Source organism: Psychrobacter sp. AntiMn-1 (genome assembly GCF_001854065.1).
In the GTDB taxonomy this organism is placed as follows: domain Bacteria; phylum Pseudomonadota; class Gammaproteobacteria; order Pseudomonadales; family Moraxellaceae; genus Psychrobacter; species Psychrobacter pacificensis.
This window is the reverse complement of sequence record NZ_CP012969.1, coordinates 2,076,174-2,133,844: the sequence shown is the minus strand read 5'-3', so window position 1 is coordinate 2,133,844 and position 57,671 is coordinate 2,076,174. Positions and strand designations below refer to the sequence as shown.

Below are 57,671 nucleotides of genomic sequence, written 5' to 3'. Positions count from 1 at the left end.
ACGCGATCGGCATTGGTGTTGGTAAAGTAGCCTTGATACTCCAATACGTTACCTGATTGCAAACGAGTATTTGTATCGACAGGGACGAGTACTTCTTGACCATTGGCATCAACACTGACCAACGACGCGGTAATTTTACTATTAACCGCTTGAGCACTTGAGTTGCTGCTCGCATTTGTATTGGCTTGAACTGCCATTGAGCTATCAACTGCTTGCTCTGGTGTTGGCAGCATGGCAGATGCCTGCGTGACTACCATCGCACCGATGAGCGTACCGGCAACAACGTGAAATAAGCGATGACCGCTCCAAGCACTAAATGGGCTAGCAAATTGGTTACTTTTTTTCATAGTTCTCATTATCCCTGATTGATATATCGGTAAAGCACAGATGGCAAAAACTGAGTTTTCTTAACACATAGTCAATAATTAAAAGAATCAGATTCATTATTTTTATTGATTATCTTCGTTCATTGACAGTAAAGCAATAGCGCTTAGCATAGCAAAAAGCATTTGTAGGTACATTAACCCCGTGTTGAGGTTGTGTATATCACCGATGGGCAATAAAAAGACCTCAACACAGCTGAAATAAAAGATAGCTCATAACCGCGTTTTTTGCTATGGTAAATCTTTAGCGTTAGGCATTTTTTTGCTACGCCCTTTTTCTTATTCTAACGACTACTGCTCCCATTATGACTACTAGTTCCATGCCACAGATTAACCCTGAATACGTCCATTGGTTCCGTAACTCTGCCCCATACATTAATACGCATCGCGGTAAGACTTTCGTGATTATGTTTGGCGGTGAAGCGGTCAATCATCCTAACTTCAGCACGCTGATTCATGACTTTGCCTTGCTCCATAGTTTGGGTATCAAGCTGGTACTGGTACACGGGGCGCGACCGCAGATCGAAAAAAACCTAAAAGACGATAATATTGAATCTCCGCTGCATCAAGACATTCGTATCACGCCGCGTGCTGCAATGCCCGCTATCCTACAAGCGGTTGGCGCGATTCGCTTACAGATCGAAGCACAGCTGTCGATGGGACTGGCCAATTCACCGATGTACGGCTCACGTATTGACGCCATCTCAGGTAATTTTGTCACGGCGCGCCCTTATGGCATTCGTGAAGGCATTGATTATCAAATGACGGGTGAAGTGCGCTCTATTGACGTTGAAGCCATCAAAAACAATCTACTGCATGACCATATCGTGATTTTGGGCTCTATGGGCTATTCTGCGACGGGTGAAGTATTTAATTTGCTCGCTGAAGACGTTGCACTTAGCGCCGCAGTAGAGCTGGGTGCTGATAAGCTGATATTTTTGGGCGAAGAAGCAGGTATCAATGATGGTGATCGTTTGCTACATGAGATGATTCCTAACGAAGTGGATCGCTTCTTACGTGACCGTGATTTGAACTGTGAAATCAATTATTTCTTGAACTGCGCAAGCTTGGCTTGCCGTCAAGGTGTCCATCGCACGCATATCATCTCCTATGCCAAAAACGGTGCACTATTAGAAGAATTATTCACTCGTGACGGTTCTGGTACGCTAATTAGCCATGATCCTTACGAAGAAATTCGCCGTGCCAATATCGATGACGTCGTTGGCCTTATCGAGCTGTTATCCCCTCTAGAAGAGCAAGGTATCTTAGTCAGCCGCTCACGTGAACGCTTAGAGCAAGAAATCGACAACTATAGCGTCATCGAACGTGATGGTATGATTTTGGGTTGTGCAGCCTTGCATACGCTAGACGCAGAGTCCGCAGAAGTCGCTTGTGTTGCCGTACGTCCTGAATATCGCAATGGTAGCCGCGGTGCTGATTTGCTGGCATTCTTAGAGCAGCAAGCACGCAGTCATGGTCTACATAAACTGTTTGTACTGACCACGCGTACTGCCCATTGGTTCGTTGAGCAAGGCTTTGCGGAAGTTGAGGCAAGTGCCTTACCAGCAGCACGTCTGGAGAAGTACCACAATGGTCGCAACTCTAAAGTCTTTCAAAAAAACCTATAATTTATAGACAAACTGATATAAAACCTCTGCGCATAAAAAAGCCTTCATAATCATTATGAAGGCTTTTTTTATAGATGAATGCTTCAGCCGCGCATTACTTTACTTTTAATAGCTCAACCGTAAAGATAAGCGTGCTATTTGGCTCGATACCAGCGTTACCCGCTTCGCCATAGGCGATGTCTGATGGGATATAGAACTCGTACTTGCCGCCCTCTTTCATCAACTGTAGACCTTCCGTCCAGCCAGCGATTACTTGGTTTAGTGGGAACTCAATTGGCTCACCACGCTCATAAGAGCTGTCAAATACGGTACCATCGATCAATTTACCCTCGTAGTTCACTTCCACCACGTCAGTTGCTTTTGGCGATTTACCTGTACCTTCTTTTAATACTTTATATTGCAGGCCAGAATCCGTTTGCTTCACGCCTTCTTTTTTCGCATTTTCTGCTAAGAATGCTGTGCCAGCAGTTTTATTTTCTGTTGCTTTGGTTTGCATGTCTTTTGCGAACTGCTCTTCTTGCTCTTTTTGATACGTCATCAATACTTCTTGCATTTGCTCTTGGGTCAATGCTGAATCATTGCCTTCGTAACCATCACGGAAACCTTTTTCAAAAGTATCCAGGTTCAAATCTTTGACAGCTTCTTTATTGCCTTCTGCCATCATGAATCCTAAGCTATAGCCCACTTTTTCACTTGCTGAGCTTTGCTCTGTGATAGAAACGCTTTGAGCAGCTGTTTCTTGACTGCCGTTATTGGTGCTACAGCCTGTCATTAACAACATAGCACTAGCAAGGGCACTAATGCTTAAAGTAGTGATTTTTTTCATAGATTACTCTCTGATTGTAAGAATAGTGGCGAGATGTCACATTGCTCTATAATAACAAATCTTAGTTTTAGGAACCACGCTTTACATGAAATTATCGGGCGAATGTACAGTCTGTGTTAATATTTCGTATTATAATAACAAGTTATCACACAAATATAGTGGCAGGTAAAGCTTTCTATCTTTAAATCCATCAATACATAGGCTAAGCTAGATTGGGTAAGGAGATAAGTAATCGAATGTTGGTATTTATCATTGATATATGAGTGTCAGTAGCAAAGTGATAACTAAAAACCAGCCTGATACTTTTGATAATTACCTTTATTCGAAAATGATAATATCTTCCCATAACTCAATTTAAAGACACTATTTATAATAAACTATCTGTATATTTGTCTCATTCAACAGTGATTGTAATAACAATACTTTTGAGTGTTACCTATAGAATGATTCAAGGAGGATAAGATGAACCCAATGTATACATCTTTTAACGGTTATCTTGGTGGGCCTATCGGTTCTATCATTGGCGCTATCTTGATATTTATCATTGGTTGGCTGGTCGCACTTGGTATCGCAGCACTTGTCCGCGGTGTGCTCTCTAAAGTCAATCTTAATCAACGCATGAACTCTTCAACCGGTAAAAATTACGATCTTGAGGGAATTATCTCCAAGATTGTTTTTTGGTTTATCTTTATCATTGCTATTTCAGGGGCCCTTAACCAACTAAACTTAAACTCAATCTCGGCACCATTTGCAAATATGGTTAATCAAGTATTGGCATTTATCCCTAACCTCATCGGTGCGATCGCGCTTGGTGTAATTGGTTGGGTTATCGCCACTGTCGCACGCACTGCAATCAATGCGGCGCTTTCTAAAACGACAATGGACGAGCGTCTAAGCACACAAGCAGGCGTAAAACCGATGAGCAGCACCATCGCTGATATGGTTTACTGGTTCATCTTGTTGGTTGTTTTGACCATGGTACTCGGTCAGCTAGAGCTTGATGGTTTGTTTGCACCATTGACTAATATGGTCGACAAAATCTTCAGCTTTATCCCTAACATCCTAATCGCTGGTGTAGTCTTTGTTGTTGGTTATATCATTGCCAAAGTCGTACGCGGCATTGTGACCAACCTTGTTTCTACTTTTAATGTTCAAGAGTTAGCGACGAAAGCTGGCTTAAGTGAACAAAACAGCCTACCTAATATTGCCGGTTCGCTAGCATTTTTAGTGGTTATTATCCCAACGATTATTGCTGCTTTGAACGCATTAAAAATCGACGTTATTGCTCGCCCTGCGACCAATATGTTGAATAAAATCATGGAAGCATTGCCTAACATCTTCATGGCAGTGGCTATCTTATTTGTGACTTTTTATGTTGTACGTATGGTTGCAAATATCGTCAAAGGATTGCTTGAAAACACTCAAATCAATCAAATGCCTGCCAAAGTTGGCTTGCAAGAGACTATGGGTGACAAGAGAATCTCTGACTTAGTTGCTTATGCGATTATCTTCTTTGCTATGCTATTTGCTGCTATCGCAGCTGCTGATTTACTAGGTTTCGAGCCTATCTCAGCTATTATTACGATGTTTATCGCATTTGGCGCTAACATCATCTTAGGTGCGATTATCCTGTTCATCGGATTTTGGCTTGCCAATATTATTGCAGGTGTTGTTGAGCGCTCTGAACAAGGTTCACAATTCTTAGCAAACATTGTGCGTGTATTGATTATGGGCCTTGTACTTGCTATGGGTCTAAAAGCAATGGGTATTGCAGATTCAATCGTGAATCTAGCATTTGGTCTAACGCTAGGTGCCGTCGCCGTCGCCTTTGCCCTATCATTTGGTCTTGGTGGCCAAGAAGCAGCCGCACGTTTCCTACGTAAAATGCAAGATAGAATGGATCGTGAGCGCGACGAAGCAAAAGCAAAATCCACGCTGCAGCCAAGCTCATCAACGCAAGAAAAAGTTGCTGATTCAGTTCGTGACAACACACCTTCAGCTGCTAGCACGTCAACGACTGATTTGCGCACTGATGTGATTGACACTCCTCGCGTAGATATTGATACCAATGATATCTATAACAGTAATCAAATCCTTCCTGGTAATGATCTTAACGATGACATCAATAAATAAGTATCAATAATTACCTACTCTTAGATAAAAAAAAGACAGCCTAGGCTGTCTTTTTTTGTGAGTGTCAGTATAAGTTAGACTTACAGCAGCTTCTAGCAGAATACTCAGCTCGATTTTCAAAATATGTTACGTGCTCATTATTTCTTTCGCGCTGGTATAGAAAGGCTTAGACGTACTTGAGGCAACTTGTCAGATTGAGGATGACTTTCAGAGTTTTGAGCAGTTTGCTTCTCTGCCTCTTGCGTATTTTGATGCGACTTTTTGCTCTTTAATTGTTGTATTTGCTTGGTTAGCTGTCGCTCTCTTTGCGTCATCGCGTCCACTGACTGAATCCACACATCAATATCGATGAACGTTTCATTTGCCTCAGTAATAAAGTCGATACCGAGTACAACGATATGATGCAGCTCTGCTATTGGCAATCGAGTCGCAACATCCTGTGCAATTTTTGCTAGATTCGGTTGAATAACATTTTTGCTATTTTTTGCTTGAGCGTCTTGTCCATAGAATATCAGTACATAATGCCGCCCCAAGGTTTCGTAGGAATGCTGATGTACGATATAACCATCTTGTTGCAGCGTCTTACTTTGCTTAGGATGTCTATATAGCGTACGGATCAGCTCATGACGCGAAAATAAAGACTCATCTAATAGTTGCTGCTGCCAACGAAACCCCAACGGCTCAGTTGATGATTCTTGGCCATTACTAGATGTCTGCTTATCAGCATATGCTGCTATCATTTGTGTACTGAGCTGTGACCATAGCGTGGCTGCCTGCTGCATATGCTGTTGGTACATCTGCGCAGTCGTGCTCTGATTCTTATATGCAAGCGCCATGGCCACCAACGCTGGATTAGGTTTGTCCTGAATGTCGTACTTGATAAGTGCATTGTCTACTGTGATCGCAGGTGTGAATAAAGAGGCGCTTTGCAAAAATTCAGCGACTAGCACTTCTTCTGATACAAAACTTGGGACATGGCTGATAGCCGAATATTGTAGTTGCTCTAAGTGATAATTCAAAAACCGCCATAACTCATAGGGTGTCTGTACCGCAACCAGTATTGAGTGCCAGTCATGCCAGCTGAAGACTTGCAATTGCTGCCCGCCCTCACTCATGTCTACAACCAAGTCCTCCAAAAAATAACGAGCACCAAAAGCATGTTGCAAGTGATTTAATTGCTTGCTGTCCTGACTATCAGTATTTTTCTTATGACCATCTACTACATTATCAGTCAGCTGAATATCGAAAACCAAAATATCATGAGTCTGTGCAACATGTTCATTTTGAGACAATGATGATTTATGCCATGCCAGCGCAGCTTTTATAGCAGTCATACGTGCTCGCTCAATATCAGCTGAGCTTGTACTCATTGGCAAGTATAATGTCAGTGCCAGCAGTTGCAGCTTGCCCGACGAAAGCTGGTAATGATACGAGCGTGCGCTATAGCGAGCATCATATTGCTGTTCAATAGTCTGCATACCAGCTAGAGCGATGTCTACCGCTGCTGTCTGTAAGTAACAGGCCAGCTCACTAGCAAGGTCAAGGTAGCCCCCATCGGATATTATAGTAGACGAATGAGACACAGATTCTAGCCCTTTATAATCTTATGATGTGTGATGAATGACATTTTGGCTGATTAAAATGGTGGCATATTTATAAACGCATATTTATAAACATAGTCATCAGCATTTCAACATTTTTACGAATGTAAAATTACGCTACATAAGCACTATCAGACGCAGTCGCTTTCAACGTAATGACTTGTTATGATGATATCAAAGCAGCAATGCTTGTGCGTGGATCTTATAGTTATAAGCTGCGCTCACGTATTAATGTCAGGTACGTTTATCGAATTTTAATAAGCACTATATAATAACAAGGATTGAGCATTATGAAGCGTTTTAAAGAAAAAACCGTCATTGTCACTGGAGCCGGCTCAGGTATGGGACGCGCCACTGCTCTGCGTTTCGCTAATGAAGGCGCGACTGTGGTACTAGTGGGACGAACCTCTGAAACTTTAGAGGAGACCGCAAAACAGTTTCCAGAAGATCATACATGGATTCATACCGACAACTACATGACCATCACCTGTGATATTAGTGTACAAAGCCAAGTACAAGAAATGGTAAAACGAGTGATTGAGAGGTTTGAAAAGCTCGATATCGTCGTCAATAATGCGGGCAAAGGTATGGAAGGCAAAATAACGGACTTATCTAGTGAGGATTGGCACGCAGCTATTGATGTCAATTTAAATGGTACTTTTTATGTCTGTCAGGCTGCAATGCCGCATCTCATCAAGACACAAGGCAATATCGTCAATGTCTCATCGCTCTCAGGTATCGGCGGTGATTGGAACATGGCCGCTTACAACGCTGCCAAAGCAGGCGTCACCAACTTGACACGTACGTTAGCGATGGATCATGGCCCTGATGGTGTGCGCGTCAATGCGGTCAACCCTACCGCGACTAAGACCAACATGACCAAAGACATGCGAGAAGATCAAGAAAAGGTCGATAAATTTTTAGCACGCTGCCCTCTAGAACGCTTTGTGACTCCTGAAGATATCGCCGCCGCGATTACCTTTTTAGCCAGTAATGATGCCTCTATGATTACTGGGGTAAATCTACCAGTTGATGGTGGTGTCAGCGCATCTAATGGGCAGCCACAGTTTTAGTATATTGGCTGTCTGATGGATAAGTATTAAAGCGATTCAATTAAAAAAGCCTCACTTATGAACTGCCCCCCATAAGTTGGACACAACTTATGGGGTATTTTTATGCGCTACGATCTAGACTTTAAGCTTGAAGTCATCGCATACTATATGCAAGGACATACTGGTCGTGCTACAGCTGAGGAATTTAACCTAGATAATAAGATAGTTATCAAATGGGTTAAGCAATATCAAAGCGGTGGTATTGAAGCTATCAAACCAAAGACCAGCAAAGCTTACTATAGTCACGAGTTTAAACACAAAGTCATTACAACGATGCTTAGCCAAGGCTTAAGTCAATTGGAAGTTGCTTTAAGGTATAACATCAGCTCACCGGCGCTTATTAGTCACTGGCATAAAGCGTATCGACTAGAAGGCATATCTGGACTCATCTCCAAACCTAAAGGTAGAACCGTCATGAGCAAACCCTTCATTACAGACAAACCAGAGGATGAAAAAAGCTTAGCAGAATTGAAGCGTGAGAATGAGTACTTACGTGCAGAGGTTGCCTACCTAAAAAAGCTCGATGCCTTGCTCAAAGCGGAGGAAAAAGCAGGCAAAAAGCAAGGCTCATCGAAGGACTAAGAGAGCGCTGCTGTTTATCTGACTTACTTAAAGCCGCTGGTATGCCTAAAAGCGTCTTTTACTATCATAGAGAAAAGCTTGGTGATAAAGATAAACATGCTGACTTAAAACAGCGTATTACTAAGCTGTATCACCAGCATAAAGGCAGGTACGGCTATCGTAGAATAACGGCAGCGCTAAAGCAGTTAGGTAGCCATTACAATCACAAGCTCATCGCTAAGCTTATGCGTCATTTAAACTTAAGTGCACGGATTCGACGACAAAGATATCGCTCTTATAAAGGTGTACAAGGCAAAATTGCAAAGAATTATTTAAAGCGTCAGTTTCATGCAGATAGACCAAACACACGCTGGCTCACTGATATTACTGAGTTTAAGGTAGGTGATCATAAGCTATATTTATCACCGATACTCGATTGTTATAACAATGAGATCATCAGCTATACGCTCTCAAAGAGACCTACCTATGATTTGGTTAGCAAGATGCTAGATAAGGCGTTAGATAAGATAGATACGCACCAGAACAACCGTTTAATGCTGCATTCAGATCAAGGCTGGCATTATCAGATGAGACCGTTCAGTAAGGCGCTTAAACAGCACGGTATTAAGCAAAGCATGAGCAGAAAAGGCAACTGCTTGGATAATGCGCTGATGGAGGGGTTCTTTGGTACGCTGAAGTGCGAGACGATTTATATTGAGAAACCAAAATCGATTGAGCAGTTAGAACAACAGATTCATGAGTATATGCATTATTACAATAATGAGCGTATTCAACTCAAACTAAAAGGACTGAGCCCTGTGCAGTACAGAACTCAGTCCTTGGTATAAACTAAACCGTCCAAGTTTCGGGGGTCAGTTCAAATTTAGTTTCATATCAGGGGCTTTTTTGTTTTTAGAGCTAAATTATAAAAACTTATTAAGGCCAGTACCAATAATGCTGTCACAAGCTTTATTCAGCTGCGTTATTAACATCCTGTAGCGGCTGCGATAAACGCTCAGGATGGCGCGGCATCACGCCTTGGTACTGGGCATAAATTTTCGGTAAATCTGCTTCGATATCGCCAGTTGGATGGACCAGAGACAAAAAACGAACTTCTTTAGTATTATAATCTAACGCTACTGGTAAGATAGGTACATTGGCTCCTACTGCCAAGTAATAAAACCCAGTTTTCCAGCTGTCAGTATATTTGCGCGTGCCTTCAGGCGCTAAACCCAAAAACAAAGTCTTATTATTTTTAAACTTATCGATACTCGCTTGTAGCACTGAGCCTTTGGCTTCGCGATTAATAGGTATGATACCAAGCCAGCGCATGAGCTGCGCCAGCACTGGTATTTTGAACAGCGTATGCTTGCCCATAATACTGATTTTGAGATCCAGTGCAAACAAGCAAGGTAGCGCATATATCCCGTCGATGTTGGAGGTATGAGGGACAGCCAAGACCACCGCTTGTGAGATATTAGGGATAGAGCCTACGGTCTTCCAGCCCGCCGACTTCATCAGCATACGACCTATTTTAGGAGTCAGTTTACCGCCGCGCTTAGGGATTAAGTTGCCCAGATCTTTTTTATTAAGCTCAGGCAATACTTTAGAGCGTCTGTTCGCAGTAGGTTTAGCAGTGGGACTGGTTTTTGGGTTTGAGGACATAATAGCACTACACAATGAGAATACCCCATCATAGCATTAACCTGAGCGGACTAACTTATTATTTATATTTTGCTTTATTTGTATAGCTTGACTAGATTTTAGTCATAAAAAAGGGATAACGCTTAACGCTTATCCCTGTGTGAAAATCGTTTAAAAACTTTGTAACTCTATAACGCAATATCGGCTAAGTTACCTTTACTCTCAAGCCATGACTTGCGATCAGCGGCACGTTTTTTCGCCAGTAGCATATCCATGAGGCCATTGGTCAGTACCATATCGTCCATATCAAGCTGCACCAAGCGGCGCGTATCGCGGCTCATCGTCGTCTCACGTAGCTGCTCAGCACTCATCTCACCCAGTCCTTTAAAGCGCGTGATTTGCGCTTTTTTATTGCCCGATACCTTGGCTAATATATGCGCAAGCTCTGGCTCATCTAGCGCGTAATGCACCTCTTTACCCACATCGACACGGTATAACGGCGGCATGGCAACGAATAAATGACCGGCATCCACTAGCGCAGGGAAATGCTTCACAAATAACGCGCAGATCAGCGTCGCAATGTGCAGGCCATCAGAATCAGCATCTGCTAAGATACATATCTTGTCATAGCGCAGCTCGGACAGATCATCAGAGGCAGGATCCACACCGATCGCAATAGCAATATCATGAATCTCTTGGCTTGATAGTACCGTATCCGAAGAGACTTCCCATGTATTCAAAATCTTACCCCGCAGTGGCAATATCGCTTGATAGTGACGATCACGTGCTTGCTTAGCACTACCGCCTGCCGAGTCACCCTCTACTAGGAACAGCTCTGCGCCATCGCGCAAATCACCGCGACAATCCGCCAATTTTCCCGGTAACGCTGGTCCCTGAGTGATTTTCTTACGAGCGACTTTTTTAGCTGACTTTAGGCGACGTCCTGCTTTATTAATCGCCAATTCAGCAATCTGCGTGCCCATATCCGCATGTTGATTTAGCCACAAGCTAAAGGCATCTTTTGCCAAGGTCTGTACAGCGGCTGCAGCTTCGCGGCTAGAGAGACGTTCTTTGGTTTGACCAGAAAACTGCGGCTCAGAAAACTTCAGGGATAAGATATAGTTCACCCCATCCCACACATCTTCTGCGGTTAGCTTCACACTGCGTGGTAATAAATTATGAATATCACAAAACTCACGTAACGCTTCTAAAATACCTGTACGCAGTCCATTGACGTGGGTACCGCCCTGCGCTGTCGGAATCAGGTTGACATAGCTTTCTTGAATCGGTGTACCACCCTCAGGCAGCCAAGACAAGGCAAAGGTCACACCCGCACGTTCGCCCGCTTTTGCATCATAATTATAATAAAACGGTGCTTCAGGTAGTGTCTCAAGACCGTCTAGCTGCTCGCTTAGATACTCGACAACCCCATCGGTAAATTGCCAAACGACCTTTTCATCATTGATATCATCGGTGAACTCAATCGTTAGTCCCGCGGCCAAAACCGCTTTGGCTTTTAAATTATGCTTGAGCTGCTTAACGTTAAATTTGGGCGTATCAAAGAAACTACCATCGGCCCAGAAGTGCACTCTGGTACCACGTTTGCGTTTGTTTGAGCTGACTGATTCCGTCAACGGCGTCACGGCTGCGCCATTTTCAAACGCCATATCAAACTGGGTACTATCACGCCATACCGTCACTTCAACGTGCGTAGATAGCGCATTGACGACAGAGATACCCACACCATGCAGACCGCCCGATACTTCATAATTAGAAGTCGAGAACTTACCACCCGCATGCAAACGGGTCAAAATCAGCTCAATACCGGATTGACCAAACTCAGGGTGAATATCGGTTGGCATACCGCGCCCATCATCTTCGACAGACAGCGATCCATCACTATGCAGCTGCACTTTGATGGTTTTGGCATAACCCGCCAACGCTTCATCCACCGAGTTATCAATGACCTCTTGCGCCAAATGGTTTGGTCGCGTGGTATCGGTATACATACCTGGGCGACGACGTACGGGTTCCAGCCCTTCTAAAACTTCTAACGATTGCGCATTATATTGACTCACAAATGCATCCTTAACTATTCATGTGCGTTTAACTCTATAAAACCATTATAACCAAAAACAGCGACGTTAAGGTCAATAGTCCATCGTTCACGTCATATAATGTCGTCTATCTAAGACCTTACTAACTCTCGTAGCATCTCTATCACCATCGGTAGCTGCTCACCAAAGTCACTAAAGCGATGGTCTCCTCCTGCTTGTACGGTTACTGATGCGCCCTGACTTTGATAAAAGGCCTGAGACAACTCAGCGTTTAATAGCTCATCACCTTGTTTCAGCAGTACAGCAACTTTATTAGGAGAAGTGACTTGAGAAATTTGATGATCTGCAAACCACTGCAAATCTGACGGCGTAATACGCCAGCCACCTGCCGTCGTATGCAGGACTTTATTATCCGATGACTCATCACTACTATCTTGATTTGATGCTGAGTTATCAGAAAAGCGCTGTAGCGTGATATGAGGCTGTGTGCTAGGATTTAGCAGCAATGCAGGACAATCTATTTGATTACTGATTAAGGTAGAAAAATACCCACCCAATGAGCTACCGACCAATACCGTGTTGGACGATCCCGTCTGTTGGTCTTTGCTATTATTTAACCCTTCTATCAATGACAACAACTGCTCACGCACTTGCGCAGGCGATTTATTAAGATCAGGGCGCAGCACCGTGATATCAGGATGATGCTGCTGGCAATATTTTTCTAACAGCAGCCCTTTAGTCGAGTTTGCATCGCTGTCCAGTCCATGGATATAAATCAGGTTCACGTATCATCTCACTTATTAATTTTGTTATGATTGTCTTATATAGACCAGTGACGCTAAGCATAGCACCCGATGCACAAAAATAATAACAATAAAACGGCACACTATTAGTCAATATTTGCGACATAATAATATAGTCATAATCGTCTGGTACCAGTCAAAGGAATGACGGTAATCGCAATGGAGTCGCCATGAATCAACAGTTTGAGCTGTTCGACATTGACAACCCTTGTATCGGTGTCTGTCAAAGCAATAAAAAAGGCTATTGCTTTGGTTGCCTGCGCAGTCGAGCCGAGCGCCAACGATGGCATGATATGACGACTGAGCAGCAACGCGAGGTGCTGAGGCTTATCGCAGGACGTAAGTTACGTATAGAGCTCATGCGACTGCGTAAGAATGAGCAGTTAGGATTTGATTTTGAAGAAAAGTTTGAGATGGGTGAGTTGTTTTGAAAGGTACAGATAATAAGAAAAATTACTCAAGGAACATAAAGCTTATATAAGAAGGTTCTAGCTCATTTTCATTACACCACAGGTCGAATCTATCTCGCTCACTTGCAATAAAACCTTCATCATCATCAGTGATCATAATATAAGTATTGGGGCTGTAGTAGATAAGGATTAAATATCACACCATTTTCTCAGGAATTTTAGCTGATTAGATGGTGAACCATAGTTAAATCTAAACTCACATTCTTTTAAAAATAAATGGAAGTTCTTCTTATCGATCCCATTATACTTTCTGAGTGTTCGTTTAGACTGATTCCAGAAGTTCTCAATGCCATTGATGTGATTGTTTTTACCGCAAGTGAACTCTTTAGAGTGATTGACTCTGAAATGTTTAAACTCGCTCACATCCAGTGCATTGTAACTTCGATAGCTATCCGTATAAACAAAGCTGTCAGGCTTGATTTTACGCTTAATAACAGGCATTAGAGTAGTCTGTTTGGTGTCTACTACGACAATGGTATACACCTTACCGTTTCGTTTTAGAATCCCAAATACAGCGGTTTTACCAGCAGCCCCGCGACCTCTTTTGCCTTTGCGTACACCGCCGAAGTAACTTTCATCTAATTCGACCTCACCATCAAAAAGCTCATCAGCTTCTAATGAGAGATGGTAATCTGGTGATGGTTCAAAAAGTAGGCTAACATTAGACATACCCATGATTGATGTAAAAGAAAGCTAAATCAAAGGCTTTAAAGTGATTTTCCAGCTTTTTAGAAAAGTTACAACTTCGCCTAAATGCTCGCCTTACTCGATGTCTGATAGTGCAATTATTACCTTCAATACCGACCGTGAAAAACTTGCCAATGACTTGGGTAAAGCCCTTAAAACCAGTAACAAAGCTATCCCAGGTATCACTAGCGATTTTAGCACAACTTACGCCTAAAGCTTTCAGCTTAGCTTTAAGCTTTTTGACAGTGTTAAGGTCTCGTTTTCCCCACACATAGGCAACAATTTCACCTGTGTCACGGTGATAGGCATAAATTAGCCATTGTTTGTTGGTCTTTTTACCTACGAATGTCCAAAGCTCATCTACTTCAAGACAGTCATATTGCCTTTGCTTGGGGGTTATTTGGTAGTGACACTTTTTTAGGGTGGCTAGTACTTTGCCTTTGCTAATTTTTTCAACGCAAGCGATGTCTTTTATGCCACTGCCTCGAACCATAAGATGGCGTATTTTGCTATCTTTTTGGGAGTGACAGCCTTGGTACGTTAAGGCATGGTCGCCAATAAACTGCCGTTTGCAGTCTTTGCATTTATAGTTTTGTTTACCATAGCTTTTGAAGCCATTTTTCTTTATACTGTCACTTAGACAGGCTGGGCATTTGATGTATAGTGTGATTTGCATTTCACTATTTTATCAATTTCTCAGCCTGTTTTTTTTCAGCCTACTTTTTGAACCACCACCGGTAATCTATCACAAGTCTTATTTTATGATAAAAAAGTGCAGCAGTATTAGGCTGAATATCAAGCAAATCTGCGGCTGTTCTAGCAGTCACTTCAGCCGTAAAAAACTCTAACAGCCTTCGCTGTATTTTTTTACTTAGTTTACAATGGGTTATCTTCATAAAAGTAGTCTAGCATAGTGCTTATCTACTACAGCCCCTAAGTATTTATATTAATTGGTTTCAAGTAGCCTTCCCCAGATATAAACAGCCTTGTTAAAATAAGACTTTCTATTACCTCGTTGAATGTGGTTCCATGATGGTTTCTTAAAAACTCTTCCACTTGATCATCTGATGTTAAATAGCCACCATTCAGCATCATAAGACGGATAGCTGCAACTTCTGCTTTTCCAATAGCAGCAGGTCTCCAACTATTATCATCCTTTCTTTTGAGATGTTTTTCCTTGAGTTCTAATGATTCATATTTCCAACCTACTCTACCTTCGTGTTCTACTACTTCAGCTATCAATAAAGGCTGAATATTATCCATATAAAGTTTATCATTCCAAGGCATATCTACATTGAAATATATAGATATTTTAGACCATATTATTTCAAGTATCATTTTTGCTGGATTATATCTTGTTGAGCAGATAGCTACCCATTCGTTCTTATCCTTGATAACCGAGAAAGGTACGCTATTACTTTTTATAAGGCAAAACTGATTCGACGTAACTAGAGCAGGAATACTCGGTATTCCTAAGCCATCGCCTTCTTCCTGTATTCTTTCTTCTATTATGTCCACAAAAGTGGTACGCAATCCTTGCTCTGTTTTATACCCTTCGTAACCATGAATAATGGTTATGGGAGCTAACGACTCTTGAACCAATACATAGAATAATATGGCATCGCTTTTAGAAAGGTCATGTATATCAGAGTATTTCTTAGGTGCAGTTTTCCCCGTAATTTTTGAAAATTCTTTTGCAGCAATCCTAATATCAGGTTTATAACTTTCGTGTATAAGTCTATGTTCAAAATGTTCAGCAAACTTTGTACGTATAGAGCCAAGATGTTGAATGGCGTCTATAAAATCAGCTTTTCTCAAATTTTTCTTGACCTCAAAGATACAAAGTACCTTATCAATACTATAAACATATTGTTCAGTTAGTCCATATCTATTGCCATCTCCATACACAAGCATACAATCAACTTGTTGTGGTAGCATCTCATCTCCAGTAGAAATAAAGCCAGAAACAACGCGCAACTTCAGAAATTTTGGAATAGTGAACTCATTATCGATACCTTGTTTAGTAACCTCTTCATAGGCAGAGCCTAGAGTAGGCATATGAGGCATCTTAATACCTTGTAACTTTTCGGATTCAGCTTTTATAAACTTCTCAAGTAGCTCAGATGCTTTCTCAATCAAAGTAAATTTCCTAAATTTTTCAAAATTATATAGTCATTTATGAAATGTAATTTAGCATCTATATTAAGAACCAACAATCTATATATAGCAATAAAAGTTATATAATAGTGCAAGTTAGACTTTAAACTAAATATAAAATTTTTACTGAGCAAAATTTAATATTTCCAATAAAATATCACACAAAGAAAAGCCCCCTTCTACTTTCGCAGAAGGGGGCTTTTGGAATAGAGAGCTGACGATGACCTACTCTCACATGGGCGAACCACACTACCATTGGCGCAACGATGTTTCACTTCTGAGTTCGGGAAGGGATCAGGTGGTGCCATCGCGCTATTGTCGTCAGCAAAGGGGGTTAGATATGAGTCTGTTCGTGTGACTTTTGATAAGTACCACTTACCCTAACTGAATCAAGGTTAACGGTGATATCGAAATGTTCTGTCTGTTTCTATAGCCTGGGCTATACAAGATAGATTAATTAGACTTGATACAAACCACTTGGGTGTTGTATGGTCAAGCCAAACGAGCAATTAGTACAGGTTAGCTACACACATCACTGTGCTTCCACACCCTGCCTATCAACGTCCTAGTCTTGAACGGCTCTTTAGGGAAATCTAATCTTGAGGTGGGCTTCCCGCTTAGATGCTTTCAGCGGTTATCCCATCCGAACGTAGCTACCGGGCAATGCCATTGGCATGACAACCCGAACACCAGTGGTTCGTCCACTCTGGTCCTCTCGTACTAGGAGCAGATCCTCTCAAATTTCCAACGCCCACGGTAGATAGGGACCGAACTGTCTCACGACGTTCTAAACCCAGCTCGCGTACCTCTTTAAATGGCGAACAGCCATACCCTTAGGACCTGCTTCAGCCCTAGGATGAGATGAGCCGACATCGAGGTGCCAAACACCGCCGTCGATATGAACTCTTGGGCGGTATCAGCCTGTTATCCCCAGAGTACCTTTTATCCGTTGAGCGATGGCCCTTCCATACAGAACCACCGGATCACTAAGACCTACTTTCGTACCTGCTCGACTTGTGGGTCTCGCAGTTAAGCGCGCTTTTGCCTTTATACTCTTCGACCGATTTCCGACCGGTCTGAGCGCACCTTCGTACTCCTCCGTTACTCTTTAGGAGGAGACCGCCCCAGTCAAACTACCCACCATACATTGTCCTCGGTATTGTGATACCTGAGTTAGAACCCCAACATGACCAGGGTGGTATTTCAAGGATGGCTCCACCAAGACTGGCGTCTCAGTTTCAAAGCCTCCCACCTATCCTGCACAAGTCAGGTCAAAGTTCAATGTAAAGCTGTAGTAAAGGTTCACGGGGTCTTTCCGTCTAGCCGCGGGTACACAGCATCTTCACTGCGATTTCGATTTCACTGAGTCTCTGCTGGAGACAGCGCTGCCATCATTATGTCATTCGTGCAGGTCGGAACTTACCCGACAAGGAATTTCGCTACCTTAGGACCGTTATAGTTACGGCCGCCGTTTACTGGGGCTTCGATCAAGACCTTCGCTTACGCTAAGCCCATCAATTAACCTTCCAGCACCGGGCAGACATCACACCCTATACGTCCACTTTCGTGTTTGCAGAGTGCTGTGTTTTTAATAAACAGTTGCAGCAGCCTGGTATCTGCGACTGCCAGCAGCTCAAGGAGCAAGTCCTATCACCACCAACAGCGTACCTTCTCCCGAAGTTACGGTACCATTTTGCCTAGTTCCTTCAGCAGAGTTCTCTCAAGCGCCTTGGTATTCTCTACCTGATCACCTGTGTCGGTTTAGGGTACGATTCGTTTATAACTATTGCTTAGAAGCTTTTCCTGGAAGCATGGTATTTGCCACTTCGCTGTACATGTACAGCTTGCTATCAGATCTCGGTATAGAATAGCCCGGATTTACCTAAGCTATAAACCTACATCCTTTCACCTGGACAACCAACGCCAGGCTGACATAACCTTCTCCGTCCCTCCATCGCATTATAAACAAGTATCGGAATATTAACCGATTTCCCATCGACTACGCCTTTCGGCCTCGCCTTAGGGGTCGACTCACCCAGCCCCGATTAACGTTGGACTGGAACCCTTGATCTTCCGGCGTGGATGCTTTTCACACCCATTATCGTTACTCACGTCAGCATTCGCTCTTGTGATACCTCCAGCATGCTTTACAACACACCTTCACAGGCTTACACAACGCTCCCCTACCACTTGAAAACAAATTCAAATCCGCAGCTTCGGCTCCTAGTTTGAGCCCCGTTACATCTTCCGCGCGGGCCGACTCGACTAGTGAGCTATTACGCTTTCTTTAAAGGATGGCTGCTTCTAAGCCAACCTCCTAGCTGTCTATGCCTTCCCACCTCGTTTCCCACTTAACTAGGAATTTGGGGCCTTAGCTGGCGGTCTGGGTTGTTTCCCTCTCCACGATGGACGTTAGCACCCACCGTGTGTCTCCCGGATATCACTCATCGGTATTCGGAGTTTGCATCGGTTTGGTAAGTCGGTATGACCCCCTAGCCGAAACAGTGCTCTACCCCCAATGGTGTTCGTCCGAGGCGCTACCTAAATAGCTTTCGGGGAGAACCAGCTATCACCGAGTTTGATTAGCCTTTCACCCCTATCCACAAGTCATCCCCTGGCTTTTCAACGACAGTGGGTTCGGTCCTCCGGTGCCTGTTACGGCACTTTCAACCTGCTCATGGATAGATCACTCGGTTTCGGGTCTATACCCTGCAACTAGTCGCCCTATTAAGACTCGGTTTCCCTACGGCTCCCCTAAACGGTTAACCTTGCTACAGAATATAAGTCGCTGACCCATTATACAAAAGGTACGCGGTCACCCAACAAGTGGGCTCCCACTGCTTGTACGCACACGGTTTCAGGTTCTATTTCACTCCCCTCACAGGGGTTCTTTTCGCCTTTCCCTCACGGTACTGGTTCACTATCGGTCAGTCAGGAGTATTTAGCCTTGGAGGATGGTCCCCCCATCTTCAAACAGGATTTCTCGTGCCCCGCTCTACTTAATATGTTATCTTCAGAATTTAAAATACAGGACTATCACCTACTATGGTCAGCTTTCCCACGCTGTTCTTCTATTCTAAAGATAATCGGCTTCTCCCCGTTCGCTCGCCGCTACTTGGGGAATCTCAATTGATGTCTCTTCCTAAGGGTACTGAGATGTTTCACTTCCCCTCGTTCGCTTCTTATACAAAGTATAAGATACCTAGCTTATGCTAGGTGGGTTTCCCCATTCAGAAATCTCCGGATCACAGGATATTGCCGCCTCCCCGAAGCTTATCGCAGGCTGTCACGTCTTTCATCGCCTCTGACTGCCAAGGCATCCACCATGTGCGCTTCATTACTTGACCATACAACCCCAAGTAGTCTTTCGACTTCTATGTGTCATACAATCTAATTATGATAACGATATCACCTATGTTTATACGCTTGATTCAGTTCTCTTTACTTTTTTAATAACTCACCCCTGGGATAACAAACAATGTCGTTAAGAGGTGAGTTATTAAGGTTAAGATGGGCGCGTGAATACGCTCATCCTAACCCAGACTCATATCTATGTTTTTAAATAGTTCCTATGCTCTCGTCGAGTCATAGTTTTCTGTATAAAACAGAAAGAAGTAATCGTGTCTTTATTCAAGATGAATCACTTGTTTCTATTTGATACCTATTTTATTTAGCACGCTAAGCTTAGCTGTATGTAGTGGTGGAGCCAAACGGAGTCGAACCGTTGACCTCCTGCGTGCAAGGCAGGCGCTCTACCAACTGAGCTATGGCCCCTGAGCGAGGATACAACCGAAGCACTGCTTCGATCCGAGCGCAAGAGGAAATCCCTTAAAGGGGATTGACTTAGGGCTCTTTCACCTACATTAATAATGGTGGGTCTAAGTGGACTCGAACCACTGACCCCCGCGTTATCAACACGGTGCTCTAACCAGCTGAGCTACAGACCCTGATACGTCCTAAAACGTAAGCTTAAACTAAAGAACAACTTGTTGTGAATTCTTGCTGAGCGAATGCTGTCTATAAGGAGGTGATCCAGCCGCAGGTTCCCCTACGGCTACCTTGTTACGACTTCACCCCAGTCATCAACCACACCGTGGTGATCGCCCTCACTAAGTTAGGCTAACCACTTCTGGTGCAATCAACTCCCATGGTGTGACGGGCGGTGTGTACAAGGCCCGGGAACGTATTCACCGCGGCATTCTGATCCGCGATTACTAGCGATTCCTACTTCATGGAGTCGAGTTGCAGACTCCAATCTGGACTACGATAGGCTTTTTGAGATTCGCATCACATCGCTGTGTAGCTGCCCTCTGTACCTACCATTGTAGCACGTGTGTAGCCCTGGTCGTAAGGGCCATGATGACTTGACGTCGTCCCCGCCTTCCTCCAGTTTGTCACTGGCAGTATCCTTAGAGTTCCCACCCGAAGTGCTGGTAACTAAGGACAAGGGTTGCGCTCGTTGCGGGACTTAACCCAACATCTCACGACACGAGCTGACGACAGCCATGCAGCACCTGTATCACAATTCCCGAAGGCACTCTCGTATCTCTACAAGATTCTGTGTATGTCAAGACCAGGTAAGGTTCTTCGCGTTGCATCGAATTAAACCACATGCTCCACCGCTTGTGCGGGCCCCCGTCAATTCATTTGAGTTTTAACCTTGCGGCCGTACTCCCCAGGCGGTCTACTTATTGCGTTAGCTGCGTCACTAAGTCCTCAAGGGACCCAACGACTAGTAGACATCGTTTACGGCGTGGACTACCAGGGTATCTAATCCTGTTTGCTACCCACGCTTTCGAGCCTCAGTGTCAGTATGATGCCAGGAAGCTGCCTTCGCCATCGGTATTCCTTCAGATCTCTACGCATTTCACCGCTACACCTGAAATTCTACTTCCCTCTCACCTACTCTAGCCTAACAGTTTCAGATGCAGTTCCCAGGTTAAGCCCGGGGATTTCACATCTGACTTATCAAGCCACCTACGCTCGCTTTACGCCCAGTAATTCCGATTAACGCTTGCACCCTCTGTATTACCGCGGCTGCTGGCACAGAGTTAGCCGGTGCTTATTCTGCAGCTAATGTCATCGTCCCCGGGTATTAACCGAAGAGTCTTCTTCACTGCTTAAAGTGCTTTACAACCAAAAGGCCTTCTTCACACACGCGGCATGGCTGGATCAGGGTTGCCCCCATTGTCCAATATTCCCCACTGCTGCCTCCCGTAGGAGTCCGGGCCGTGTCTCAGTCCCGGTGTGGCTGATCATCCTCTCAGACCAGCTACAGATCGTCGCCTTGGTAGGCCTTTACCCCACCAACTAGCTAATCCGACTTAGGCTCATCTAATAGCGAGAGCAACAAGTTGCCCCCTTTCTCCCGTAGGACGTATGCGGTATTAATTCGAGTTTCCCCGAGCTATCCCCCACTACTAGGTAGATTCCTAAGTGTTACTCACCCGTCCGCCGCTCGACGCCTGGGAGCAAGCTCCCATCGTTTCCGCTCGACTTGCATGTGTTAAGCCTGCCGCCAGCGTTCAATCTGAGCCATGATCAAACTCTTCAGTTTAATCTTGCTTGAAGTCTTCACTATAAATAGTAAGACGACTTCTAATCTTGGCTCATCTAATCTAGCATTTGCTTAAAATTATGTTCGTAATGAATTAACTTTGAGTTTTTCTGCTGATTAAATGATAATTTTTATAGTTAGTATAAACTCCGAAAAGAAGTTCAAACCAACTTTATTTTTTAGCATTCTGAATCAGCAAAAATCCACACAAGTTGTTCTTTAGTTATGCTTTTAAATAGTCTCAATCACTGTCGTCCAGTCATCGATATATAGGGTATTACTAACGCTATCTGCCTTTTCCGTCTCCGGTTAAGCTATCTAGCGAGCCGACTATCTTATCATAATGATTTGAATTGTCAAGACTTTTTATAATTTGTTTCGCCAGGTTAACTGGGTTATTAATGTGTAATCTACACATCTCTCACTGCCAGTCCGTCTGATGAGGGCGTATTATAGACCCTTTATTTATTTAGTCAAGAAGTATTTTTAATTAGTTTGAAATAACTTAATCGCTTAGGCTTCCTCACCACTTCCCTTTCGACTGGGACGCATTATACGCGGGTTTGAGGCTGGGTCAAGGCTAATTGATCCTTTTTTATAATTATTTTGCCAAATAAAATGAGCAGCTATTGATTAGGAAATTATTATTAAAATGCCGACAAAGAAAAGCCCCTTGATACGTTAGTATCAAGGGGCTTTTTAGGAATAAGGAGCTGACGATGACCTACTCTCACATGGGCGAACCACACTACCATTGGCGCAACGATGTTTCACTTCTGAGTTCGGGAAGGGATCAGGTGGTGCCATCGCGCTATTGTCGTCAGCAAAGGGGGTTAGATATGAGTCTGTTCGTGTGACTTTTGATAAGTACCACTTACCCTAACTGAATCAAGGTTAACGGTGATATCGAAATGTTCTGTCTGTTTCTATAGCCTGGGCTATACAAGATAGATTAATTAGACTTGATACAAACCACTTGGGTGTTGTATGGTCAAGCCAAACGAGCAATTAGTACAGGTTAGCTACACACATCACTGTGCTTCCACACCCTGCCTATCAACGTCCTAGTCTTGAACGGCTCTTTAGGGAAATCTAATCTTGAGGTGGGCTTCCCGCTTAGATGCTTTCAGCGGTTATCCCATCCGAACGTAGCTACCGGGCAATGCCATTGGCATGACAACCCGAACACCAGTGGTTCGTCCACTCTGGTCCTCTCGTACTAGGAGCAGATCCTCTCAAATTTCCAACGCCCACGGTAGATAGGGACCGAACTGTCTCACGACGTTCTAAACCCAGCTCGCGTACCTCTTTAAATGGCGAACAGCCATACCCTTAGGACCTGCTTCAGCCCTAGGATGAGATGAGCCGACATCGAGGTGCCAAACACCGCCGTCGATATGAACTCTTGGGCGGTATCAGCCTGTTATCCCCAGAGTACCTTTTATCCGTTGAGCGATGGCCCTTCCATACAGAACCACCGGATCACTAAGACCTACTTTCGTACCTGCTCGACTTGTGGGTCTCGCAGTTAAGCGCGCTTTTGCCTTTATACTCTTCGACCGATTTCCGACCGGTCTGAGCGCACCTTCGTACTCCTCCGTTACTCTTTAGGAGGAGACCGCCCCAGTCAAACTACCCACCATACATTGTCCTCGGTATTGTGATACCTGAGTTAGAACCCCAACATGACCAGGGTGGTATTTCAAGGATGGCTCCACCAAGACTGGCGTCTCAGTTTCAAAGCCTCCCACCTATCCTGCACAAGTCAGGTCAAAGTTCAATGTAAAGCTGTAGTAAAGGTTCACGGGGTCTTTCCGTCTAGCCGCGGGTACACAGCATCTTCACTGCGATTTCGATTTCACTGAGTCTCTGCTGGAGACAGCGCTGCCATCATTATGTCATTCGTGCAGGTCGGAACTTACCCGACAAGGAATTTCGCTACCTTAGGACCGTTATAGTTACGGCCGCCGTTTACTGGGGCTTCGATCAAGACCTTCGCTTACGCTAAGCCCATCAATTAACCTTCCAGCACCGGGCAGACATCACACCCTATACGTCCACTTTCGTGTTTGCAGAGTGCTGTGTTTTTAATAAACAGTTGCAGCAGCCTGGTATCTGCGACTGCCAGCAGCTCAAGGAGCAAGTCCTATCACCACCAACAGCGTACCTTCTCCCGAAGTTACGGTACCATTTTGCCTAGTTCCTTCAGCAGAGTTCTCTCAAGCGCCTTGGTATTCTCTACCTGATCACCTGTGTCGGTTTAGGGTACGATTCGTTTATAACTATTGCTTAGAAGCTTTTCCTGGAAGCATGGTATTTGCCACTTCGCTGTACATGTACAGCTTGCTATCAGATCTCGGTATAGAATAGCCCGGATTTACCTAAGCTATAAACCTACATCCTTTCACCTGGACAACCAACGCCAGGCTGACATAACCTTCTCCGTCCCTCCATCGCATTATAAACAAGTATCGGAATATTAACCGATTTCCCATCGACTACGCCTTTCGGCCTCGCCTTAGGGGTCGACTCACCCAGCCCCGATTAACGTTGGACTGGAACCCTTGATCTTCCGGCGTGGATGCTTTTCACACCCATTATCGTTACTCACGTCAGCATTCGCTCTTGTGATACCTCCAGCATGCTTTACAACACACCTTCACAGGCTTACACAACGCTCCCCTACCACTTGAAAACAAATTCAAATCCGCAGCTTCGGCTCCTAGTTTGAGCCCCGTTACATCTTCCGCGCGGGCCGACTCGACTAGTGAGCTATTACGCTTTCTTTAAAGGATGGCTGCTTCTAAGCCAACCTCCTAGCTGTCTATGCCTTCCCACCTCGTTTCCCACTTAACTAGGAATTTGGGGCCTTAGCTGGCGGTCTGGGTTGTTTCCCTCTCCACGATGGACGTTAGCACCCACCGTGTGTCTCCCGGATATCACTCATCGGTATTCGGAGTTTGCATCGGTTTGGTAAGTCGGTATGACCCCCTAGCCGAAACAGTGCTCTACCCCCAATGGTGTTCGTCCGAGGCGCTACCTAAATAGCTTTCGGGGAGAACCAGCTATCACCGAGTTTGATTAGCCTTTCACCCCTATCCACAAGTCATCCCCTGGCTTTTCAACGACAGTGGGTTCGGTCCTCCGGTGCCTGTTACGGCACTTTCAACCTGCTCATGGATAGATCACTCGGTTTCGGGTCTATACCCTGCAACTAATCGCCCTATTAAGACTCGGTTTCCCTACGGCTCCCCTAAACGGTTAACCTTGCTACAGAATATAAGTCGCTGACCCATTATACAAAAGGTACGCGGTCACCCTAATAAATTAAGGCTCCCACTGCTTGTACGCACACGGTTTCAGGTTCTATTTCACTCCCCTCACAGGGGTTCTTTTCGCCTTTCCCTCACGGTACTGGTTCACTATCGGTCAGTCAGGAGTATTTAGCCTTGGAGGATGGTCCCCCCATCTTCAAACAGGATTTCTCGTGCCCCGCTCTACTTAATATGTTAGTGCTAATGTTTCGAATACAGGACTATCACCTACTACGGTCAGCTTTCCCACGCTGTTCTTCTACATTAGTACTAATCGGCTTCTCCCCGTTCGCTCGCCGCTACTAGGGGAATCTCAATTGATGTCTATTCCTAAGGGTACTGAGATGTTTCACTTCCCCTCGTTCGCTTCTTATATAAATATAAGATACCTAGCTTATGCTAGGTGGGTTTCCCCATTCAGAAATCTCCGGATCACAGGATATTGCCGCCTCCCCGAAGCTTATCGCAGGCTGTCACGTCTTTCATCGCCTCTGACTGCCAAGGCATCCACCATGTGCGCTTCATTACTTGACCATACAACCCCAAGTAGTCTTTCGACTTCTAAGTGTCATACAATCTAATTATGATAACGATATCACCTATGTTTACGCTTGATTCAGTTCTCTTTACTTTTTTAATAACTCACCCCTGGGATAACAAACAATGTCGTTAAGAGGTGAGTTATTAAGGTTAAGATGGGCGCGTGAATACGCTCATCCTAACCCAGACTCATATCTATGTTTTTAAATAGTTCCTATGCTCTCGTCGAGTCATAAGTTTCTGTATAAAACAGAAAGAAGTAATCGTGTCTTTATTCAAGATGAATCACTTGTTTCTATTTGATACCTATTTTATTTAGCACGCTAAGCTTAGCCGTATGTAGTGGTGGAGCCAAACGGAGTCGAACCGTTGACCTCCTGCGTGCAAGGCAGGCGCTCTACCAACTGAGCTATGGCCCCTGAGCGAGGATACAATCGAAGCACTGCTTCGATCCGAGCACAAGAGGAAATCCCTTAAAGGGGATTGACTTAGGGCTCTTTCACCTACATTAATAATGGTGGGTCTAAGTGGACTCGAACCACTGACCCCCGCGTTATCAACACGGTGCTCTAACCAGCTGAGCTACAGACCCTGATACGTCCTAAAACGTAAGCTTAAACTAAAGAACAACTTGTTGTGAATTCTTGCTGAGCGAATGCTGTCTATAAGGAGGTGATCCAGCCGCAGGTTCCCCTACGGCTACCTTGTTACGACTTCACCCCAGTCATCAACCACACCGTGGTGATCGCCCTCACTAAGTTAGGCTAACCACTTCTGGTGCAATCAACTCCCATGGTGTGACGGGCGGTGTGTACAAGGCCCGGGAACGTATTCACCGCGGCATTCTGATCCGCGATTACTAGCGATTCCTACTTCATGGAGTCGAGTTGCAGACTCCAATCTGGACTACGATAGGCTTTTTGAGATTCGCATCACATCGCTGTGTAGCTGCCCTCTGTACCTACCATTGTAGCACGTGTGTAGCCCTGGTCGTAAGGGCCATGATGACTTGACGTCGTCCCCGCCTTCCTCCAGTTTGTCACTGGCAGTATCCTTAGAGTTCCCACCCGAAGTGCTGGTAACTAAGGACAAGGGTTGCGCTCGTTGCGGGACTTAACCCAACATCTCACGACACGAGCTGACGACAGCCATGCAGCACCTGTATCACAATTCCCGAAGGCACTCTCGTATCTCTACAAGATTCTGTGTATGTCAAGACCAGGTAAGGTTCTTCGCGTTGCATCGAATTAAACCACATGCTCCACCGCTTGTGCGGGCCCCCGTCAATTCATTTGAGTTTTAACCTTGCGGCCGTACTCCCCAGGCGGTCTACTTATTGCGTTAGCTGCGTCACTAAGTCCTCAAGGGACCCAACGACTAGTAGACATCGTTTACGGCGTGGACTACCAGGGTATCTAATCCTGTTTGCTACCCACGCTTTCGAACCTCAGTGTCAATATGATGCCAGAAGGCTGCCTTCGCCATCGGTATTCCTCCAGATCTCTACGCATTTCACCGCTACACCTGGAATTCTACCTTCCTCTCACCTATTCTAGCCTAACAGTTTCAGATGCAGTTCCCAGGTTAAGCCCGGGGATTTCACATCTGACTTATCAAGCCACCTACGCTCGCTTTACGCCCAGTAATTCCGATTAACGCTTGCACCCTCTGTATTACCGCGGCTGCTGGCACAGAGTTAGCCGGTGCTTATTCTGCAGCTAATGTCATCGTCCCCGGGTATTAACCGAAGAGTCTTCTTCACTGCTTAAAGTGCTTTACAACCAAAAGGCCTTCTTCACACACGCGGCATGGCTGGATCAGGGTTGCCCCCATTGTCCAATATTCCCCACTGCTGCCTCCCGTAGGAGTCCGGGCCGTGTCTCAGTCCCGGTGTGGCTGATCATCCTCTCAGACCAGCTACAGATCGTCGCCTTGGTAGGCCTTTACCCCACCAACTAGCTAATCCGACTTAGGCTCATCTAATAGCGAGAGCAACAAGTTGCCCCCTTTCTCCCGTAGGACGTATGCGGTATTAATTCGAGTTTCCCCGAGCTATCCCCCACTACTAGGTAGATTCCTAAGTGTTACTCACCCGTCCGCCGCTCGACGCCTGGGAGCAAGCTCCCATCGTTTCCGCTCGACTTGCATGTGTTAAGCCTGCCGCCAGCGTTCAATCTGAGCCATGATCAAACTCTTCAGTTTAATCTTGCTTGAAGTCTTCACTATAAATAGTAAGACGACTTCTAATCTTGGCTCATCTAATCTAGCATTTGCTTAAAATTATGTTCGTAATGAATTAACTTTGAGTTTTTCTGCTGATTAAATGATAATTTTTATAGTTAGTATAAACTCCGAAAAGAAGTTCAAACCAACTTTATTTTTTAGCATTCTGAATCAGCAAAAATCCACACAAGTTGTTCTTTAGTTATGCTTTTAAATAGTCTCAATCACTGTCGTCCAGTCATCGATATATAGGGTATTACTAACGCTATCTGCCTTTTCCGTCTCCGGTTAAGCTATCTAGCGAGCCGACTATCTTATCATAATGATTTGAATTGTCAAGACTTTTTATAATTTGTTTCGCCAGGTTAACTGGGTTATTAATGTGTAATCTACACATCTCTCACTGCCAGTCCGTCTGATGAGGGCGTATTATAGACCCTTTATTTATTTAGTCAAGAAGTATTTTTAATTAGTTTGAAATAACTTAATCGCTTAGGCTTCCTCACCACTTCCCTTTCGACTGGGACGCATTATACGCGGGTTTGAGGCTGGGTCAAGGCTAATTGATCCTTTTTTATAATTATTTTGCCAAATAAAATGAGCAGCTATTGATTAGGAAATTATTATTAAAATGCCGACAAAGAAAAGCCCCTTGATACGTTAGTATCAAGGGGCTTTTTAGGAATAAGGAGCTGACGATGACCTACTCTCACATGGGCGAACCACACTACCATTGGCGCAACGATGTTTCACTTCTGAGTTCGGGAAGGGATCAGGTGGTGCCATCGCGCTATTGTCGTCAGCAAAGGGGGTTAGATATGAGTCTGTTCGTGTGACTTTTGATAAGTACCACTTACCCTAACTGAATCAAGGTTAACGGTGATATCGAAATGTTCTGTCTGTTTCTATAGCCTGGGCTATACAAGATAGATTAATTAGACTTGATACAAACCACTTGGGTGTTGTATGGTCAAGCCAAACGAGCAATTAGTACAGGTTAGCTACACACATCACTGTGCTTCCACACCCTGCCTATCAACGTCCTAGTCTTGAACGGCTCTTTAGGGAAATCTAATCTTGAGGTGGGCTTCCCGCTTAGATGCTTTCAGCGGTTATCCCATCCGAACGTAGCTACCGGGCAATGCCATTGGCATGACAACCCGAACACCAGTGGTTCGTCCACTCTGGTCCTCTCGTACTAGGAGCAGATCCTCTCAAATTTCCAACGCCCACGGTAGATAGGGACCGAACTGTCTCACGACGTTCTAAACCCAGCTCGCGTACCTCTTTAAATGGCGAACAGCCATACCCTTAGGACCTGCTTCAGCCCTAGGATGAGATGAGCCGACATCGAGGTGCCAAACACCGCCGTCGATATGAACTCTTGGGCGGTATCAGCCTGTTATCCCCAGAGTACCTTTTATCCGTTGAGCGATGGCCCTTCCATACAGAACCACCGGATCACTAAGACCTACTTTCGTACCTGCTCGACTTGTGGGTCTCGCAGTTAAGCGCGCTTTTGCCTTTATACTCTTCGACCGATTTCCGACCGGTCTGAGCGCACCTTCGTACTCCTCCGTTACTCTTTAGGAGGAGACCGCCCCAGTCAAACTACCCACCATACATTGTCCTCGGTATTGTGATACCTGAGTTAGAACCCCAACATGACCAGGGTGGTATTTCAAGGATGGCTCCACCAAGACTGGCGTCTCAGTTTCAAAGCCTCCCACCTATCCTGCACAAGTCAGGTCAAAGTTCAATGTAAAGCTGTAGTAAAGGTTCACGGGGTCTTTCCGTCTAGCCGCGGGTACACAGCATCTTCACTGCGATTTCGATTTCACTGAGTCTCTGCTGGAGACAGCGCTGCCATCATTATGTCATTCGTGCAGGTCGGAACTTACCCGACAAGGAATTTCGCTACCTTAGGACCGTTATAGTTACGGCCGCCGTTTACTGGGGCTTCGATCAAGACCTTCGCTTACGCTAAGCCCATCAATTAACCTTCCAGCACCGGGCAGACATCACACCCTATACGTCCACTTTCGTGTTTGCAGAGTGCTGTGTTTTTAATAAACAGTTGCAGCAGCCTGGTATCTGCGACTGCCAGCAGCTCAAGGAGCAAGTCCTATCACCACCAACAGCGTACCTTCTCCCGAAGTTACGGTACCATTTTGCCTAGTTCCTTCAGCAGAGTTCTCTCAAGCGCCTTGGTATTCTCTACCTGATCACCTGTGTCGGTTTAGGGTACGATTCGTTTATAACTATTGCTTAGAAGCTTTTCCTGGAAGCATGGTATTTGCCACTTCGCTGTACAAGTACAGCTTGCTATCAGATCTCGGTATAGAATAGCCCGGATTTACCTAAGCTATAAACCTACATCCTTTCACCTGGACAACCAACGCCAGGCTGACATAACCTTCTCCGTCCCTCCATCGCATTATAAACAAGTATCGGAATATTAACCGATTTCCCATCGACTACGCCTTTCGGCCTCGCCTTAGGGGTCGACTCACCCAGCCCCGATTAACGTTGGACTGGAACCCTTGATCTTCCGGCGTGCGAGCTTTTCACTCGCATTATCGTTACTCACGTCAGCATTCGCTCTTGTGATACCTCCAGCATGCTTTACAACACACCTTCACAGGCTTACACAACGCTCCCCTACCACTTGAAAACAAATTCAAATCCGCAGCTTCGGCTCCTAGTTTGAGCCCCGTTACATCTTCCGCGCGGGCCGACTCGACTAGTGAGCTATTACGCTTTCTTTAAAGGATGGCTGCTTCTAAGCCAACCTCCTAGCTGTCTATGCCTTCCCACCTCGTTTCCCACTTAACTAGGAATTTGGGGCCTTAGCTGGCGGTCTGGGTTGTTTCCCTCTCCACGATGGACGTTAGCACCCACCGTGTGTCTCCCGGATATCACTCATCGGTATTCGGAGTTTGCATCGGTTTGGTAAGTCGGTATGACCCCCTAGCCGAAACAGTGCTCTACCCCCAATGGTGTTCGTCCGAGGCGCTACCTAAATAGCTTTCGGGGAGAACCAGCTATCACCGAGTTTGATTAGCCTTTCACCCCTATCCACAAGTCATCCCCTGGCTTTTCAACGACAGTGGGTTCGGTCCTCCGGTGCCTGTTACGGCACTTTCAACCTGCTCATGGATAGATCACTCGGTTTCGGGTCTATACCCTGCAACTAGTCGCCCTATTAAGACTCGGTTTCCCTACGGCTCCCCTAAACGGTTAACCTTGCTACAGAATATAAGTCGCTGACCCATTATACAAAAGGTACGCGGTCACCCAACAAGTGGGCTCCCACTGCTTGTACGCACACGGTTTCAGGTTCTATTTCACTCCCCTCACAGGGGTTCTTTTCGCCTTTCCCTCACGGTACTGGTTCACTATCGGTCAGTCAGGAGTATTTAGCCTTGGAGGATGGTCCCCCCATCTTCAAACAGGATTTCTCGTGCCCCGCTCTACTTAATATGTTAACGCTAATGTTTCGAATACAGGACTATCACCTACTATGGTCAGCTTTCCCACGCTGTTCTTCTACATTAGCATTAATCGGCTTCTCCCCGTTCGCTCGCCGCTACTAGGGGAATCTCAATTGATGTCTTTTCCTAAGGGTACTGAGATGTTTCACTTCCCCTCGTTCGCTTCCTAATAAATTAGGATACCTACCTTATGGTAAGTGGGTTTCCCCATTCAGAAATCTCCGGATCACAGGATATTGCCGCCTCCCCGAAGCTTATCGCAGGCTGTCACGTCTTTCATCGCCTCTGACTGCCAAGGCATCCACCATGTGCGCTTCATTACTTGACCCTACAACCCCAAGTAGTCTTTCGACTTCTATGTGTCATACAATCTAATTATGATAACGATATCACCTATGTTTATACGCTTGATTCAGTTCTCTTTACTTTTTTAATAACTCACCCCTGGGATAACAAACAATGTCGTTAAGAGGTGAGTTATTAAGGTTAAGATGGGCGCGTGAATACGCTCATCCTAACCCAGACTCATATCTATGTTTTTAAATAGTTCCTATGCTCTCGTCGAGTCATAGTTTTCTGTATAAAACAGAAAGAAGTAATCGTGTGCAAATCACTTGTTTCTATTTGATACCTATTTTATTTAGCACGCTAAGCTTAGCTGTATGTAGTGGTGGAGCCAAACGGAGTCGAACCGTTGACCTCCTGCGTGCAAGGCAGGCGCTCTACCAACTGAGCTATGGCCCCTGAGCGAGGATACAATCGAAGCACTGCTTCGATCCGAGCGCAAGAGGAAATCCCTTAAAGCGGATTTACTTAGGGCTCTTTCACCTACATTAATAATGGTGGGTCTAAGTGGACTCGAACCACTGACCCCCGCGTTATCAACACGGTGCTCTAACCAGCTGAGCTACAGACCCTAATACGTCCTAAAACGTAAGCTTAAACTAAAGAACAACTTGTTGTGAATTCTTGCTGAGCGAATGCTGTCTATAAGGAGGTGATCCAGCCGCAGGTTCCCCTACGGCTACCTTGTTACGACTTCACCCCAGTCATCAACCACACCGTGGTGATCGCCCTCACTAAGTTAGGCTAACCACTTCTGGTGCAATCAACTCCCATGGTGTGACGGGCGGTGTGTACAAGGCCCGGGAACGTATTCACCGCGGCATTCTGATCCGCGATTACTAGCGATTCCTACTTCATGGAGTCGAGTTGCAGACTCCAATCTGGACTACGATAGGCTTTTTGAGATTCGCATCACATCGCTGTGTAGCTGCCCTCTGTACCTACCATTGTAGCACGTGTGTAGCCCTGGTCGTAAGGGCCATGATGACTTGACGTCGTCCCCGCCTTCCTCCAGTTTGTCACTGGCAGTATCCTTAGAGTTCCCACCCGAAGTGCTGGTAACTAAGGACAAGGGTTGCGCTCGTTGCGGGACTTAACCCAACATCTCACGACACGAGCTGACGACAGCCATGCAGCACCTGTATCACAATTCCCGAAGGCACTCTCGTATCTCTACAAGATTCTGTGTATGTCAAGACCAGGTAAGGTTCTTCGCGTTGCATCGAATTAAACCACATGCTCCACCGCTTGTGCGGGCCCCCGTCAATTCATTTGAGTTTTAACCTTGCGGCCGTACTCCCCAGGCGGTCTACTTATTGCGTTAGCTGCGTCACTAAGTCCTCAAGGGACCCAACGACTAGTAGACATCGTTTACGGCGTGGACTACCAGGGTATCTAATCCTGTTTGCTACCCACGCTTTCGAGCCTCAGTGTCAGTATGATGCCAGGAAGCTGCCTTCGCCATCGGTATTCCTTCAGATCTCTACGCATTTCACCGCTACACCTGAAATTCTACTTCCCTCTCACCTACTCTAGCCTAACAGTTTCAGATGCAGTTCCCAGGTTAAGCCCGGGGATTTCACATCTGACTTATCAAGCCACCTACGCTCGCTTTACGCCCAGTAATTCCGATTAACGCTTGCACCCTCTGTATTACCGCGGCTGCTGGCACAGAGTTAGCCGGTGCTTATTCTGCAGCTAATGTCATCGTCCCCGGGTATTAACCGAAGAGTCTTCTTCACTGCTTAAAGTGCTTTACAACCAAAAGGCCTTCTTCACACACGCGGCATGGCTGGATCAGGGTTCCCCCCATTGTCCAATATTCCCCACTGCTGCCTCCCGTAGGAGTCCGGGCCGTGTCTCAGTCCCGGTGTGGCTGATCATCCTCTCAGACCAGCTACAGATCGTCGCCTTGGTAGGCCTTTACCCCACCAACTAGCTAATCCGACTTAGGCTCATCTAATAGCGAGAGCAACAAGTTGCCCCCTTTCTCCCGTAGGACGTATGCGGTATTAATTCGAGTTTCCCCGAGCTATCCCCCACTACTAGGTAGATTCCTAAGTATTACTCACCCGTCCGCCGCTCGACGCCTGATAGCAAGCTATCATCGTTTCCGCTCGACTTGCATGTGTTAAGCCTGCCGCCAGCGTTCAATCTGAGCCATGATCAAACTCTTCAGTTTAATCTATCTGAAGCCTTTACCTATAAATAGGAAGACGACTTCTAATCTTGGCTCATTTAATCTGGCAAAATCGCTCGTAATTATGTTCGTAATGAATTAACTTTGAGTTTTTCTGCTGTCTTAAATGATAATTTTTATAGTTGGTGTTCTACCGAAAAGATAGTCGACCAACTTTATTTTTTAGCATTCTGAATCAGCAAAAATCCACACAAGTTGTTCTTTAGTTATGCTTTTAAATAGTTTCAATCACTGTCGTCCAGTCATCGATATATAGGGTATTACTTACGCTTTTCGCCTTCCCTGTTGCCAGTTAAGCTATCTAGCGAGCCGACTATCTTATCATATTGATTTGAATTGTCAAGCTTTATTTTAATTTATTTCAACAGGTTAACTGCGTTATTAATGTGTAATCTACACTTCTCTCACTGCCAGTTCGTCTGATGAGGGCGTATTATAGAGGGTTTAATTTTTGTGTCAACCTGTTTTGTTGATGTTTTTGGACTTATTTTAGCAGAATATAAAAAAGATAGCTTTTTCAATGGGTTGGAGCTGGCTGCTTTAAAAGGAAAGAAAATAGAAGTGTGCTCTGATTGACAGTTTTATCAGATATGTATTGCCGTTTATTATCTTTGAAGTATTTTTTACCTCTTTGAATTTGCTTCTACTTCTTCCACCTTCAATATTGATATTACTACAAACATCACTATACAGAAGGTCAATCGCCAAGTTTTATATAGTTTTGCCAACATTCTGTTTTGAAATGTTCAAAAATAACTTTCGCAGTTTATCTCTGATTGAGCTTAAGGCTCTACCCCTTGCTATCTAGTCTTGGTAGACGGTTTTTGCTATAATCACCCTTTTATTGCATTACTTATTTTTACTGATTATCTGTATTAGATAGATGACAGAGTTCTGTCTATGATGTCGTTATTGGTTAGACACTCTTGAATAACCAATAAAACCCACAATATATAGCAGTACAAAGCAGTAGCAAGTAATGTGTCACTCTTACTATATATCACAATGATTAGATATAATTGATGCGGTCTCACGGTTATATGATTGATGGTTGCAATCATCACTGCCAACGGACCCAATAACAGGCGAATAGATTATGGTAGCGATTACTTTACCCGATGGTAGCGTGAAAAACTTCGAAGGTCATACAACAGTCATGGAAGTGGCGCAAAGTATTGGGACAGGGCTCGCTAGAGCGACAGTTGCTGGACGTGTCAATGGTCACCTAGTAGATGCGTACGATCCTATTGTCGCTGATGCCAACGTTGAAATCGTAACGCCAAAAGATGACGATGGTGTTGATATCATTCGTCACTCATGCGCTCACTTATTAGGTCATGCAGTTAAACAGCTATATCCTGATGTCAAAATGGTCATTGGTCCTGTTATTGATGATGGTTTTTATTACGATATCTTTAGTGAAACGCCATTTACGCCTGAGCACATGGAAGCTATTGAAAAACGCATGATGGAGCTGATCAAGCAAGATTATGACGTTATCAAAAAAATGACACCACGTGCCGAAGCAATTAAGATCTTTGAATCACGTAACGAAGACTATAAGCTAAAACTGATTAATGATATGCCAGGTGAAGAAGCTTTTGGTCTGTATCATCATCAAGAATACGTCGATATGTGCCGTGGCCCGCATGTGCCCAATACGCGCTTTTTGAAAGTATTTAAACTGACCAAAATGTCAGGTGCCTATTGGCGCGGTGATGCGAAAAACGAGCAACTGCAACGTATTTATGGTACTGCTTGGGCTGATAAAAAACAGCTAAAAGCCTATATCCAGCGTATTGAAGAAGCAGAAAAACGTGACCATCGTAAAATTGGTAAAGCGTTAAACCTATTTCATATGCAAGAGCAAGCCCCAGGTATGGTGTTCTGGCATGCCAATGGCTGGACAATTTATCAAGTACTTGAGCAATATATGCGTAAAGTACAATACGATAACGGCTACGAAGAGATCAAAACGCCACAAATCGTTGATCGCAGTCTGTGGGAGCGCTCAGGACATTGGGGCAACTACGCAACTAATATGTTCACGACCTCTAGTGAAAATCGTGATTATGCCGTAAAACCAATGAACTGCCCTTGTCATGTGCAAGTGTTCAATCAAGGCTTAAAGTCTTACCGTGATTTGCCACTACGTATGGCAGAATTTGGTTCTTGCCATCGTAACGAGCCATCAGGTTCATTGCACGGTCTGATGCGCGTACGTGGTTTTACGCAAGATGATGCTCATATCTTTTGCACGCAAGCACAGATTCAGCAAGAAGTAGCAGAATTTATCAAGCTAACGCTTGCTGTCTATGAAGATTTTGGCTTCGATAACATTATTATGAAGCTCTCTACTCGTCCCGAAAAACGTGTTGGTAGTGATGAGTCTTGGGACTTTGCAGAAAAGGCGTTAGCAGATGCGCTTGATAGCTCAGGCCTAGACTGGGATTATCTACCTGGCGAAGGCGCTTTCTATGGTCCAAAGATTGAGTTTAGTCTAAAAGACTCGTTAGGTCGTATTTGGCAATGCGGTACCATTCAGGTAGATCCCAATATGCCTGAGCGCCTCGATGCTGAGTTCGTCAATGAGCAGAACGATCGTGAAGTGCCTATTATGTTGCACCGTGCCATCTTAGGGTCATTTGAGCGCTTCATTGGTATTTTGATCGAACACTATGCTGGTTGGATGCCAGTATGGCTAGCACCGCAACAAGTTGTGGTCATGAACATCACTGATAAGCAAGCTGATGCCTGTGAAAACGTGGTTAGTGAGCTCAAAAATGCAGGTTTGCGTGCGGTTAGCGACTTGCGTAACGAAAAGATTGGATTTAAGATACGAGAGAAAACATTAGAACGTATTCCCTATATGCTAGTATTAGGGGATAAAGAAGTGGAATCGGGCAGTGTCAACGTCCGAACGCGCGAAGGTGAGAACCTTGGCGTGATGAGTGTTTCTGAATTTATTACATTAGTACAGACCGCTGTCAGTAAAAAAGGCCGACAGACCCCAAAAACAGATGAGGAGTAATACCTATTAAACAGTCCAACCGTTTGAACATCAACGAAGATATCAACGTCAAAGAAGTCCGTCTCGTCAAAGAAGATGGCGAGCAAATGGGTGTGGTTGATATCGCAACCGCGATGAAAGCGGCACGTGATGAAAACCTAGATTTGGTTGAATTAGTTCCTGAAGCTAAGCCGCCAGTATGTAAGATCATGGATTATAAACATTTCCTCTATGATCAAAAGCAAAAGGCTAAAGAAGCTAAGAAAAACCAAAAGCAGACTCAGCTCAAAGAGATGAAGCTACGTCCTAGTACCGAAGAAGCCGATTATCAGGTTAAACTGAGAAAAATTATCAGCTTCTTGGAAGATCAAGACAAAGTTAAAATTAGCATCCGTTTCCGCGGACGTGAAATGGCGCACCAAGATCTTGGTCGCAAACAACTTGATCGTATCATTGAAGATACTGCTGATATCTCAAACGTCGAACAATATCCTAAGATGGAAGGTCGCCAAATGGGTATGCTGCTTGGACCTACAAAGAAAAAATAGTCTTTTATGAGATTGCTTTAAGTAGTGGCTGTCAGTCCATATAGTTATTTATAAATCTAACCATCAATATGCTACGGGATATTGATGGTTTTTTATTATTTGGACTGCCTACTGTCTCTTTTAAATGTATTTAGCCAGATATAGTCAATCCCACTTAAAAATGTTATAAACTAATTATCAAACCCAATTGTTATTATAAAGACCATGACTTACTCACTAGATTTTCGCAAACAAGTGCTAAAAAGCTTAGACGAGGGTATGACCTTTGCCGAGGCAGCTGAATTCTATAACCTCAGCCCAACCACGATACAAAACTGGAAGCGGCGTGTTCATAGCAAAACAACCAGGCAAACCAAACCCTATAAAATACCAGATGACGTGCTACTTAATGATGTTAAAGAACATCCTGATGATTACCAGTATGAGCGAGCCCGTCGTCTAAACTGTAGTAAAACAGGCATTTATCATGCCCTAAAGCGCCTAGGCATCAGTCAAAAAAAAGACATTAGAGCATCCAAAAGCTTGCCCAATAAAAAGAGCGGTGTATCAGGGAAAGCTTAATAGCTTTACGCAGCAAGGCTATCCCATCGTTTATATGGATGAAAGTGGCTTTGAGTCTGAAACCATTCGCTCTCATGGTTATGCACCGATTGGTAAGCCTTGTATCGATAGCTACAACTGGCAAGGTAAAAGGCGAACCAACGTTATTGGTGCTCTGTATGAAAAGATGCTGTTTGCGCTTGATTACTTTGAGACAAACATCAACAGCATTGTCTTCTATCACTGGTGCAAACACAAACTAATCCCAAGTCTTAAAACAAAATGCGTGATTGTGATGGATAACGCCAAATTTCATAAAAGCAAACGCATTCAAAAGCTACTAAACAGGCACGGGCATCGTATTCTTTGGTTGCCGCCGTACAGCCCAGACCTAAACCCTATCGAAAAGAAATGGGCTCAAGTGAAGTTTCTACGCCAAGGCTGGATGGAAAACGACTTATCCAAATTGTTTTATGATGTTTGTCCTAGCCATAACAATTTTATTTTGAACTGACTATATAATTGGCTGACGCTATTTTACAAAATCTACCTTCTCAACTATTTGATTACGCGGTAGTCTAAAGATCTGTTTTATATTTGCTAATCAGCATTTATCAAAATTTTTAGTCAGTGTACAACAATAATCTATATCACGACCAATAGAGTCGTTTATAAAAACACTGCTTTTATCTGACATCAAGGGAACTTTCATGCAAGAATTAACACCACCAGAAAACGCCACAACTCCTAGTATCTCTCTCACAGCGCCTGAACCTGTCAAAGAAATACAAAAAAGTGAAGCCGATCAAATGGTTAAGTTGGATGAAAGCCAAATTCCGGAGCTGGATGCCAAAGTGGATGCGTTCGTCGATCACGTGATTACTAACTCCGTGCACAGTCCAGAATTTCAGCAAAACGTCCAATCCATTCATAATCTGGGCACCAAAGAGATTCGTGAATCCGCTCAAGTCTCTAATCGTATGCTTGAGCTACCGGCCAAAAGCCTCAATGACAGCTTGTTTGACAATTCCCCTATTGCCAAATCTTTAACCGAATTACGCGGTATCGTCGAAGATTTAGACCCAAGCAAAAAAGAGCTGACCAATTCACGTAAGCTATTCGGTCTGATTCCATTTGGTAATAAAGTGCAAGACTATTTCCGTCAGTATGAGTCAGCGCAATCGCATATCAATGCAGTAGTAACCAGTTTATATAACGGTAAAGATGAATTGCTCAAAGACAATGCAATGATTGAGCAAGAAAAAGTTAATATGTGGGAGCTGATGCAGTCTATACGCCAGTATATCTATGTTGGCAAAAAGATAGATGAGCAACTAGAGCAAAAAGTCTACGCCATAGAAGCGACTGATCCTGAAAAAGCGCGTATTATCAAAGAAGAGATGCTGTTTTATGTGCGTCAAAAAAACACTGACTTTTTAACTCAGTTGGCCGTCAACGTACAAGGTTATCTAGCGCTCGACACCATCCGTAAAAACAATCTAGAGCTGATTAAAGGGGTTGATCGAGCAACGACGACCACTGTTTCAGCACTACGTACGGCGGTGGTAGTTGCTCAAGCCATGACCAATCAAAAGCTGGTACTTGATCAGATTACGGCATTGAATAAAACCACGAGTAGCTTGATTGAATCAACCTCTGCCATGCTTAAGCGTCAGTCAGGTGAGATTCATGAACAAGCAACAAGTAGTAGCATTGAGCTTGATAAACTGCAAAATGCCTTCAATAATGTCTATGACACCATGGATATGATTAGTAATTATAAAATCGAAGCATTAGAAAATATGAAACAAACGGTCAATAGCTTGACCACTGAAGTCGATAAAGCACAGAAATACCTGGATAAATCAAATCAAACCACAGTGCTAGAAGTCTCAAAAGAGCTAGACAGTAAAAAAATCACCAATCAATCAAGCAGTGTTGATATCGATATTTGATTGATCCCAATAGCGTTCATTTAAAAATGCAACGCTTTTTGCTATTGAAGGCACATAAGGCAATTGACGCAAGATATTGCGCTGCCGTTCGTGTTAAGATAGTCACTATTAATAATTTAAAAAATAGATACGGTAATTTATGAGTTGGAATGATCCAAACGCCTCAAGTGAGGCACAAAAATACGACAACCCAATCCCTAGTCGTGAGTTGATACTCAGTACGATTGGTGAGCATGGGGAAGTCACTCACAAGCAGCTGGCGCAGATCTTTGAGATTGAAGATCCAGATCAGTTTGATGCTTTGGGCAATCGCCTAAAAGCCATGGCACGCGACGGTCAAGTCAATCGCGAAGGCCGTCCCTATCGCTATCGCACAGTCACTAAGCAAGATATCGTTACAGGCACCGTATCTGCACATCCAAAAGGCTTTGGCTTTGTGGTGCTAAGTGATATGCCAGATTTATTTTTGCATGAAAAACAAATGCGCTGGGTATTCAATGGCGATACAGTAGCAGCAGTTGGCACGTCAACAGACAATCGCGGTCGTACTGAAGGTCGTATTGTCGATGTGATTGAGCGCCGCCAGAACAACTTTATCGGTACACTTGCGCGTGATGAAGACGGCTATTGTGTTGAGCTTGGTAGTCCAAACAGTCATCAACCAATCACTGTCACTGATGATAATGTCCAAGCCCTCAATATCAAACAAGGCGCGCCTGTCAAAGTCGATATCATCGACTGGCCGAACCAGCATGAATTTGCCACTGGCAAAATCACTGAGGTATTGTCTGATGATAACGATCGAGAGCTGATTATTGAGACCACTTTACTCAACTATGATATCCCATCAGATTTCAGTGAAGCGGCGCTCAAACAAGCTGCTGAATATCAAGAACCAACTGAGAAAGACATAAAAGGTCGCAAAGATTTGCGTCATCTGCCACTCGTTACTATCGATGGTGAAGATGCTCGTGACTTCGATGATGCCGTATTTGCTGAGAAGCGCTCAGGCGGCAACTACCGCGTCGTGGTCGCAATTGCGGATGTCAGCTACTATGTCACGCCAAACTCTCCACTAGATCAAGATGCTTACGAGCGCGGTACGTCTGTATACTTCCCGCATCGTGTGATTCCGATGCTCCCTGAAGTCCTCTCTAATGGCCTGTGTTCATTGAACCCTAACCTTGATCGTCTATGCATGGTGGCTGATATTAAAGTATCACGTGCAGGTAAGGTCACAGGATATGAGTTTTATCCATCAGTGATGCACTCACAAGCGCGTCTCACGTATAACCAAGTGAACGACTATTTTGTCAATCCGACTGATAAGAGACTTCCTAAATCATTAACGGGCAATAAAGACGTCAAAAAATCGATTGATACATTGCATCAGCTTTATGAGTTACTGCTCAAAAAACGTGAAGAGCGTCATGCCATGGAGTTTGAGACGGTCGAAACCTACATCAAATTTAATGAAAAAGGCGGGATTGACGCTATATTACCGCGTACTCGCGGTGACTCTCAGAAGCTGATTGAAGAGTGTATGCTCCTCGCTAATACCTGCGCGGCAAACTTTGCACTCAAACATGAGCTGCCAGTCTTATATCGTAACCACGATAAGCCTGATAATGAAAAATCAATGCGTATTCACGAATATGCAAAAAACTTTGGCCTACCCTTCCCAGAAGAGAATCCAACGCAAGCCGATTATCAGCGTATTATTGAAGCAACCAAAGACAGACCAGATGCGATTAGCATTCATAGCATGTTGCTGCGCTCGATGATGCAGGCAAATTATGCCCCTGACAATATTGGTCACTTCGGCTTGGCTTATGATGAATATAGCCACTTTACCTCGCCGATTCGCCGTTATCCAGATCTAATGCTGCATCGTGCGATCAAAGCAAAAGTAACAAACAGCAAGCAACCTGTCATGGATTTTTCACTTGACGGCGCGGGTACACAGACGTCTGATACAGAGCGCCGTGCAGAAAAAGCATCTCGCTTTGTAGAGTCTTGGCTCAAGTGTCATTATATGACGGATCATGTCGGTGAAGAGTTCGAAGGGGTTGTGACGACCGTGACCAACTTCGGCCTATTCGTTACGTTGACTGATCTATACATCGATGGCTTGGTACATATCTCCAATGTGGGCGATGATTTCTTTGTTTATGATGAGCAGCAACAGCAGCTCATCGGCAAAGACAAGGGCAAGCTGTTTGGACTTGGTGACTTGGTCAAGGTACAGGTTGCTGGCGTCAACATGGACTTACTGCAAATTGATTTTGATTTGAAAGAAAAACTTCAGTCTAGTGCCATGAATCAGACCAAAAAACAGCCTGCCAAAAAACAGCCGTCTAAGAAAGGTCCAGCAAAGAGAAGTAGTCGTAGAAGCTCTAGCAAAAAAAAGCTAATCTGAAACTGTAGCACCATAAATAAAAAAGGGCTAACGATAACGTTGGCCCTTTTTTATGCTTTGTTATTTATAGTTTTAGGTTAAATATTTTTTTACTGTGCATTACTCATCTGTTCCAAACGATCTTGCTCAGATTGCTGTGCTTGATCGATTTTATTGGTTGCATCATCTAAAATGGCTTTTGGCTGTTCGCCAAGTGGTTTGCTGGCGATATTTGCAGAGCTATTCTTAAAGCTATCTGCATCAGATACAGCTGCTGTAGGCTGTTCAGAAACAGTACTGCTAATGGCAACCTCTCTGTTTTTCTCATGACTATTGCCATTGATGATGTTAAAGCCCAATAGTGCCACGATGCCGATTACGGCAAATATAGTTACATGCTTCATTTCCATAAAAAATCTCGTCTTTGATTAGCTACCAAATACGAGTTCGATTGCACTTTTTGTGCCTATTTTTAAACCTACTATCTCTTACTATTCTTGCGGACTATTATTATTGAGCAAATCCGTTTCATCTGAGCTTTGAGCAATCTCTTGCTCGACCTTTTCCATCAGCTTGTCATCAGGGCGAGCATCGAGGACATCATCAGCATTACGGCCTTGCAAAATAACTTTGGCTCGCGCCTTCGCTTGCTTTTTATCTTTATCGTCAACAGGACGCTCATCAGCTTGAGGCTCGGCAACAGGCTCAGGCGTGGTTGGGGTGATGGTCATGTCAGATTTAGCGCTATCCGCACTGCCCTGCATGTGCTCAAAGGCTTTTTCTAATTTGTTATTAAACCGCAGGCGATAAATAGGCTCAGGTAAACTAAAGCCCTCGTTTTCGAGTGCATGCTTGGTCTCACGAATGGCAATACTACGGGCCTTGGCAAAGTCCGTCTCTGATTGATCTACCCAAACCTGAAACTCTAGCACAATATTGGAATCACCCACATTGGTAATCACCGCGATGGCTTTGGGCTCATCCAATACAAATGCGAGCGTATCGATCGCATCCAGTCCTACTTTGATGGCTGCTAGCGGATCATCATTGGCATCCACTCCTAATTCAAAAGTAAAGCGGCGCTCGGGATTTTTGGTATAGTTGAGAATGGTGCCTTTAAACACCTCAGCATTGGGAATACGCAGCTGGTTACCATCTAGCGTCATCAAGATCGTGGCTCGCGAAGTAAGGCGAACCACGATACCTTCTTGACCATTGATAACCACCTGATCACGGGCGCGAAATGGCTGGCGGATACTGAGCATTAGTGAGGCAATATAGTTTTCGATGGTATCTTTGACCGCAAAACCAACGGCAATACCGATGACACCTGCGCCGCCAAGCAAAGTACCTAAGATGGTTTCTGCCCCGATAAGGCTCAGTCCCAAGATCAGACCAAAAATAATAAAAATAACTTTGACTGTTTGTGATAATAGCTCGGCGACAAACGGATTTGGCGTTAAGCGCTGCCACATTCTCTTGCGATTAGATAACCAACTGCCAAACCATGTCACCAATGCAAAGATAACGATGCCGACTAACAGTAAAGGTAACGCCTTCACTAAGTTTTCCAGTTGCGCTTTCAGTCCTTGATAAACTGTCGAGACATTCTCTTGAACGTCCAACGTTCGATTGATATTGTCATCGACCGTAACAACATCTGTCAAACGGTTGGTCAGATTGATGGCTTGCTGCGCTTTTTTTTCGTTGGCAGTCTCCCCTGTTAGGGTGACGACACCTTGGCTAACACTGACATTGACGGCCTGTAACCCTTCAATTTCAGAAAAAATACCATTGATACGCTGATGGATTTCATTATCTTTTTGCGGAGTGGGTGTGGTTTCGATTTGACCATTATTGGTGCTCTCGCCGCTGATGACGGGGGGCTGGGCGGGTGTCGGTAATGAGGTGGCGGGTTCTGATGCTTCCTCGTCTGGCGCAGGATCACTATCAGGTGTTGCCTCTTGTGTACTTTCCACGCCAAGTACGGTTGCAATGCCAGAGAGTTCTTCACCAGCAGCATAGGTGGGCCACGTACAAACGATGCTTAACAGCAACACCATTTGACCCCACGCTTTTATAAAACGGCGTATCATTGGACGGTCAAAATAACTGGCCATAAGCATCCTTTATTTTTTACGGGTTTTTCTCGCTTAGCTGATTGCTGATAATTAGCTGTCTGATTTTAACCGACTAATTTTTGATTTATTTAGCTATCTAAGTAAAGCTGCGCTTCGCTCAAATTCAACGTGCCTTCATAGATAGCACGACCAGTAATAATACCTTCGATACAATCACCATAAGGCTTTAACAGCTCGATATCTTTCATATCGGTAACGCCGCCTGATGCAATCACTGGTAATCCGCCTTCACGCGCCAAATTAACGGTTTGTTCAACATTCACGCCCTGCATCATGCCATCGCGGGCAATATCAGTATAAACGATTGATGACACACCTACATCAGCGAAGCACTTGGCAAGCTCAGTAGCCTTGGTATCTGTCACGTTTGCCCAACCATGAGTGGCTACCATACCGTCTTTGGCATCGATACCAACGATAATGTGTCCTGCAAATTCACGGCAAGCTTTAGCAACAAAATCCGGATCTTCAACCGCTTTTGTACCGATGATAATATAAGTTAGACCTGCAGTGATGTACTGCTCGATGGTATTCATATTACGCACGCCGCCGCCCAACTGAATAGGCAGGTTCGGATATGCTTTGGTAATATCATTGACCACTTGTCTGTGTACTGGCACGCCATCAAAAGCACCATTCAAATCGACCAAATGCAGACGGCGTGCGCCCTCATCTACCCAACGTGCAGCCATAGCGACTGGGTCATCAGAAAACACCGTATCATCTTCCATACGGCCTTGTTTTAAACGTACACATTTACCATCTTTTAAATCAATAGCCGGGATAATGACAGGCACAGCACACATATAGCATTCCTTATAAAGCACAATATTGGCAATAAATTTAGACAATTACATTGTTGAGAATGAAACGATATTAGAGAATCAAACAACGATAGAAAACACCACGCAAACGTGGCATGGCGTACAGACAGCGTCACCAATCAGGCAAAATAGGGTGAAAGTCTATTCAAACAAAGATGGAATACAACCAAAACCAAATAGTTATGGCCGTCAGTTGTAGTACGTAGAATCACCACCAACATTCGTTAAATTCTATTACTGACTGGCAATTTTAGGTCAATTTAGCGTATAATCCTAGGTAAATTTTTATTTGTTTCTATGTGATAGTAACCATGCGTTACGCTTTTTGTTGAGACGGTATTGCTTAATCGCACTTCATAATGCCTCAGAGACAATGAGCAATGGCTCAATATATCCGTATGATATTAACTGATATATTGCCCAAAAGGGTTATAATAGAAATCTAATCTGGTAGTCTGTATACCACCGATACTGCAGTATAAAGCCCCATTGGTTGCCGTTTAAAACACTATTACTAGCTAACAATATAAAACAGTTATGACTAGAGTTTGGCAGCTCACAAAAATAATGTGATGCTTGCTTATCTAGGTTGTCTTTTAGCCAGTTGATCATCTACTTCAATAGATCGTTTTTAGTCATACCTCTAAAAAATTGCGTATTTTTGAATGATGCTGATTGGATAAAAGTGGCCCATCATACTGGTATTACAAGTTTTTAATTTCAATGAAACGTATGATAAGGCTGTTATTTTCAAAGTAATCTCTGTTGGCAATGTGCTTTTGGCGATTGATTTTGATTCAATAGTTTTAGCATACACCTTGGTAGCCAGTCGCCACTTTGGTAATTCGAATAAGACATTAACGTGTTGTTAAGGAGTCTAAGGTCAGCGTTAATACTCTTAATAGTAGTTATGATCATGTATTATCTTCAGAGAGCTTTCATCCTTATTTCAGTATAGAAATAGATGATTGAAGGCTTTATTGAGTGAGATAAATGTTCAAGCTACCGATGTACCAAACAGGATGTCTGGTATCGTTTTAGACTATGGACTAAGTTTTCGCTTATGATTACCATCAAAAAAGGTTTGGATTTGCCCATCACCGGTGAACCCTCCCGCGAGATATCTGAGCACCAACCGACACATGTAGCACTTATTGGCTATGATTACGTGGGCATGAAGCCTACGATGAATGTTAAAGAAGGTGACATTGTAGCCAAAGGTCAGCCCGTTTTTGAAGACAAAAAGCGTGTTGGCGTCATCTATACTGCCCCTGCTGCTGGTAAGGTCGTCGCTGTTAAACGTGGCGAACGTCGAGTGTTTGAGAGTCTTGTGATTGAGGTCGACCCGAATGGTGAAGAAGTAGACTTTGAGCGCTATGACTCACAGCAGCTTGCTGACCTAGACTCTGAAGTCGTTGAAACCCAACTGATTGCCTCTGGCGAATGGACTGCGTTTCGCACACGTCCCTATAGCCGTGCGCCCGAAATCGGCGCTCGTCCACATGCTATCTTTGTGACAGCAATGGACACCAATCCACTCGCCCTTGATCCAATGCTGGTGATCAATGAGCAGCTACAAGCGTTCAATGATGGCCTAGCAGTACTCTCAACACTCACGCCCAAGACCTTTGTCTGCCACCATGGCGACGCCCAGTTGACGCCAGTTGCAAAAACTGCGGCTAATAATGTCACTGAGTATCATGCTTTTGCGGGTAAACATCCAGCAGGTCTTGCAGGTACGCACATTCATTTCTTGCACCCTATCAGCCGCGGCGTGACCGTATGGACGATTGGTTATCAAGATGTGATTGCGATTGGTAAGCTGTTCACAACTGGACGTCTATATACACGTCGTATGCTAAGCTTGGCCGGCCCTGCGGTTACCAATCCGCATCTGATTGCAACCGAGCGTGGTGCTGATATTACGGCATTAACCAAAGGTCAGCTAGCGGCAGGCGAGAACCGTATCATCTCAGGTTCAGTATTGTCTGGTCGCAGAGTATTTGACAATATCGCTTATCTTGGTCGTTTTCATAATCAGATCAGTGCACTGCCTGAAGGTCGTGAGCGTCCTGCGTTTCACTTCTTTAGCCTCGGTAAAAACCGCTTCTCAAAGCTGCCTATCTATATTTCGCAGTTTTTTGGTGGCAAAAAGTACAATTTCACCACAACAAGTAATGGCTCACCACGAGCAATGGTACCGATTGGTGTCTATGAAGAAGTCATGCCTCAAGATTACCTACCTACTCAATTGTTACGTGCTTTGATTGTCGAAGACATCATCAGTGCCACTGATTTGGGTGCACTTGAGTTGGATGAAGAAGACTTGGCACTATGCACCTTTGTATCTCCTGGCAAATATGAGTTCGGTGATATTTTGCGTGATAACTTAACGCGCATTGAGCTGGAGGGCTAACCACGATGAAATTTTTACACAATATGTTCGATCGTATGGAGCCATCTTTTACCAAAGGCGGCAAACACGAAAAGTATTATGCTATTTTTGAGATGTTTGATACGTTTCTTCGTCAGCCAGGCACCACAACGTACGCTTCATCACACGTTCGTGACGGTATCGACTTAAAGCGTATTATGATTACGGTATGGCTATGTACTTTCCCAGCAATGTTTTGGGGTATGTACAACATCGGTCATCAAGCACTAACCGCTATCGCTCAGCTCGGTCTGCAACCTGAAGGCTGGCGTACCGTCATCACTAGTATGGCAGGCTACAACCCAGACAGTATCTGGGCAAGCTTTGTTTATGGGGCCATGCAGTTTTTGCCGATTTATATCGTGACGTTTGCCGTCGGTATTCTCTGTGAGATTATCTTTGCGGTCGTCCGCGGACACGAAGTTAACGAAGGTTTCTTTGTGACGTCAGTTCTGTTTGCACTATGTTTACCACCTGATATTCCTTTATGGCAAGTTGCCCTCGGTATTATCTTTGGTGTGGTGGTCGCAAAAGAAGTGTTCGGTGGTACTGGTAAAAACTTCTTGAATCCTGCCCTATCAGGCCGTGCGTTCTTATACTTTGCCTATCCAGCCTATATGTCTGGCGACTCAGTATGGACAGCTGTAGATGGCTTCTCAGGTGCGACCCCGCTTGGGCTTGCCGCGCTTGGTGTGGTTCCTCAAGATTTTGTTGATGTCTATGGCAATGCCATCACGTGGAGTGATGCATTCTTAGGCAACATGCAAGGTAGTATCGGTGAAGTATCGACGCTAGCTATCCTAATGGGTGCTGCGGTGTTGCTTTGGACGCGTATTGCTTCTTGGCGCATCATGGCAGGTTGTGTGGTTGGTTTGATTGCTACTTCATTGGTGTTCAACCTGATTGGCTCTGATGACAATATGATGATGAGCTTGCCATTCTACTGGCACTTGGTTATCGGTGGTTTTGCGTTCGGTGCAGTATTCATGGCAACCGACCCCGTTTCTGCTGCGCACACCAATAAGGGCCGCTGGGCTTATGGTATCTTGATCGGTTTTATGACCGTTCTGATTCGTGTTATTAACCCAGCTTTCCCAGAAGGCATCATGCTGGCTATCTTGTTTGCCAACTTATTTGCTCCACTGTTTGATTATTTTGTGACCCAAGCAAATATCAAACGCCAAACTGCTCGGAGGGTTCGTTATGTCCAAGCCCAAAAGTAATAATGCCAAAACCATCAGTGTGGCTTTGACGCTGTGCTTGGTTTGTTCAGTATTGGTCTCAGCTGTCGCTGTTGGCCTAAAACCTGCACAAATCGAAAATGCACGCTTGGATCGCAATAAAAACATCTTGGTCGCCGCTGACATGTACAATACTGAGTCTGATACAGCAGATGATGTCGCCGAACGTTTTAAAGATTTTGATGTCAAAATCATTGATCTAAACAAAGGCAACTACCTTGATGATGATGAGTTAAAAACGGCGGGTATTCCTGATCGTAATGCTTATGACGCCAGTCAAGCGACCAAAAACCAAGCCTTAAGCGAAGACTTGGGCGACAATGATCCTGCTGGTATTGGCCGTAAGCCAAAATACGCCAAAGTCTATGTCAAAGAAGATGACGCAGGCAAACCTGAACTGGTTGTATTGCCTATTCAAGGCTACGGGCTATGGGGTACGATTTATGGTTTCTTAACGCTTGAAAGTGACATGAATACCATCAAAGGTATCAGTTTTTATGAGCATAAAGAGACCCCAGGTCTTGGCGCTCGTATTGAAGAGCCAGAGTGGCGCGCACAGTGGAATGGCATCCATTCTTATGATGACAATGGCGACGTTGCTACTGGTGTGACCAAAGCGGGTAATCCGAAAGACAATTGGGTCGATGGTATCAGCGGCGCAACACTAACAAGCCGCGGCGTCAGCAACATGATTCAGTTCTGGTTAGGCGATCAAGGCTATAAGCCTTATCTAGATATGCTACGTAAAGAGAGCGGTCAGACCCTTGATGATGCAGATACACAAGCAAATCAGTCAACGTCGGTCGCTCAACTTAACACCGAATTGGCAGCCGCGCTACCAATAGCTAATGGCAAGGAGGCATAAAATGGCTGACACTAAAAGTATTTTAACCACGCCTATTTTTGACAATAATCCCATTGGTCTACAGATTCTTGGTATCTGTTCGGCACTGGCAGTCACAACGAGTATGGCCAATGCCATGGTCATGTGTGTGGCACTCACCTTGGTGACGGCATTTTCAAGCTTCTTTATCTCTATTATTCGTAAGCAGATTCCATCGAGCATTCGTATCATCGTACAGATGACCATTATTGCTTCATTGGTTATCTTGGTAGATCAGGTACTAAAAGCGGTCGCTTATGATGTGAGTAAAGGTCTGTCGGTCTTCGTTGGTTTGATTATCACCAACTGTATCGTTATGGGCCGTGCTGAAGCATTTGCCATGAGTAACCCACCAGTCCCAAGCTTTTTAGATGGTATTGGTAACGGTCTTGGTTACTCGGCAGTCTTGCTATTCGTTGCCACCATTCGTGAGCTGTTAGGCGCAGGAACTTGGTTTGGTATCACTATCCTACAGCCAGTTACTGATGGCGGTTGGTATATACCAAACGGTCTGTTGCTATTGCCACCATCAGCGTTCTTCATTATTGCTTTGTTTATCGCAATCGTCCGTACCTGGAAACCAGAACAAGTGGAAGAAGCTGAGTTTGTAATGAAGCCGCAGTCTAAAGGCATGGCACATGGAGGCGGTCACTAATGGGACATTATATTAGTTTATTTATAACCTCAGTCTTTATCGAGAACATGGCACTTGCCTACTTCTTAGGCATGTGTACTTTTTTGGCCGTATCCAAAAAAGTCTCGACAGCGATTGGTCTAGGGGTTGCTGTGATTGTCGTGATGGCCATCACCGTTCCGCTAAACAACTTGCTATTCCAGTTCATCCTAAAAGATGGTGCATTGGCTTGGGCAGGCTTCCCTGATATCAACTTGAGCTTCTTAGGGTTGCTTAGTTACATCGGTTTGATTGCAGCCACCGTACAGATTCTAGAGATGTTCTTGGACAAGTTTGTACCAAGTTTATACAACGCGCTTGGGGTATTCTTACCACTAATCACCGTAAACTGTGCCATCTTGGGTGGTGTACTATTTATGGTCGAGCGTGATTATAACTTTGGTGAATCTGTCGTCTATGGTGTGGGCGCAGGCTTCGGTTGGGCACTTGCTATTACTGCATTGGCAGGTATTCGTGAAAAGCTCAAATACTCAGACATTCCAGCGCCATTGCGCGGTCTTGGTATTACCTTTCTCACGGTTGGTCTTATGTCGCTCGGCTTTATGTCGTTCGGTGGTATGTCCATCTAAACTACTAAGCTCAAAGCTTCTATTAGCTATTTGATCTATTTAATTCATTTATTCGGTAAGGGTTCGGACACAGCATAAAAAATGTCTTCGCACCCCTACCCCATAGATTAAGGATACCTACCATGGATTACGCTACGGCGATTGGTGGCGTTGCTATGTTTACCTTGATCATCATGGGCCTCGTCGCTATTATTTTGGCGGCGCGCTCAAGACTGGTCAGTTCAGGCGATGTCACTATCCATATTAATGATAATCCCGATAATGACGTGGTGACACCAGCAGGCGGTAAACTACTGCAAACGCTAGCGGGCGAAGGCATCTTTTTGTCTTCAGCGTGTGGTGGCGGTGGTACCTGTGCGCAGTGTCGTTGCCGCGTTATTGAAGGTGGCGGTTCTATTTTGCCCACCGAAGAAGGCTATTTTACTCAAGGCGAGATCCGCAATCACATGCGCTTGGCTTGTCAGGTAGCTGTTAAGCAAGACATGAAAATTGAGATTGATCCTGAATTCTTTGATGTACAAAAATGGGAATGTGAGGTTATCTCAAACGATAACGTTGCGACTTTCATTAAAGAGCTGGTGCTAAAAATCCCAGAAGGCGAAGAAGTCAACTTCCGCGCTGGTGGTTATGTGCAGCTTGAAGCGCCACCGCATGAAGTGCATTATAAAGACTTTGTGATTGACGAAGAATATAGAGAAGACTGGGAAAAATTCGGTATCTTCAACTATGTCTCGAAAGTTGATGAGCCCGTTATCCGTGCTTACTCAATGGCCAACTACCCTGAAGAAAAAGGCATCATCAAATTCAACATCCGTATCGCAAGTCCACCGCCACGTGGTCCTGACGGCATTCCACCGGGCAAAATGTCTTCATGGGTGTTTAGTCTGGTCCCTGGCGACAAAGTGACGGTTTCAGGTCCTTATGGTGAATTCTTTGCCAAGAAGACTGAAGCTGAAATGATCTTTGTCGGTGGTGGTGCTGGTATGGCTCCCATGCGCTCGCATATCTTTGATCAGCTCAAGCGCTTGAAAACCGATCGTAAGATCAGTTTCTGGTATGGTGCTCGCTCGATCCGTGAAATGTTCTATGTTGAAGATTACGATCAGCTAGAAGAAGAGTTTGACAATTTTGAATGGCATGTGGCTCTGTCTGACCCATTACCAGAAGATAACTGGGAAGGTCCAACAGGCTTTATCCATAACGTGTTGCTCGAAAACTATCTGAAAGATCATCCAAACCCAGAAGACTGTGAATACTACATGTGTGGGCCACCGATGATGAACGCTGCTGTGATCGATATGCTACACAGCTTGGGCGTAGAAGACGAAAATATCATGCTTGATGATTTCGGTGGTTAAATAACCCCGCCAGATAAACTTAAAAGTGTATATAATATATAAAAAGAGTCTCAATTGAGGCTCTTTTTTTGTGTGATTTTTAGCAATCATTGTGGTTGTTGAAACTACAAATCTAACTGGTAGATCAGCATTGCTATCCTATATCATGAACGCTCTAAATATTAAGAAAGGACGCTTATGAAAACCAAATACAAAGATCTGACCATTTGGATCACGGGTGCTTCTAGTGGTATTGGGCAAGCATTGGCGATTGCCTTTGCCAAGCGTGGTGCTAGAATTATTCTCAGTGGCCGTGATAACCAAAAACTAGAATCCGTCAAAAAAAGCTGTAAGCGTGCGAATAGGCATATTGTCATTCCGTTTGATATCAGTGACGCTGCTCAAGCAAAAGCCGCCTATGACAATGCCAAAGCTCAGGCTGGAAACATTGATTGGCTCATCAATAACGCCGGTATTAGCCAGCGCTCACTCATCATGGAAACTGACGAAGACGTCGAGCGTCAGATTATGGAGGTAGATTACTTTGCTCAGACGCGACTAACCAGACTGATACTGCCTGATATGATCGCACAAGGTGGCGGCAAAATCGTCATGGTATCAAGTGTCGCAGGATTACTAGGGACACAATATCGCGGCGCTTATGGCGCAGCCAAAGCCGCATTGCATATGTGGGCAAACAGTTTACGGGCAGAGTTGCATGACAAAGGTATAGAGGTTGCGACGATATTCCCAGGATTTATTCAGACCAACATCTCTATCAATGCCTTGACAGGTGATGGCAGCGCTCAGGGCACCATGGATGAAGCAACCAGTAACGGTCTCACGGCAACTGATTTTGCAAAGCAAGTGGTGAAGGCACTCTCAAAAGGTGGAGAATATATCGTGGTCGCTGGCAGTAAAGAAAAGCTGGCAACACGGGTCAATCGTGTCTCACCGCCCAAACTTTATAAGCTCATACGCGAGTCGCAAGTAAAATAGCTTGGTATGCAGTAGATTAGTATGCAGTGGCTTGGTATGCAGTAGATTGTCACCGAACATTGCCATCATTGGTATTTGTAGGGTTAAGGGGTGTAAAATAGGCCTGACTTATTTTATACCCCAACTCATTTCTGCGTTATACCGAAGATCCTATGAAAAATACCCGATACTGCTCCGCCTCCTCAAAACCCATAAATGCTTCTTTGCTTGGCATCGCGGGTCTCGCTAGTATGGTGAGTCTCAGTGCTTGCCAGCAAACACCAGATTATAACTATCTGACTGGTGAAACGATGGGGACAAGCTACCATATCAGCTATCAGCTCCCTGATAATGCAGATGAAGCTGCCATACAAGCGTCAATCGATGAACGCTTGAAACAGATTAATGACAGCATGTCGACCTATCAGAGCGACTCGACCATCTCTAAATTTAATCGGTTGAATAAGAATACACCGATTACCATCGACGCTGATTTTAGTCGGGTGCTGGATGTGTCAAAGATTGTCTACGAGCAATCTGGCGGCGCATTCGATCCTACGGTGATGCCGCTTGTCGAGACCTGGGGTTTTGGCAGCACCATGACAGTCGAGCGTCTACAAAGTCCGCCTACAGCGCTCGAGATTGCCCAAGCAAAAGCACTGGTAGACTTTGAGAGTATTATAAAAAAAGACCAAACGGTATCCAAAACCAAAGATGGCGTTGAGCTTGATTTTTCTGCCGTTGCCAAAGGGTATGGCGTCGATGTCATCGCCGATGTGCTGAGAGAGGATTATCAAATTCGCAATTATATGGTTGAGATTGGCGGTGAAATTTCGACATCTGGCGTTAACAACCAACAGCAGCCATGGCAAATTGCGATTGACGCCCCTATTGAAGGCAGCACTGTCAGCGAGCGCCAAACGATATCTGCCATTCGTCAGCCAAAAAACACAGCGACCCAAATGCATCTGGCAACCTCTGGAAATTATCGCAACTCCGTCATATTTGATAGCAAACGCTATAGCCATACCATCGATCCGACCACTGGCAAACCCATTGCAGGCGGTGCGCCCTCAGTCACTGTCGCGGCCGATTCTGTTGCATTGGCGGATGCATGGGCAACCGCTCTGACTGCCATGCCCTATCATAAAGCACTAGATGTCGCTAAAGCTCAAAACTTGGCTGCTATGTTTGTGGTGTTGGCTGACGATATAAAAACAGACAGGTCTGAGAGTAATGTTTCTGATAACGTGTCTGATGATAATATCGATGACTGGCAAGTGGTTCAGACACCAGCAATGCAAGCATTACGCGCTGACAAAAAGCCCTAGTAAGTTTTTGGCATTGAAACAAGAGAATACGATAACGCACAACGAGCAACACCAAAATTTGCTATACTATTAGTTAGTTGCCATTAAAAGTACATCATTAACAGCAACTGCCCCACTTTTGACAATGAGGTTTCCTCTATGCTTAGCCAATTGCTTCCTATGCTTGCCATTACCTTTACAGTGTTTATCCTATTTTTCGTTTTTATGGGCATCGGTTATATGGTCAAAAAAAAGCCGCTCAAAGGCTCTTGTGGTGGTGTTGCCAAATTGATGGGTGATGAGCAGTGCTCATTTTGTGGCGATGATCCCAACAAGTGCGACTCATTGATGGCAGAACAACAAGAAAACGCGTTAAGAGCTGCCCAACTCGGCAAATCTGTGTAAAAACTCATTGGTTACCATACGCAGGTAGTATTTACCTAACATCTGTTCGTATAATAGCGTCAAGTCATTCAAAGTGACTTGGCGTTATTTTCATGTCACCATCTCTTATTATTCCTATTTAGACACTCTCTATCTAGATATTTTCTATTTAAAAAATTGGCCAGCAAACTTATCTGTTTTGCCCTCTGCAAATTTTTAGTTCTGTTTGACGTTATTGATTACCGTTTAGGTACGTGTCTGAGTAAATGATCTTTGGTGTTGTTTTACAAGCGACGATTTTTCGGCGCTGTCTTATAACGTGTCCTTTTTCCCTGTTATCGTTGTGCTGCTATGTCTACCTCATCCAATCTGCCTTCATCACGTTTCACCTTTTGGTTAGTGCTATGTGCCATGATTTTGCTAGCGACCAATATGCGTGCCCCTATCGTTGCGCTGGGCGCTATCGCGCCAGTGGTGAAAGAAGCACTCAATATCTCGGAGATACAGATTGGCTGGTTGGGCGCGGTGCCGATGCTGGGTTTTGCCCTTGGTGCGCTGATCTCGCCAGCCATTGGCAAGCGCTTCGGACTTGAAAATACGCTGATTGCCATGATCGCGCTATTAACCACTGGCATGATTCTGCGTACCGTTATCCCGACGTGGACTGGGTTTTTAATCGGTACTTTATTGCTGACTCTAGCCATTGGCTTTGCCAATACACTGGCCGCGCCTGTCATCAAGCAACATACTCCGCAACATATTCCGCTGATTACGGGTTTGTTTAGTTTAACAATGACGGTGACCGCTGGGATAGTCTCAGGCATCGTCCTCCCTTTGTCTGAGCAAGTAGGCTGGCAATGGGCGCTGGGTGGATGGACGGTTTTAGGTATTTTTGCGTTATTGATTTGGTTATTTTTGCGTGTGCGTTTGGGCTCATCCAACCACCAACTCGTCATATCTACAGATAAAGATGCCTCTGTTATCTCTATTTGGCGAACGGCGTTTGCTTGGCAAATTGCTGTCTTTATGGGGCTACAATCATTACTGTTTTATACCGTTGCCAGTTTTTTGCCTTCTATTTTGGTTAGTAAAGGGCTATCTGCCGTGAGCGCTGGCCAAATGGGTTCTGTGTTTCAGTTTATGGCACCCATCTCTATCTTGAGTCTGACATGGCTGATTAATCGTGGTCGTCCTATTCAAGCACTCGCCGTGTTTGCCGCTGTGCTCAATGTCATTGGCGTATTAGGTATCAGCTATCTATCTACTGAGTTGGCGTGGCTATGGTCAGCCATGATGGGGATTGGTTGCTCAGCGATTTTTACCTTGAGTATGATGCTGTTTTCCCTGCGTACCTATACTACCAATCAATCAAGTGAGCTGTCTGGTATGGCACAGGCCGTCGGTTATTTGATTGCCTTTTTTGGTCCGCTTGGCACAGGCGGGCTCCATGAAGCGACTGATAGCTGGAGTCTGCCGCTTTTTATTATTCTGATACTGATGATTGCAAACGTTGTGATTGCTTGGCTCGTCAGTCGTCCAGTGATGGTCGATGGCAAATACATTTGATATTAGCTTATCAAAATATCTACATACTGCTGTCTATAAGTCCTTGATTTCTAACGCGCAATAAAGCTGTCTTGAAATTAACCTTAGGGCAATATTGGTGGCTGTCTTATTTTGCTATAGTCAGTGCAAGATGATTTAAATCTTGAGCTGACTCTACATCAGCTTGATTGCTTATAGGACATAACACCCATGCTAAATACCCCTTCTCGGCTCGCTCAGCACCTGCCTGCTATTGCCATGCTCGCTGCTATCATGGCGATCAGTGGTTGTCAAAAAGAGACTGAGCCGACCACACCGAATCAACCGACTGACACCCAACGCTCAGATACTGAAACGACAGCCAACCAAGCCAATACAACGTCCGTAGACACCAATGCTGATGCACCCACCGATATGCAAGTCAATTCATCACCAATCACTATTTTAGCGCTTGGCGACTCACTGACGGAAGGTCTTGGGGTGGATAAAAATGATAACTACCCTGCGCAGTTAGAAGATCGTCTGCAGGCAATGGGTTATAAGAATACCGAAGTGATCAACTCAGGGCTGAGCGGTGAAACCAGTACGGGACTCGTCAATCGCTTAGATTGGGTATTACAAACCAAACCTGATGTGACGATTTTGACCATTGGGGCTAATGATGCTATACGCGGTATCGACGTGGCGACGATTGAAGCCAATATTCGGACAGCTGTTAAACGTTTGCAAGACAATGGCAGTGTCGTCATTTTGGGCGGGATGTCGATCTATGATAACTTGGGCGATGACTACGTTGCCGCATTCTCAGATATCTATCCTCGCGTCGCTAAAGACATGAGCGTCCCTCTGATACCATTCTTTTTGGAGGGTGTCGGCGGTGAGGCTGAGCTCAACCAAGCAGATGCCATTCACCCAACCAAAGAAGGCTACACAATCATCGTCAATGACAATATCTTACCTATCTTAGAGCCCACGCTACAAGAAGTCACAGCAGCCGAAACCTCTCAGGCCGACACAACCAAAAATACGACAAACGAGTCCACTTAACGAGATACTGTAATGACATCACCTTCGACTGCCCCATCAATACCGCCAGTAGATACTGAAAAATCTGCCCTACTCACCGCCTCCCAGTTAAACAAAAC

General features: G+C 44.7%; 35 protein-coding genes, 6 tRNA genes, 9 rRNA genes and 2 pseudogenes (2 of these 52 cut by a window edge). 24 read left to right on the top strand and 28 right to left on the bottom strand.

Translation table 11 applies throughout. The features are described 5' to 3' along the window. Positions 1-347: the 5' portion of a hypothetical protein gene (locus AOT82_RS09060; protein WP_058025061.1), read on the bottom strand. Its footprint begins 241 nt before the window's first position; only the first 347 of its 588 coding nucleotides appear in the window; it begins with the start codon at positions 345-347; its stop codon lies beyond the left edge, outside the window. Positions 348-688: 341 nt separating this feature from the next. Between AOT82_RS09060 and argA the strand changes: the two genes are divergently transcribed. Next, positions 689-2,011 carry an amino-acid N-acetyltransferase gene (gene argA / locus AOT82_RS09055; RefSeq protein WP_071002725.1) on the top strand — a complete coding sequence of 441 codons (1,323 nt, stop codon included), beginning with the start codon at positions 689-691 and terminating at the stop codon, positions 2,009-2,011. Between the two features lie 94 nt (positions 2,012-2,105). Here argA and AOT82_RS09050 read toward each other — a convergent pair whose 3' ends face one another. Next, positions 2,106-2,837, bottom strand: a complete 732-nt coding sequence (locus AOT82_RS09050; protein WP_058025059.1) for an FKBP-type peptidyl-prolyl cis-trans isomerase — start codon at positions 2,835-2,837, stop codon at positions 2,106-2,108. 462 nt (positions 2,838-3,299) lie between these two features. Between AOT82_RS09050 and AOT82_RS09045 the strand changes: the two genes are divergently transcribed. Further along, entirely contained in the window at positions 3,300-4,970 is a 1,671-nt protein-coding gene (locus tag AOT82_RS09045) for a mechanosensitive ion channel (RefSeq protein WP_071002724.1), read from the top strand. Between the two features lie 137 nt (positions 4,971-5,107). On the opposite strand, the gene AOT82_RS09040 is transcribed toward AOT82_RS09045, so the two are convergent. Next, positions 5,108-6,553 (bottom strand): hypothetical protein, encoded by a 1,446-nt coding sequence (locus AOT82_RS09040; RefSeq protein ID WP_071002723.1) that lies wholly within the window; start codon positions 6,551-6,553, stop codon positions 5,108-5,110. 308 nt (positions 6,554-6,861) lie between these two features. On the opposite strand from AOT82_RS09040, the gene AOT82_RS09035 reads away from it, so the two are divergent. The 3 genes from AOT82_RS09035 (at position 6,862) to AOT82_RS09025 (ending at position 9,092) form a co-directional block, all read left to right on the top strand. Further along, positions 6,862-7,644 (top strand): SDR family NAD(P)-dependent oxidoreductase, encoded by a 783-nt coding sequence (locus AOT82_RS09035; protein WP_071002722.1) that lies wholly within the window; start codon positions 6,862-6,864, stop codon positions 7,642-7,644. Between the two features lie 102 nt (positions 7,645-7,746). Beyond that, the gene (locus AOT82_RS09030; RefSeq protein WP_071001283.1) at positions 7,747-8,265 is read left to right on the top strand and encodes a helix-turn-helix domain-containing protein; all 519 of its coding nucleotides are present in this window, start codon (positions 7,747-7,749) and stop codon (positions 8,263-8,265) included. After that, on the top strand, positions 8,253-9,092 hold the full coding sequence (locus AOT82_RS09025; RefSeq protein WP_227517198.1) for an IS3 family transposase: 840 nt from the start codon (positions 8,253-8,255) through the stop codon (positions 9,090-9,092). The genes AOT82_RS09030 and AOT82_RS09025 overlap by 13 nt, the downstream gene beginning before the upstream one ends. Before the next feature lie 121 nt (positions 9,093-9,213). Here the strand turns inward: AOT82_RS09025 and AOT82_RS09020 are convergent, their stop codons facing one another. The 3 genes from AOT82_RS09020 to AOT82_RS09010 form a co-directional block, all read right to left on the bottom strand. After that, the gene (locus AOT82_RS09020; protein ID WP_071002721.1) at positions 9,214-9,909 is read right to left on the bottom strand and encodes a lysophospholipid acyltransferase family protein; all 696 of its coding nucleotides are present in this window, start codon (positions 9,907-9,909) and stop codon (positions 9,214-9,216) included. A gap of 167 nt (positions 9,910-10,076) precedes the next feature. Then, positions 10,077-11,966: a DNA topoisomerase IV subunit B gene (gene parE, locus AOT82_RS09015; protein WP_071002720.1), complete on the bottom strand. Its 1,890-nt coding sequence runs from the start codon at positions 11,964-11,966 to the stop codon at positions 10,077-10,079. A 110-nt stretch (positions 11,967-12,076) separates the two neighbouring features. Further along, positions 12,077-12,730 carry a YqiA/YcfP family alpha/beta fold hydrolase gene (locus AOT82_RS09010; RefSeq protein ID WP_071002719.1) on the bottom strand — a complete coding sequence of 218 codons (654 nt, stop codon included), beginning with the start codon at positions 12,728-12,730 and terminating at the stop codon, positions 12,077-12,079. A 188-nt stretch (positions 12,731-12,918) separates the two neighbouring features. On the opposite strand from AOT82_RS09010, the gene AOT82_RS09005 reads away from it, so the two are divergent. Further along, positions 12,919-13,179: a DUF1289 domain-containing protein gene (locus tag AOT82_RS09005; protein ID WP_071002718.1), complete on the top strand. Its 261-nt coding sequence runs from the start codon at positions 12,919-12,921 to the stop codon at positions 13,177-13,179. 168 nt (positions 13,180-13,347) lie between these two features. Here AOT82_RS09005 and AOT82_RS09000 read toward each other — a convergent pair. From AOT82_RS09000 to AOT82_RS08910, 19 genes and pseudogenes are all read right to left on the bottom strand, one after another. Next, a pseudogene (locus tag AOT82_RS09000) lies at positions 13,348-13,851 on the bottom strand (IS1595 family transposase); the annotation flags it as partial. A 28-nt stretch (positions 13,852-13,879) separates the two neighbouring features. After that, entirely contained in the window at positions 13,880-14,581 is a 702-nt protein-coding gene (locus AOT82_RS08995; RefSeq protein ID WP_071001266.1) for an IS1 family transposase, read from the bottom strand. Between the two features lie 61 nt (positions 14,582-14,642). Then, a pseudogene (locus AOT82_RS08990) lies at positions 14,643-14,801 on the bottom strand (IS1595 family transposase); the annotation flags it as partial. A gap of 37 nt (positions 14,802-14,838) precedes the next feature. Continuing rightward, positions 14,839-16,044 (bottom strand): DUF6602 domain-containing protein, encoded by a 1,206-nt coding sequence (locus tag AOT82_RS08985; RefSeq protein ID WP_071002715.1) that lies wholly within the window; start codon positions 16,042-16,044, stop codon positions 14,839-14,841. A gap of 230 nt (positions 16,045-16,274) precedes the next feature. Next, a 5S ribosomal RNA gene (gene rrf, locus AOT82_RS08980) occupies positions 16,275-16,388 on the bottom strand. Between the two features lie 162 nt (positions 16,389-16,550). After that, positions 16,551-19,409 (bottom strand): 23S ribosomal RNA (locus AOT82_RS08975). Between the two features lie 351 nt (positions 19,410-19,760). After that, positions 19,761-19,836: transfer RNA gene (locus tag AOT82_RS08970), tRNA-Ala, on the bottom strand. 96 nt (positions 19,837-19,932) lie between these two features. Continuing rightward, positions 19,933-20,009: transfer RNA gene (locus AOT82_RS08965), tRNA-Ile, on the bottom strand. Positions 20,010-20,082: 73 nt separating this feature from the next. Next, a 16S ribosomal RNA gene (locus AOT82_RS08960) occupies positions 20,083-21,619 on the bottom strand. 711 nt (positions 21,620-22,330) lie between these two features. Further along, positions 22,331-22,444, bottom strand: a 5S ribosomal RNA gene (gene rrf / locus AOT82_RS08955). A 162-nt stretch (positions 22,445-22,606) separates the two neighbouring features. Then, positions 22,607-25,467, bottom strand: a 23S ribosomal RNA gene (locus tag AOT82_RS08950). Between the two features lie 349 nt (positions 25,468-25,816). After that, positions 25,817-25,892: transfer RNA gene (locus AOT82_RS08945), tRNA-Ala, on the bottom strand. Positions 25,893-25,988: 96 nt separating this feature from the next. Continuing rightward, positions 25,989-26,065: transfer RNA gene (locus tag AOT82_RS08940), tRNA-Ile, on the bottom strand. 73 nt (positions 26,066-26,138) lie between these two features. Next, a 16S ribosomal RNA gene (locus AOT82_RS08935) occupies positions 26,139-27,675 on the bottom strand. 711 nt (positions 27,676-28,386) lie between these two features. Then, positions 28,387-28,500: ribosomal RNA gene (rrf, locus tag AOT82_RS08930) — 5S ribosomal RNA — on the bottom strand. Between the two features lie 162 nt (positions 28,501-28,662). After that, a 23S ribosomal RNA gene (locus AOT82_RS08925) occupies positions 28,663-31,518 on the bottom strand. Positions 31,519-31,858: 340 nt separating this feature from the next. Next, positions 31,859-31,934: transfer RNA gene (locus AOT82_RS08920), tRNA-Ala, on the bottom strand. A 96-nt stretch (positions 31,935-32,030) separates the two neighbouring features. Beyond that, positions 32,031-32,107 (bottom strand) — tRNA-Ile (locus AOT82_RS08915). Between the two features lie 73 nt (positions 32,108-32,180). Next, positions 32,181-33,717, bottom strand: a 16S ribosomal RNA gene (locus AOT82_RS08910). The 16S, 23S and 5S rRNA genes sit together here with 6 tRNA genes alongside, the layout of an rRNA operon. Positions 33,718-34,831: 1,114 nt before the next feature. Between AOT82_RS08910 and thrS the strand changes: the two genes are divergently transcribed. The 6 genes from thrS to rnr all read left to right on the top strand — a co-directional run bounded on the left by thrS (position 34,832) and on the right by rnr (position 42,207). After that, complete coding sequence (gene thrS, locus AOT82_RS08905) at positions 34,832-36,766, top strand: threonine--tRNA ligase (protein WP_071002714.1); 1,935 nt, start codon at positions 34,832-34,834, stop codon at positions 36,764-36,766. A 23-nt stretch (positions 36,767-36,789) separates the two neighbouring features. Beyond that, a complete protein-coding gene (infC, locus tag AOT82_RS08900) occupies positions 36,790-37,293 on the top strand; it encodes a translation initiation factor IF-3 (RefSeq protein ID WP_071002713.1) in 504 nt (167 codons plus the stop codon). A gap of 204 nt (positions 37,294-37,497) precedes the next feature. Further along, positions 37,498-37,854: an IS630 transposase-related protein gene (locus tag AOT82_RS08895; RefSeq protein ID WP_071002712.1), complete on the top strand. Its 357-nt coding sequence runs from the start codon at positions 37,498-37,500 to the stop codon at positions 37,852-37,854. Then, positions 37,835-38,347, top strand: a complete 513-nt coding sequence (locus AOT82_RS08890; protein WP_227517133.1) for an IS630 family transposase — start codon at positions 37,835-37,837, stop codon at positions 38,345-38,347. Before AOT82_RS08895 ends, AOT82_RS08890 begins: the two co-directional genes overlap by 20 nt. A 196-nt stretch (positions 38,348-38,543) precedes the next feature. After that, positions 38,544-39,788 carry a toxic anion resistance protein gene (locus tag AOT82_RS08885; protein ID WP_071002711.1) on the top strand — a complete coding sequence of 415 codons (1,245 nt, stop codon included), beginning with the start codon at positions 38,544-38,546 and terminating at the stop codon, positions 39,786-39,788. 139 nt (positions 39,789-39,927) lie between these two features. Next, entirely contained in the window at positions 39,928-42,207 is a 2,280-nt protein-coding gene (rnr, locus tag AOT82_RS08880; protein ID WP_071002710.1) for a ribonuclease R, read from the top strand. An 89-nt stretch (positions 42,208-42,296) separates the two neighbouring features. Here the strand turns inward: rnr and AOT82_RS08875 are convergent, their stop codons facing one another. The 3 genes from AOT82_RS08875 to hisA all read right to left on the bottom strand — a co-directional run bounded on the left by AOT82_RS08875 (position 42,297) and on the right by hisA (position 45,133). Further along, positions 42,297-42,596, bottom strand: a complete 300-nt coding sequence (locus AOT82_RS08875) for a hypothetical protein (protein ID WP_071002709.1) — start codon at positions 42,594-42,596, stop codon at positions 42,297-42,299. 81 nt (positions 42,597-42,677) lie between these two features. Continuing rightward, a complete protein-coding gene (locus tag AOT82_RS08870) occupies positions 42,678-44,306 on the bottom strand; it encodes a mechanosensitive ion channel family protein (RefSeq protein ID WP_071002708.1) in 1,629 nt (542 codons plus the stop codon). An 89-nt stretch (positions 44,307-44,395) separates the two neighbouring features. Next, positions 44,396-45,133: a 1-(5-phosphoribosyl)-5-[(5-phosphoribosylamino)methylideneamino]imidazole-4-carboxamide isomerase gene (gene hisA, locus AOT82_RS08865; RefSeq protein ID WP_071002707.1), complete on the bottom strand. Its 738-nt coding sequence runs from the start codon at positions 45,131-45,133 to the stop codon at positions 44,396-44,398. 1,081 nt (positions 45,134-46,214) lie between these two features. Between hisA and AOT82_RS08860 the strand changes: the two genes are divergently transcribed. The 12 genes from AOT82_RS08860 to AOT82_RS08805 all read left to right on the top strand — a co-directional run. After that, positions 46,215-47,567 (top strand): Na(+)-translocating NADH-quinone reductase subunit A, encoded by a 1,353-nt coding sequence (locus AOT82_RS08860; protein WP_071002706.1) that lies wholly within the window; start codon positions 46,215-46,217, stop codon positions 47,565-47,567. Between the two features lie 5 nt (positions 47,568-47,572). Next, positions 47,573-48,808 (top strand): NADH:ubiquinone reductase (Na(+)-transporting) subunit B, encoded by a 1,236-nt coding sequence (locus AOT82_RS08855; RefSeq protein WP_071002705.1) that lies wholly within the window; start codon positions 47,573-47,575, stop codon positions 48,806-48,808. Then, positions 48,789-49,691: a Na(+)-translocating NADH-quinone reductase subunit C gene (locus AOT82_RS08850; RefSeq protein WP_071002704.1), complete on the top strand. Its 903-nt coding sequence runs from the start codon at positions 48,789-48,791 to the stop codon at positions 49,689-49,691. The genes AOT82_RS08855 and AOT82_RS08850 overlap by 20 nt, the downstream gene beginning before the upstream one ends. A 1-nt stretch (position 49,692) precedes the next feature. After that, a complete protein-coding gene (locus tag AOT82_RS08845; RefSeq protein ID WP_071002703.1) occupies positions 49,693-50,364 on the top strand; it encodes an NADH:ubiquinone reductase (Na(+)-transporting) subunit D in 672 nt (223 codons plus the stop codon). Continuing rightward, on the top strand, positions 50,364-50,972 hold the full coding sequence (nqrE, locus tag AOT82_RS08840; RefSeq protein WP_058025262.1) for an NADH:ubiquinone reductase (Na(+)-transporting) subunit E: 609 nt from the start codon (positions 50,364-50,366) through the stop codon (positions 50,970-50,972). The genes AOT82_RS08845 and nqrE overlap by 1 nt, the downstream gene beginning before the upstream one ends. A 122-nt stretch (positions 50,973-51,094) precedes the next feature. Continuing rightward, positions 51,095-52,330, top strand: a complete 1,236-nt coding sequence (gene nqrF, locus AOT82_RS08835; RefSeq protein WP_071002702.1) for an NADH:ubiquinone reductase (Na(+)-transporting) subunit F — start codon at positions 51,095-51,097, stop codon at positions 52,328-52,330. 177 nt (positions 52,331-52,507) lie between these two features. Then, positions 52,508-53,308, top strand: coding sequence for an SDR family NAD(P)-dependent oxidoreductase (locus AOT82_RS08830; protein WP_071002701.1), 801 nt, complete (start codon positions 52,508-52,510; stop codon positions 53,306-53,308). A gap of 152 nt (positions 53,309-53,460) precedes the next feature. Beyond that, positions 53,461-54,618, top strand: a complete 1,158-nt coding sequence (locus tag AOT82_RS08825; protein WP_071002700.1) for an FAD:protein FMN transferase — start codon at positions 53,461-53,463, stop codon at positions 54,616-54,618. A 138-nt stretch (positions 54,619-54,756) separates the two neighbouring features. Next, positions 54,757-55,002 carry a (Na+)-NQR maturation NqrM gene (gene nqrM, locus AOT82_RS08820; protein ID WP_058025258.1) on the top strand — a complete coding sequence of 82 codons (246 nt, stop codon included), beginning with the start codon at positions 54,757-54,759 and terminating at the stop codon, positions 55,000-55,002. 330 nt (positions 55,003-55,332) lie between these two features. Next, a complete protein-coding gene (locus AOT82_RS08815; protein ID WP_071002699.1) occupies positions 55,333-56,547 on the top strand; it encodes an MFS transporter in 1,215 nt (404 codons plus the stop codon). 189 nt (positions 56,548-56,736) lie between these two features. Next, positions 56,737-57,573, top strand: coding sequence for an arylesterase (locus AOT82_RS08810; RefSeq protein ID WP_071002698.1), 837 nt, complete (start codon positions 56,737-56,739; stop codon positions 57,571-57,573). A 12-nt stretch (positions 57,574-57,585) separates the two neighbouring features. Next, positions 57,586-57,671: the start of an ABC transporter ATP-binding protein gene (locus tag AOT82_RS08805; RefSeq protein WP_071002697.1), read on the top strand. 631 nt of this gene lie beyond the right edge of the window; only the first 86 of its 717 coding nucleotides appear in the window; the start codon lies at positions 57,586-57,588; the stop codon falls past the right edge of the window.

Bases quoted from the DNA above. Each gene is read 5' to 3' on its own strand.
- AOT82_RS08845 (WP_071002703.1), top strand. From the start codon at position 49,693: ATGGCTGACACTAAAAGTATTTTAACCACGCCTATTTTTGACAATAAT.
- AOT82_RS09050 (WP_058025059.1), bottom strand. From the start codon at position 2,837: ATGAAAAAAATCACTACTTTAAGCATTAGTGCCCTTGCTAGTGCTATG.
- AOT82_RS09005 (WP_071002718.1), top strand. From the start codon at position 12,919: ATGAATCAACAGTTTGAGCTGTTCGACATTGACAACCCTTGTATCGGT.
- nqrM (WP_058025258.1), top strand. From the start codon at position 54,757: ATGCTTAGCCAATTGCTTCCTATGCTTGCCATTACCTTTACAGTGTTT.
- AOT82_RS08860 (WP_071002706.1), top strand. From the start codon at position 46,215: ATGATTACCATCAAAAAAGGTTTGGATTTGCCCATCACCGGTGAACCC.
- argA (WP_071002725.1), top strand. From the start codon at position 689: ATGACTACTAGTTCCATGCCACAGATTAACCCTGAATACGTCCATTGG.
- AOT82_RS08850 (WP_071002704.1), top strand. From the start codon at position 48,789: ATGTCCAAGCCCAAAAGTAATAATGCCAAAACCATCAGTGTGGCTTTG.
- thrS (WP_071002714.1), top strand. From the start codon at position 34,832: ATGGTAGCGATTACTTTACCCGATGGTAGCGTGAAAAACTTCGAAGGT.
- AOT82_RS08855 (WP_071002705.1), top strand. From the start codon at position 47,573: ATGAAATTTTTACACAATATGTTCGATCGTATGGAGCCATCTTTTACC.
- AOT82_RS08875 (WP_071002709.1), bottom strand. From the start codon at position 42,596: ATGGAAATGAAGCATGTAACTATATTTGCCGTAATCGGCATCGTGGCA.
- AOT82_RS08885 (WP_071002711.1), top strand. From the start codon at position 38,544: ATGCAAGAATTAACACCACCAGAAAACGCCACAACTCCTAGTATCTCT.
- AOT82_RS08895 (WP_071002712.1), top strand. From the start codon at position 37,498: ATGACTTACTCACTAGATTTTCGCAAACAAGTGCTAAAAAGCTTAGAC.
- AOT82_RS08815 (WP_071002699.1), top strand. From the start codon at position 55,333: ATGTCTACCTCATCCAATCTGCCTTCATCACGTTTCACCTTTTGGTTA.
- AOT82_RS09045 (WP_071002724.1), top strand. From the start codon at position 3,300: ATGAACCCAATGTATACATCTTTTAACGGTTATCTTGGTGGGCCTATC.
- AOT82_RS08810 (WP_071002698.1), top strand. From the start codon at position 56,737: ATGCTAAATACCCCTTCTCGGCTCGCTCAGCACCTGCCTGCTATTGCC.
- AOT82_RS08830 (WP_071002701.1), top strand. From the start codon at position 52,508: ATGAAAACCAAATACAAAGATCTGACCATTTGGATCACGGGTGCTTCT.
- rnr (WP_071002710.1), top strand. From the start codon at position 39,928: ATGAGTTGGAATGATCCAAACGCCTCAAGTGAGGCACAAAAATACGAC.
- AOT82_RS09020 (WP_071002721.1), bottom strand. From the start codon at position 9,909: ATGTCCTCAAACCCAAAAACCAGTCCCACTGCTAAACCTACTGCGAAC.
- AOT82_RS08825 (WP_071002700.1), top strand. From the start codon at position 53,461: ATGAAAAATACCCGATACTGCTCCGCCTCCTCAAAACCCATAAATGCT.
- AOT82_RS08870 (WP_071002708.1), bottom strand. From the start codon at position 44,306: ATGGCCAGTTATTTTGACCGTCCAATGATACGCCGTTTTATAAAAGCG.
- nqrE (WP_058025262.1), top strand. From the start codon at position 50,364: ATGGGACATTATATTAGTTTATTTATAACCTCAGTCTTTATCGAGAAC.
- nqrF (WP_071002702.1), top strand. From the start codon at position 51,095: ATGGATTACGCTACGGCGATTGGTGGCGTTGCTATGTTTACCTTGATC.
- hisA (WP_071002707.1), bottom strand. From the start codon at position 45,133: ATGTGTGCTGTGCCTGTCATTATCCCGGCTATTGATTTAAAAGATGGT.
- AOT82_RS08995 (WP_071001266.1), bottom strand. From the start codon at position 14,581: ATGCAAATCACACTATACATCAAATGCCCAGCCTGTCTAAGTGACAGT.
- AOT82_RS09030 (WP_071001283.1), top strand. From the start codon at position 7,747: ATGCGCTACGATCTAGACTTTAAGCTTGAAGTCATCGCATACTATATG.
- AOT82_RS09035 (WP_071002722.1), top strand. From the start codon at position 6,862: ATGAAGCGTTTTAAAGAAAAAACCGTCATTGTCACTGGAGCCGGCTCA.